Source organism: Pseudoalteromonas sp. SR44-5 (genome assembly GCF_014163675.1).
Classification (GTDB): Bacteria; Pseudomonadota; Gammaproteobacteria; order Enterobacterales; family Alteromonadaceae; genus Pseudoalteromonas; species Pseudoalteromonas rhizosphaerae.
This window is the reverse complement of sequence record NZ_JACJDT010000003.1, coordinates 114,610-172,280: the sequence shown is the minus strand read 5'-3', so window position 1 is coordinate 172,280 and position 57,671 is coordinate 114,610. Positions and strand designations below refer to the sequence as shown.

Genomic DNA, 57,671 nt, shown 5'->3' with positions numbered 1-57,671 from the left:
ATTTAACTATCACCCGCGAAGATGGCAAAAGCATTCTAATTGACGGTGTAACCACAACTTTGCCTGACTTTGTTATTCCTCGCATGGGCGCCAGCACCACCTATTTTGCACTAGCAATTATTCGCCATCTCGAGCGACTAGGGGTGTACTGCGTTAATAGCTCACAATCAATTGAGACGGTAAAAGATAAACTGTTTGCACAGCAAATTTTAGCTGAGCGTAACTTACCTACACCAAATACTATGCTGGTAAAATTTCCAGTAAATATCGACTTAGTAGATAGGCAAATAGGCTTTCCAGTGGTGATTAAAACACTTTCAGGCTCGCAGGGCAGTGGCGTATTTTTATCAAAGTCAAAAAGCGAATTTGACGATTTAATGCAATTAATTGAAGCCGCCAACCCGCAAGCTAATATCATCTTGCAACAGTTTGTTAAATCTAGCCATGGTCGTGATTTGCGAGTACTCACTATTGGTGGCCGTGCTGTCGCATGTATGGAGCGAAACTCTGGCGGTAAAAACTTTAAAGCGAACGTGAGTGCAGGTGGCACTGGTAAACCGCACCCAATTACTCCAGAGATTGAATGGTTAGCTACACAAACAGCTAATGTACTCAATTTAGACGTTGCTGGTATTGATTTATTATTTGATGATAATCACTTTAAAATTTGCGAAGCAAATTCAAGCCCTGGATTTGAAGGCTTAGAAGCTGCACTGGGGATCAATGTGGCTCGTGAAATCTTGCATTTTATTCGCATTCGCTTGGGTATTTTTGACCGCCCAGAGAATTTAAGCTTAGCCTTGGATGAAGACAGTAAAGCAGCGATGGAACAGCCAACTCCAAGCCCCAAATTAAGCGCTGTAGTACAGTAAAATTTTAGTCGTAAATAACGACTATTGCTTTGTATACTAAGCTGTCATTGGTGACGTGTGAAAACTGTTACACCGTCGCCATTACAAATCTAACACTTTATCACTACCTCAGAACATCAATACTTTCTCCAACCAGTAAGACCTTAGTCATAAGTAACCTTGAAAGATAAACACGCCCTAGCATCAAAGTAATATTTGTGTATAAATAGAACGATTGAATTCAACGATTTAGGAACCACATGCAACTATCAAATCAACTATTAAACCGTTTAACTGCGGGCTTAGTTGCGGTGATCATCGGTTTTACCAGCTCTATCGCACTTATTTACCAAGTCGTTATTGTGCTAGGTGGCACAGCGGAGCTCGTTGCAAGTTGGGTACTTATGTTAGGTCTTGCGATGGGTGTCACTTCAATTGGCTTATCGTACTACTATAAAATCCCAATTTTAATTGCCTGGTCAACAACCGGTGCCGCTTTACTCATTACCAGTGCCCAAGGTTATAGTTTAAATCAAGCTGTAGGCGCATTTATGTTCAGTGCTTTACTGGTATTTATTTCAGGGATCACTGGCTGGTTTGAAAAAATAATGCAACGTATCCCGAGTCAAATTGCCTGTGCAATGCTTGGCGGTGTTTTAGTGACTTTTGGCATAGATGTATTTAACTTTATGGGTGAAAAACCATTGCTAATTGGTGCGATGGTGCTGGTTTATTTAGTCTGTAAGCGTTTAATGCCACGTTTTTCAATGCTTATAGTACTTATTGCCGGGTTTGTAATGGCAGGCGTTACAGGACAAATAGATACCAGCAGTTGGCAATGGAAAATGAGCGAGTTTGCGTTTATCGCTCCTGAATTTAATTTACAAGCGATGATCAGCGTAGGTATTCCGCTTTATATCGTCACTATGACTTCACAAAACTTGCCAGGCATTGCAGTGTTAAAAGCACATAATTACCCAGCCCCCATCTCTGCAGCGCTCAATGTCACTGGTTTTAGTAATATCCTTATTGCCCCCTTTGGTGGTTATGCCATTAATTTAGCAGCTATTACTGCGGCAATTTGCATGAGTGAAGATGCCGACAGCGACCCTAAAAAGCGTTACTGGGCAAGTATCGCGGGCGGTGGCTTTTATATCCTGATGGCGATTGGAGCAGCGACTCTAGTGGGTTTAGTGGCAAGTTTGCCACAAGCACTTATTTTAGCCTTGGCGGGGATTGCTTTATTCACCACCATTGCCTCGAGCTTACAGCAAGCTTTGTCTGATAGTTACTACACTGAAGCGGCAATGATCACTTTTTTGGTCACCGCCTCTGATCTTACTTTATTTTCTATTGGCTCGGCATTTTGGGGGATATTGTTAGGCGCGCTGACTTTATGGTTGATCCCGCGAAAATAACACTCGCAATAAATCAGCTTAACGCATCGTTGAGTAGCGATTGTGTTAATTAGTGGTTTATAAACTCACGCCTAAAGTGATCATTATTTAAACACAGTTAGTATAACAAAGTAATAACCGCCCTAGTGCATAAGGAACTGACTAAGGCGGTTATTATATTAGTCGAAAGTATGATGACGGGTGACACTAAACCGGTTAAGAATATGATGCATAATATACACCGCACATAAACTCACGATTATCGCAACCGATACAGACGAAAACCGATAAAGCGCACTGTAAACCAAGTCTTGCCCAGGTCCGAGAGACTGACCAAATAAAATTCCAAATGTGGTAATAACCCCAAATCCAACACCAGGGATACCGCCACCTAAAATATGATAACGGCTAAATATAAAGGTTAAAACCCACAAGATCAGCGCCGGAAAAATCAGAATATCGGTGTGATTATACAAAAACAGCTGCGATACTAACGCTAAATTACAACCAATTAATGTGCCAATTGCTCGTTGCCAACCAGCCATGCCAGCGGCTTTCCAGCACAATGGAAACAAAATTAAGATCGATGCCGCTTGTGCTGAAATTGAATCTTGTAAATCAAATACCTGAAAAATCACAAACGACAGTGTAGCAACCGTAGCGCACAACAGTACTTCGTGGCGAATACTCTCTTTTGCTTTTGTTGGCATCACCCGACCTTGGCGTGGTGCAACATCAGGAAATACAAAGTGCATTAATACCGCCGCTAACACGGTCACTACGACTGCTAAACCATTGCTGATGATCAACGGATAAATACTTGTGCCATTACCAACATAACTAGAAAAGTGCAGTTGAATAGATAAACTAACGACACTTAAAGCACCAAACAAAAAGTTAGCACCGCAGCTCATTTGATAAAACAAAAATGCAAACGCTAAAAAGCACAGCAAGGTCATCGCCACTGGTAAATGAGAAAATAACCCCTGTACTATTAATACAAATAACCCACTAAATGCCGCGCTGGCAAAAAACTGACGAATGATATGTGCATTTAAAATCGGCACTAATCCTAATAACAACATAGGATAAACGGTGAAGAAAATACCATTTGGCCAATTCATCAATTTACATAAACTAAATCCTAACGCGCTGCCGCCAGCGATACGTAATGCTTGCCGAAGGCCATTCTGGTCTAGTTTTACAGGGACTGATGCAGACATAATAAAGCCTTATTAGTAAATGTAATGCAGTAAACTGATAAAGCGAATTTGCATGACACCAAACCATTGCCCAATTACTGACTCAGGCAGTAGCTGCACTGTTGCACGTGCACCACTAGGTAGTTTACTTAATAGCTGTGCTTGCTCTAAATCAATGTGAATACGTTGGCGCTGCGCATCACGAACCCAGCGATTACTGCTTTCAGTACTGCTTAATAAGCCATTAGCATTGAGCTGCCCATTACTTACGCCAGCTTCAAAAGAGTTCACTGTAGCAGCAAATACTTGGCCTGGCAGAGCATCAAACGTTACTTTTGCTTTGCTGCCCACTTTAATATTAACTAACGACTTTTCACGAAAATCAGCCACTAAATCAGCTTTATTGGCCACAACAGCTAACATCGGTTGACCTTTATTAGCAAATGTTCCGGTGCTTACTTGCAAGTTTGCGACTTTACCATCAGCATCAGCAGTCACTATGCTGTATGATAAATTGAGTTTCGCTTGTGCCAGTTGGTTTTGCGCATGGCGTAATGCTAGGTTGTCTTCGCCTAATTGCCCACGTGCCAGTTTTGCCTCGGTTAACTGTGCTTCAATAGCTGCGACATTCGCTTTACTTGATTGATAATTAGCGCTAATTGTTTCGTACTCTTGCTCCGATATAGACCGTTTTTTCAATAACGATTCACTGCGATCAAATAACAACTGTTGCTCATGCAGCTTGGCATTTCCAGCGGCTAGCTGAGCCTGTATCGCTTTAACACTGCTGTCTAAGCGCTGGTTTTGCAACTGCGCATCAGCATAAGCCAGTTGTGCTTGCTCTAGTGCTAATTTAAAAGGAGCTGCTTCTATTAAAAATAGCGCTTCACCCGTTTTAATCGCTTGATTATTATTCACCAATACTTGGTTCACGCGGCCACTCACTTGTGGCGTTACTTGCACTACAGGGTGATATACGCGCGCTTGCGGAGTAACCGGTAAAAACATATCGGCAACGACAAAGTAAGCGAACAATAAAATAAACCCAACTAATGATATTTTTACATAGCGGGCAAATTTTTGATCCGGTGTCATGAATTATTTCTCTCCAGAAAAGTGGCTAATACAACGTCGAGCATTGGCTTCCATTTGCACTAAACCATAGGCCATAGTATCAAGCTGCTGCGTTGTAAGTTCTGCATAAAGTTGTGTTTTAACCTCAGCCATAATATCTCTGAGCGCATCTAATAATAGTAATCCTTGCTCAGTAAAATAGATTTTACGACTACGTTTATCATCGCTATCAATGCGACGAACAATAATCGCTTGTTGCTCTAACTGTTTAATTGTTCGCGTTAGCGAAGGCATTTCAATCCCCAAACTGCTAGCCAGTTCTTGTTGTGTAACACCTTGTTTTAAATGATGGATATGGATCATCGCAGTCCAACGAGATTGTGTTAACCCTAAAGGCTCAACAGCGAGAGTAACGGCATCGCGACAGAGTCGGAAAACGCGCCCCATGCTACCGCATAAACTTAAATCTAAAGTTTCATGAAAAGGAGGTGATGAAATCATAATAGTACCTAGTTACTTAGCATGCTAACTAGTTTAACATTACTTAGCATGCTAAGTAAATATTGAAACGCTCTAAAAAAATAACGGCAAAGAGGGCTTTAAAAACGATTTAATATCACTGTGTTGAGCAAATTAGCGAATAATCCAATGGGGGAGGAATTGTGAACCAAGTAACATTATAAGGAGGCTATTTTATTAATTTTTTCATCGTTACCTCTTCTTAAGGCTGAACGGCTAATAACTGAGTTATTTCTTGCTCATATTGCGCTTTTTTACTGTTCTTAAAGCCAATATGGCGATATTTTATTTTGCCATCACGGCCGTACACATAACTACTTGGCATACCGAGTAAATCGAATTGTTTGCCTATTAGTGCATCAGGATCATAAATAATAGGAAAATCAGCGGGAGTGTGTGCTAAAAAATCAACCGCATCTTGATGCTCAACATCTAAGTTAACTGCCAACACCGTAAAGCCTTGCGATTGGTATTTTGTTTGCATTTCATTAAGCCAAGGAAAAGACTTACGACAAGGTGTACACCACGAAGCCCAAAAATCTAAGAATATCACTTGGCCTTTAAGCTCTGCTAACTTATCGGTTAGTTGTTGCTGACTGGAGATAACTGGCACAACGGTTTCTTTACTTAACACTGGCGCACTCGCCATAGCAGTAAAAAGTGCCGTCACAAGCATAAACCGTGATACAGACCGAGAAATAATCACCACTTTTTAAGCCCCTAAAAATACCTAGAAAAATAATTAGTTTAACAATAGCAGGCAATTCTTAAGAAATACTTAAGACAAGCCTAACTATAACTTTCGCTCAAAGCACACTATCTATCAGTGCAGCAGCAGAAACCTTAAACTAATCTATGAGGGAAGACTCGATTAGAAATTTAATCGGGTATTAACTTAAAAAGGGGGAATTAGCAGTTAGCTTTGATGGCCAGCAAGCTGGCCTAAGTGTAGTAACAAATGGGCGTAAACTTTAGAAATTGAGTAAGTTTGCGGGTGAGTACTGATCAGTGAGTACTTTTGTATCGCTAGGCCAGTCTTTATTATCTTTGGTCGAAATCATCCCTTCGCTCACCGCTTTGATATCAACGTGATAGGGGGCTAATAACGGGGTTAGCTTTTCTATTCGCTGTGCTAGCTGCACAGGACTTGGAAATTTATTAAAGCCAGCTAAAATAATTCGATTACTATTTTTCTCAGTGCTCACATTAATAAAGTCACCAAATACCGCTTCATAAGTGGCAGATTCATGCTCATAAAGTTTGCTTGATGAAAAGGTATTTGCCGCTACTACGCCACCATCAGCCAGTACACTTTTCACTTCCGCAAAAAACTCTTTAGTAAGTAAATGCTCAGGGATGTAATCACCATTAAATGCATCAAGAATAATCCAGTCATACTTGGCTTGTTGGATTGCTGCGCGTTTAATAAAAATACGCCCATCTTGTACTTTCGAAGTAACTTTATCGTTCTCTTTAAAAGCAAAATAATCACGCGCCACTTTTATAACTGCGGGATCAATTTCAACATTTTCAATCATTGCGTCAGGATATAGCTCGCTGATCACATTTGATAAGGTGCCGCCGCCAAGCCCGATAATGAGTACATTTTTTGGATTGTCTATCAGTAGTAAACTGGCAAAAGTGAGTTTGGTATAATTAAACACTAGCTTTTGTGGGTTGCTTTTATATATGCAACTTTGACTGCTTTTACGGGCTTTTTCGTCAAACTTTAAACAGCGTAAATCGCCGGTCTCTTCAACTAAAATATTACGATAAAGCGACCGCTCTTGATGGATCACCTTAGCTTGGCTGCTAAACCCAATTAACAGTAAGGTCACGAGTAAATACTTAAACATTGTGTTTCTCCTTGTTAGCTAATTGATTTACGCCAATTGCCAATAAACCTAATAGCCCTAATGTCGTCGCGAAACCCAAAATAATGGTATTCACATCAAACGCTAGCACCATGTAAAACGAGGTAATAATAGTCCCTAAGGCACTGCCTAAGGTGCTGACAAAATACAAGCCGCCAGCGACTTGGCCGCTGTGCTCGCTATCGATCACTAATAAACGCACAGAGTAAGGCGAAATCATGCCTAAAATAATAGTAGGGACAAAAAACAACGCTGTAGAGGCCAATAACGAGCCATAACGGCTGTCTTCTATGTGAGAGAAAATATACGCCATAATTGGCTGGGCAAATAATGCAATGGGCAGCACCATAATACTGGCAACTAAAAATATTAAACCGTATTTGGTTAACGAAGGCTGGCGAATTGAAAGCTTTCCTCCCAATAAATAGCCAAACGATAAGCTGAGCATAAACACAGTAATAATACTGCCCCAAATATGCACACTACTACCAAAAAAAGGCGCTAAAATTCGCCCGCCAAGTAGTTCTATTCCCATAATACTAAAGCCGCTACTAAAGGCTAAAAAATAAATTAAAGCATTGGTTTTTAAAGTCATGTAATTATCATTTTGTAACTTATTTGAAGCACTATACTAACGTGATGTAAACATAGCCGCCAGTGTAATAATTAATCGAGCTAACATAACTCAAAGCTACTTTTATAAACCAAGACAGTCTCACTTTAGTTATGGGGCAACATAAAGTCAGCCATCATAGAATAGGGATTAATTTCGCTAGCCTGCAAAGTATTAATGCGCCAAATATGATGCATGTTGTTTAGCAACTGTTAACCCCCTTTACAGTCTTTATTAACTTTAAAACCACGACTCTTTTTACATCATCTAGGCAAAGACTCAATGAATAAGTAAAAAAGTAGTAAGTTTAAAACGCTGCACTTACGCGCAGCGTTGATTACGTTTTAAAACTGATAACTTACGCGGGCAGAAAAGTTACGCCCGGGCTGAGTATATTGGCTAAAATCAGCCCCCTGAGATTGCCCTGCAATCAGTTCAAAGGGTACATATTTTTTATCTAGCAGGTTAATTACGCCCACATTTAGCTGCCATGTTTGCCATTCATAACTTGCGTATAAATCCACAATACCGTAACCATATCCTTGCGTTGTTTTATCACCACTTGCATCTCGCACTACATCAGACTGTGATTTAGCAAAGCGCCATGCTGCGGTCCAATCAATATCGCCAAGTGCTGTTGTTAACTGTATTGAACCGTTAAATGGACTGATACTGGTTAACGGCTCGTCTGTTTCTTTGTTTTCGCCTTCAACATATGCAATATTTGCCTCAACTAAAACATTATCGCTTACATGCATCAACACGCTCGCTTCAACACCGCTGATCTGTGTTTCACTAATATTTTGGTATTGGTAAAAAGTTTTATTTACATTCGGTATGAACGTTGGCTCAACACCTGCAATTGCAACATCAATAAAGTCATCATAAGCGGCGTAAAATGCGCTTAAAGTAACGTTGATATCATTACCAGAAAAGCGCATGCCAAGCTCATATGAGTCGCTGCTTTCGGGTGCTAAATCTGCGTTTGGTAATATTTGATAAAATGGTTCAACACCATGGCTTTGATACGCTTGATCATGCGGGGGAATTTTAAAACCACGTACATATTGCCCATACCAAGATAAATTATCATTAACTTGATAAATCATCCCAAGTTTTGGTGAAAACGCAGATTCGGTAATGTCATCAAGCTCAGCATCGCTATAAAGCTCATCATCTTTAGCTGCTAATGAATAATAATCAAAGCGTACACCTGCAATCAAAGACCACGCGCTATTTGCAAATTTAATATTGTCTTGCATAAAAACGCCCACTAAAGAGGTATCAGCGCCAGGAAAAGCTTTTTGTTTTTGATCTGTAAAGTCGACTGTTCCATCAGCCAATAAGCGTGTTTTATAACGTGGACGTGTTGTATCGTATATATCTACGTCAGCACCATAAACAAAGTTGTGGGTCGCATCTTGTAAGGCTATTTTTTTATTAAATACAGCCCTTAACCCTAAAATATCTTGTTCAAAGCCATAGTCGTTGTAATCGGTATGCGCTGCTGTAGCACTAATTTGATCACTTTGCTGCTCATAACGACTAAACGATACTTGCCAATGCCATTGATCAAACGCTACTGTGGCCGCTTTTGAGTCGTAATCTAGCGCTAGCGACCAATTAGTGTTTTCGTCTTTAGTTTCTTGGCTCGCTTTGGTGATTACTTGTTCAGTAGTTTGGTTAAAATAATCTAAGGTGTATTTTAACGTGCGCTTTTCATCAAGTTGCTGCTCTAGTTTAACCAATAACGAATCTGATTTAGCATCATAACCAGGTAGGTTTTCAGTAAAGTTTTGTACTTCTTCGTTATCTCGGTGGCTATAAACGGCACTAACACCTAAATCTCCCAAATTTTTAGCCGCAGTAATATCTACCGACATTTGATTACTCTGACCTTGATATCCAAGCGCCACTTGAGCAAAACTATTTTCGTTTAATAAATAATCGCTCGGATCTTTAGTGGTGATAACCACAATACCACCCAGTGCATCTGAACCATACAATGAAGACGCGGCTCCCTTGGCGACTTCAACTTGCTTTATCCCAGCGACATCAAAATAGCTACGACCAACCAAATAGCCATCTCCGCCAGCATAACCATCGTTAGTTCGACGGCCATCTTTAATAAACACCACGCGGTTACCACCGACTCCTCTAATTGAAAGCGTTTGAGCCGCAGAACCACTGCCCGTGCTTGATATACTGGGGTCATAACGAAACATTGTTTGTAAATCAACAGCCAATTTACGTTCTATGTCTTGCCCTGTAATCACAGTTACAGAGCCTGTTACGTCTTCAAGTTTTTGTTCAAACCGAGAACCGCTGACAACAATATGCTCACCAATTATCTCCTCGGCAATGGCAGAGCCCGAACCAAGTAGTAACGTTGCTAAAGCAGTAAGTTGAAAAGAAGGAAAATTCACATTAACTCCAAATGATAATTGTTGTTATTTAGTAGGAAAGGGATGTTACAACTAACTAAAAACAAGATCAATTATTTATGATAATCATTTTCATTTGCATTTAGTTAAGTATAATAATCGAAAATAATAATTGGAGTTTTTTATGAGATACCTTTTTATATTGATTTTATTGACTGTTCACCCCCTAAGCGCGCAGGAGCGTATAGTGAGTGCTGGCGGTACATTAACTGAAATTATTTTTGCCTTAGATAAGCAAAATACCCTTGTCGCGGTGGATCAATCGAGCCTATATCCAAAACAAGCGACACAGCTCGATCAAATTGGTTATTACCGTGATTTAGCCGCAGAAGGTGTACTTTCGGTGCGCCCAACTAAACTCTTAGCACTTGAAGGAGCAGGACGAGCACAAGCGCTTGCACAAATAGAAGCCACTGGTGTAGAGCTTATCCACTATAAAAAACCCAACTCAATTAATGACTTACTAAATCTTGTTAAACGCCTTGGTAAAGACTTAAATGCGAACGACAAAGCCCAAGTGCTCGTAGCCCAAATAAAAAATTCATTGCCTCCAAAAGCGAGCAACGAAACACACAGCGCTTTATTTTTACTCTCAGCTAATGAGCGCGGGCTTGTTGCTGCGGGCACTGACACGGTTGCTGACTTATTACTTGATTATGCTGGAGTCACTAATTTAGGCGCTACGCACAAAGGTTTTAAAGTAATAAATAACGAAGTACTTGCCGTAAAACAGCCCGATTTTTTAATCGCACCAGCTCATGTTGTTTATAGCCTTGGCGGTAAAGAGGCTTTTTGTAATCAACCAACACTGCGCTTATTAACAGCTGCAAAGCAGTGCCGATTATTGGTGATGGATAGCCTGCTATCACTGGGAATGTCGCCGCGCATAGCCACGGGTATTAAAGAATTAAGCGACTATAAAGCGACCTTATGAACACATTAACTTTGAGCCGTTTTAAGCCTGTTTCTATAACTGCAAACCAAAAGTGGATGCTGCTAATTACTGTGTGTATTTTTGCTCTAGCACTACTGAGCATCGGATATGGCCCCGCAGGCTGGGATTGGCGTTTAGCCATCGCATGGATTGCCCCAGAGTATTTTAATCAATTTGATGCGCTGCAAATCAATGTGGTCACGCAAATACGTCTACCTCGATTTGTACTAGCTGTATTGGTTGGCTTAGTGCTTGCCCAAACTGGCGCTGCAACGCAAGCTTTGTGTCGTAATCCTTTGGCTGATCCATCAATTATTGGTATTAGCGCAGGCGCAGCCATGGTCGCGGTCGCCTTTATAGCATTTAGCGCCCAGTTTAATTTTAATGCTCAATACTATTTACCTTATGCCGCATTTTTAGGGGCATTGTTAGTGACCTCTTTAGTGTATTTAATTGCTAAGCAGCATAGGCAGGTCAATATAACCACACTAATTTTAGTGGGGGTTGCGATCAATTCTTTATCCTTTGCTGTTATTGGCTTATTAAGCTATTTCGCTGACGATAGTGCGCTTAGATTAATTAACTACTGGACGATGGGCTCATTAGGTGGTGCCAATTGGGATGCCATAACTCAAGCAACACCATTATTGCTACTGAGTATTCTTGGTCTGTGGCGACTCAAAGAACCGATGAACTTACTATTGATTGGCGAGTCTCAAGCACAGTATTTAGGTGTCAACACAGACAAGCTTAAACTGTATGTAATTATACTCGTGGCATTAGGTGTTGGTGCCGTTGTAGCACTTACTGGCTTGATAGGTTTTGTTGGCTTAGTTGTGCCACACATTGCCCGTTTAATGGTTGGCCCGCATTTACGTAAAATGTTACCGCTGTGCATGTTATTAGGCGTTGTTGTGCTGCTGCTTTCTGACTGGTTAGCACGTTTAGTTGTTATGCCTGCAGAGTTACCCATTGGTATTATTACCGCGCTACTTGGCGCACCTTTGTTTATTTATCTGATCATTAAAACTAAGCGAGGGTAATGATGATTACTTTTAATAACCTAACTGTTGGTTTTGGCAATCACAGTGTTTTAAAAAACATAAGTGGGCACATTGCAAAAGCTCAACTAGTAGCACTGATAGGCGAAAATGGCGCAGGAAAATCAACACTGCTGCATGCTTTAGCCGGGCATTATGACTTTAAAGGCGAAGTACGGTTTAATAATTATCCTCTGAGTACATTGTCTCAAGCACACTTAGCCACTCAACGAGCAGTAATGATGCAAAGCAATCTTGTTGGCTTTGATTTTAGTGTATTTGAGCTCATTGCAATGGGACGCTACCCCTATGCCGAGTCTGTTAAAATGCAAGCTGAAAAAGTCCACAAGTATGCCGCACTCATGGACTTAACCCAGTACTTATCCCGCCGTGTCAGTAAGCTTTCAGGCGGTGAGCAACAGCGCGTTCATATGGCGCGTACTTTGGCTCAATTAGATGCTTTTTCTACTCATACCAAGCCTAAATTGATGCTGCTTGATGAACCTACATCAGCACTAGATATGCGCCATCAACATGCTTTATTGAGTTGTGTTAAAGCATTTGTAGAGCAGGGCAACAGTGCCATTATAGCCATTCACGATTTAAATTTGGCCAGCCTTTACGCAACCGACGCTATTTTATTACACGATCAAAAAGTACTCGATAGCGGGCCAATAAACACAGTACTTACAGAATCTAATTTACAACAAATGTACGCCATGAAACTGCATGTTAATTCTCATCCATATAACAATGCACCCATGGTTTTTTCTCAACGTCAGGAGTTTTCATGAGAGAGCAAGCATTAAGCGATGCACAAAAGCTGGTTTTTAAAACCCATGCTGGTGTTATGTCGACTATTTCTTACAACTTAAGAGGTTATCCGTTTGGTTCGGTAACCCCTTATATGTGTGATGAGCAAGGCCGCATCTACTTTTTTATTAGCGATATAGCCCAACACACTAAAAACTTAAAGCACGATTCTCGAATGAGCTTAACTATTTTTGATGCCGCTGACCGTGGCGACCAAAACGAGCATGGCCGAGTCACATTGGTGGGCGATGGTTGTGAAGTTGCAGGCCCTCAGGCCGAAATACTGCTTAACAAATACATAGCGTTATACCCAGAAGCTGACAGTTATCGGAACGCCCACGACTTTAAATTATGGCAATTAGATGTTGTGCGAGTTCGCTTTATTGGCGGCTTTGGGAAAATATTTTGGCTTGAAAAAGATGAGTGGCAAAGCGCTGCTAAAAGCTGGGACGAAGATCAAGAACAAAGCATGATCACCCACATGAATGAAGATCATCAAAATGCAATGGCGCTAATATTAGCTCAGCATTATTGCGTATCAGATAATGCACCGGTTATGAGTGGCATACTGCCACAGGGGTTTTATATTCAAAGCCAACAACGTAATTATTTTATTAGCTTTGAAAACGTGTGCGAGACACCACAAGCAGTGCGAAAAGCGCTTGTTGCCTTAACCACAAATGCTCGCAATAGCATAGAAGAGCCAGCATAAGAAAACAAATGAATCACATGTGTGGTTATAACGCTTAGCACTACTAACCCAGTAGTGCATTTTCGGTATCAGAGGCCGCAGTAACTAAGCTGCGGCTGTTACAATTTAACACTGATGCCAATTAATTTAGTATGCACCTGCGCTGTAAATAAGCTCATAACTGTGGCTGTAAATCTCGAGAATGTTACCAAACGGGTCTTCCATGTAGATCATGCGATACGGTTTTTCACCTGGGTAGTAGTAACGGGGTGCTTCCATACGCTTTTTACCGCCAGCTTCAACAATACGCTCAGCAAGGCCTTCTACATCTGGATCTTGAACACAAAAATGGAATATACCGGTTTTCCAGTATTCAAAGTTGTCAGCTGGGTTTTCTTGATTTTTAAACTCAAAAATTTCTACACCAATACGATCACCCGTTGAAAGGTGCGCTATTTTAAATTTTTCCCATTGTTCACCAAATACTTCAGTACACATTTCGCCTATTGGGCTTTTGTCTTCGGTAATTAAAGTCGGCTCCATAATGGTGTACCAACCCATTACTTTGGTGTAAAACTCAACGGCTTTTTCAACATCGGGGACCGAAATTCCAATGTGCGAAAAACTACGTGGATAGGTATGACTCATAATAATGCTCCTGTTTAACTATGCTTAGTTGATGGAGTTAGTTTACGAACCGACCTGTATTAAGTAAAATTATCATTAATCATAATTTTGAGTACGTTTTATAATGATAAATCCTACATGGCTACATACCTTTTGCACCTTGGTGGAAGTAAATCACTTTACCCAAACTGCAGAACGCCTTTATATGACCCAGTCAGGCGTAAGCCAACACATTAAAAAGTTAGAGCAGCAGGTTAATTGCGCATTGCTTGAACGCCATGGCAAGCAGTTTACCCTTACCGCACAAGGGCAAGGCTTATATCAAAAAGGAAGTCAGTTACTAAAAGAGTGGCAGTTTTTAGAGCAACAACTGCATGACGACTCACCCTACAGTGGCAATATAAAGATTCAATCACCAGGCAGTTGCGGGCTTAAGTTTTATAATCAATTACTTGATTTACAAGGGCAACATAAAGCACTCACTATTGATTATCGCTTTGCCCCAAACGAAAGCGTGGAACAGGCCGTTGCTAATCACAATGCTGATATTGGTTTTTTAACTCAAGCCCCAACACTCAGCGAGGTTACCAGCCATAAAATCGGCCAAGATGCACTATTATTAATTACACCAATCGATTACCAAACTCCAAGCTGGCAAAACTTATGCGAACTTGGCTTCATTGCTCACCCTGATGCAAAGCATCATGCGCAATTATTATTAAGCGAAAACTACGCGGAATTTGAACACCTTGAGCAAATAAAGCGCTCTGGTTTTTCAAACCAAATTAATTTAATTCTTGAACCTGTCAGCCTTGGTCTAGGTTTTACTGTGCTACCAGCACATGCTGTGAGTGCATTTAGTAAACCACAGTTGATTAACGTCCATCCATTACAGCACCCGATCAGCGAATCTATTTATGTGTGTTATCACCGTAATCGGCCTTTGGCAAAACGAATGAGTAAAGTGATCGAGGTGATCAAAGCTGGGCTGTAACTGTTTGCAAAAAAGTGAAGTCGTTGCAACAAAAGGTTTAATCACCAACAAAAAATAAACCTTTTTTATAGCGTATTTATTAAATACTTCATGCTTTTTCTGTTAAGTTAATACTGAGTATTAATGCTAAAGGATAGTCTCAATGGAAGTAAAACAGCTAGCAAGTAAGACCTTAACCGGCTTAAAAGTAAGAACATGCAATGCCAATGAAATGAATACTGGCACAGCAAAGATAGCTGAGCTTTGGCAAAAATTTGGCGAAAAATATACCTCAAAACTCACAAAAGACAGTAAAGTCTTTGGTGTTTACACTAACTACGAGAGCGATGTGACCGGTGATTTTGATGTCATTGCCTGTAGCGATGAGCAATCAATTAACCTTCGTGATTCAGTAACAGTTACAACGCACGCAGGGAGTTATTTAGTCTTTTGTGGCGAAGGCGAAATGCCCGACGCTATAATTGATTTATGGGGTGAAATTTGGCAATACTTTAGCTCAGATGATTGTCGTTACACTCGTACTTATACCAGCGACTATGAATATTATAAAACCGCAACTGAAGTAGAAATAGCGATCGCAATTGCTGAATAAATAAGGAGTCTGTCGCTGTTCAAATGAGCGCTGAGTTCCTTTTTTTCGTGGGGGGGAGTGTGGGATTTCGCACTTCCCCAATTAAAAATAAGTCTACACTCCATACCTAGATCACTTTAACAAAGCGAATGCAGAGACGGTAAGCATGGCTACGACTGTTCTTATTTAATCAATATATGTTCACAAAATTAACTTGGCTTTAAAAAGAAAAGTAAATAAAGCTTGTTATATGGTTTAAGTTACTGTTATCCTGCTCTGCATCGGGTTGATAGAAAGCCCTGTTTATTTGTAAGTACCACGTTGTTATTAGTAATAATCCTTCGCGCTATCCTCAGTTAAATGCTTGTTTTCTTCCTGTTAAATTGCCTACATTAAGGCGAACTTTTATAAATTCTTAGGATTCTATTATGTCTACTACAACAACTGGTTCAGTAAAATGGTTTAACGAAGCTAAAGGTTTTGGTTTTATTGAACAAGAGTCAGGCCCTGACGTTTTTGCTCATTTCAGCGCAATCTCAAGCGATGGCTTTAAGACTCTAGCTGAAGGCCAACGTGTACAGTTTACTGTTACTCAAGGTCAAAAAGGCCCGCAAGCTGAAAATATCGTTTGCATCTAATTTTTAATTAATGGGTTAGTGATAACCCGTTAATGCACTATAAGTTTGAAAGAAATTCTGTTTATTTGTACGTACCACGTTGTTATTAGTAATAATTCATCGCGTTATCCTCAGTTAAATACTTGTTTTTTCAGCTAAACCGCCTGATTTTAGGCACACTTTTATTAATATCTAGGATATCTATTATGTCTACTACTACAACTGGTACAGTTAAATTTTTCAACGAAGCTAAAGGTTTTGGTTTTATCGAGCAAGAGTCAGGTCCTGACGTTTTCGCTCATTTCAGCGCTATCAGCGGTGACGGCTTCAAAACTCTAGCTGAAGGCCAACGTGTACAGTTTACTGTTACTCAAGGTCAAAAAGGCCCACAAGCTGAAAACATCGTTTGTATCTAAACGATTGTTTTAGTTAATACGTTTTAACGTATTAAAAGCCCACTGATATTAATTTATCAGTGGGCTTTTTAATGTCTGCGCTATTTTGCATAAAGCCAATCTAAACCTTGGATCAGCGTGGTTGGAAATGCCGTCGCATGTTTTGCGCCATCTATTATAGAAAACTGCAATTGCACCTGCTGATCATTACTTTGCCGTATTTTGTCAGCAAGCTTGTTCGCTCCCGTTACCATATCTTGCCCTTCGCCAAATTCAGGTGTCTCTTTACTACCTACCGATAAGTAAACCCTAACGTTTTGCTTAGCTTTAGTAATCGGCTGAGATAGTATGCTCTCATTATCAAACCACACCGACGGGCTACCGATAATGTAACTTTCAAACATATTAGGCTGAGTAAAAAGCACATAAGCGGCAAATAAACCGCCAAGAGAATTTCCCACTAAAGTACGTTGCTTTGGCTTTATTCGGTAGTTAGCTTTCATATGTTCAAACACCACATCAGCTATAAAATCGATATGTTGCGCGGCTTTACCGGTCTCTAACTGCCAATCTTTGGCTTTACTTGGGGTGAAATCACGTATTCGGCTTGATGAGCCTTTAGATCCTTGCGAATAACCAATGGCAACGAGTATTGCTTCATCCATTTTACCGCTGTTCATAGGAAAACGTGTCGCTCCCGATGCCACTTGAAACGCATACGAGCCATCGAGCAAGTAAACAACAGGGTATGTTTTATCCTTATTTCGACTGTAGCTTCGCGGGAGCTTTATAAATACTGGATAGCTCACCTTGCTTTGCTGATCGATAAGTTTAACCACCGAGCTTCTGGGTATTTCAAATGCCTGTTCGGCCGCGCTACTAAAAGTGATAAGTAGCATCGCAGCTAATAATAAATATTTCACTATAATCCTTGTTTAGTTAAAAGCGTTAAAACAAAATTAAAAGTCTTCACGCCCTTGGAGCTCAGTAAAATCACTCATAATCCATTTTAGATAGCCAGCTCTGGTTTTTAGTAATTCAAACCACTGAGTCACTCGCTCCGGCAATGTTATTGCTAACCCCTGAGATGTTAGGCGATGTAAAATGGCTCCCACACAAATATCAGCCAGGGTCATTTTACCACCGGCAAGATAGGGGGCATGACTTAGCTGTTGTTCAATTATCTGTAAGCATTGCTCGCACTCTTGTATGTCCCGTGTGATTTGCTCCATACAACGGTTTTTTTGCGTTTTACGGTAATAGCCCCAAAATGTGGCCATAAAAGCAGGTTGAAAAATCACCTGTGACCAATCCATCCAGCGCTCATATAACGAACGCTGATAGGGCGATGCATAATACCAATCTGTAGTGCCATAACTTGCCGCCAAATAGCGTAGTACACTGTGCGACTCCCAAATAACATTATCGCCATCCACAAGTACCGGCACTTTTTGCAACGGGTTCAATGCTAAAAAGTCATCACTATCAAGGCCGCCAAAACGACCACCCACTTCAATATGCTGATAACTCATGCCCAGCTCATCCAGAAACCAGAGTACTTTTTGTACGTTAAACGAGGTTGTTCTTCCATAAACTTTCATTGTAATTCCTATTATTGATAATCAACCAAACTGAGATTTTCTTTTTTACACACGTTAATAATCGACTCTCGCTTAGCTAAGCGACGTAAATACTTGTTGAGGTACTCAAAAGAAAGCGGTGGTTGTTTTAGTTCATCCGCCCATATCGCAAGCATAAACAAGTAAAAATCGCAGATGCTAAGTTGCTCACCAACTAAGAATGTTTGATTTTCCAGCTGGGCATCCAGTAAAGCAAATATGTCGGCAATTCGCTTTTCTTGTGCAGCGACAATGGCACTGATATGACTGCTATCGATACTATGGCGCTGCGGATAAAAGTAGACCATGAGCTCAGCTTGCAAGGTATTCGTTAGATACATCATCCATTGCAAGCACGCAGCTCGATTGTGCTCACCTATTTGCGGAATAAGCATCTTAGCAGGATGTGCTTCAGCAAGATGAATACAGATAGCGGCACTTTCAAAAACGACTTGTTGAGCGTCCAATAATGTAGGTATTCGCCCTGCGGGGTTCAAGGATAAATAACTGGCTGCTTTATGAGCCTCGTTTTTTCTATCCACTAAAATTAATTCAAAATCAGTTTGCAGTTCTTCGAGGATAAAGTGCGGCGCCATACTGGCGTTGAGCGGGTAATAAAATAGTTTGTACACAATAAGTCCTTGTTACACTTTAATATCAACCATACATTAAACTACCACCGATTTATAATACTCTGTAAACCCTGTGAGTATATTTGTTGTAGCAATTGCCGATAAAATTAGCCCCATCACACGGCTAATAACGCTGGCGCCACTACTGCCAATCACTTTACTGATATAGCCCGATAACAGCATTAATATATAAACCACAAGCAAAACAGATAGCATAACTAACGCTGTTTGCAGTTGTTCCCAAATACTAAAAATAGCGTTTTCTGTTAACAATACAGCCGTTAAAATAGCGCCAGGACTGGCAATCGAGGGAACAGCAATCGGATAAATAGCGGTTTCTTTATCCGATTTAACAAGCAGCTTGAGTTCTTCTTCGGGTTTGCTATCACCAAATATCATACTCAATGCAAATAAAAATAAAACAATTCCCCCTGAAATTTGAAACGCAGGTAAGGGAATAGATAAGGCTTTTAAGATTATTTCGCCAATCACGACAAAAAATATCAGCACTGCGGCCGAAGCCAATGTAGCCATTAGTGCAATGCGCCGTTTCGTTTTTGCATCGTACTTTTCGGTCACGGCAACAAATACTGGCACCGTGCCTATGGGGTCAATAACAGCAAAAAAAGTAATAAAAACAGCAATAAAGTCAATCATGCATTTTCCACCCTATTTTAATAGCTGTTTAGAAAGTAACATTTTAATTTAAACAATTGGATTAATTTTAAATATTTATAAGCAAACTGCCACAGTTGATTAGCGCGCTATATTTATAGCTTAAGTACTGATGTTAATTTTCAAAAGGGCCCACCATTAAAAAAGGGTTTTGCATGGCTGTAGCTAACTTACTTTAGGAAACTGCATCTAATTTATAGATGGCTGCAATCGTTTTAAAGTATTGATCTAGATCTAGTTTTTAATCGTTAATATTCTATATTGGTATAAGGGATGAACTTCAACAAGGTTTATCAATCAAAGTATTACATTCAGTAGCAAGTTAATTGTTATGAACTAAGCTTTTCAACATAGCGATTTATAGACCGAGTTTTATATTCCGATAAAGGAGCTAAAAATGAGCAATTCAGGTGCGGGTAAATGCCCAATCATGCATGGTAGCAATACACAATCGTCTAATTCCAATACTGATTGGTGGCCAAAGGCCTTAAATTTAGACATTCTTCATCAACACGATACTAAACCTAATCCCTATGGCGATGACTTTAATTACGCTGAAGAATTTAAAAAATTAGATCTTGAAGCCGTTAAAACCGATTTAAAAAATCTGATGACACAAAGCCAAGATTGGTGGCCTGCCGATTGGGGTCATTATGGTGGCTTGATGATCCGTATGGCGTGGCACTCAGCAGGATCATACCGTTTAGCTGATGGCCGTGGTGGTGGCGGTACAGGTAACCAACGCTTTGCTCCTTTGAACTCATGGCCTGATAACGCTAACCTTGATAAAGCACGTCGCTTACTTTGGCCTATCAAGAAAAAATACGGTAATAAGTTATCGTGGGGCGATTTAATTATTTTAGCCGGCAATATGGCTTATGAATCAATGGGTTTAAAAACCTTTGGTTTTGCCGGCGGGCGTGAAGACATTTGGCATCCAGAAAAAGACGTCTATTGGGGCGCGGAGAAGCAATGGCTTGCGCCAAGTGATGAACGTTACGACAACGTAGCAAAACCAGACACCATGGAAAACCCGTTAGCTGCAGTGCAAATGGGGTTAATTTATGTTAATCCAGAAGGCGTAAACGGCCAACCAGATCCACTCAAAACTGCGGCACAAGTACGCGAAACTTTTGCTCGCATGGCGATGGATGACGAAGAAACAGCAGCGCTCACGGTGGGCGGCCATACGGTGGGTAAAACCCATGGCAATGGCAGCGAAGAGAATCTTAGCCCAGAGCCTGAAGCCGCAGATGTATTTGAGCAAGGCCTAGGTTGGAACAACCATAAAACGCGCGGGATAGGCCGCGATACTATGACATCAGGCATTGAAGGTGCGTGGACAACTCACCCAACTAAATGGGATAACGGTTATTGCTATCTACTGTTAAATTACGAATGGGAGCTTACCAAAAGTCCAGCGGGTGCAAACCAATGGGAACCGGTAAACATTAAAGAGGAAGATAAACCTGTTGATGTTGAAGATCCATCAATTCGCTTAAACCCGATTATGACCGATGCCGATATGGCAATGAAGATGGACCCAAGCTATCGCAAAATTATTGAACGTTTTTATAATGATTTTGACTATTTCACTGATGTGTTTGCACGGGCTTGGTTTAAACTCACTCACCGTGACTTAGGCCCTAAATCTCGCTATTTAGGTGCAGATATACCAAGCGAAGATTTGATCTGGCAAGATCCCATCCCAAGCGTAGATTACACATTATCTGATGCTGAAATTAGCGAACTTAAAGACAAACTGCTAAATGCAGGCATTAGCGCCAGTGACTTGATCAGCACTGCATGGGATAGCGCCCGTACTTATCGTGGCTCTGATCACCGTGGTGGTGCCAACGGTGCACGCATTCGCTTAAACCCGCAAAAAGATTGGCAAGGTAACGAGCCTGAAAAACTTGCTAAGGTGTTAACGGCCCTTGAAACAGCACAAGCAAGTTTAAGCAAACCGGTGAGTTTAGCGGACTTAATTGTACTTGGCGGTACAGCAGCCGTTGAGCAGGCAGCAAAAGCTGCGGGTGTCGATATCACCGTACCATTTGCAGCAGGTCGCGGCGATGCGAGCGACGACATGACCGATGCAGAGTCGTTTGATGTATTAGAACCAATTCATGATGGCTTTAGAAACTGGCAGAAAAAAGATTATGCTGTTTCAGCCGAGGAGCTACTTTTAGAGCGAGCACAACTGATGGGGTTAACAGCCCCTGAAATGACAGTACTACTTGGTGGGATGCGTGTACTAGGCACTAACCACAGTGGCAGCCAGCATGGTGTATTCACCGATAACGTGGGTACATTAAGCAATGACTTTTTTGTTAACCTAACCGATATGAACTATCGCTGGGAACCGGCAAGTAAAAGCACGTACAACATTGTTGAGCGCAGCTCTGGTAATACTAAATGGACCGCAACCCGCGTAGATTTAGTATTTGGCTCTAACTCTATTTTACGAGCCCTTGCCGAGTTTTACGCTCAAGACGATAACAAACAGCGTTTTGTGCAAGACTTTGTAAATGCATGGGTTAAAGTAATGAACGCCGACCGCTTTGATATTTAAGTAAAGCACTAGAAGACGCGAGCATATTTTATGCTCGCGCTTTTATCTAACTAATACAACTACTGAGCTGTCTAGCCGCTGTAAACCCCCATTACATAATACAAATTATTAACGCCTAAGTTATTGTGATGCAGTATCCGCGGCACAGTTTTGCAACGACTTATTTTCTGACATATCAATAATCAAGCATTTATCTGGCAGCGCATGATTAAGGTTATCGTAAATACTAAATGCTTGAGTTAGGGCTGATTTTAGCTGACAAATGTTTTTACCTTTATTGTCACTACTTACAACACACCTTGTGTTGTTATTTAATAAGTTTGCCATTGTTTGATAAGTTTGCTGAGTTGTTTGGCTAATATCAGCAAACGCAAGCGTTCCAGCGTTACGCACTAAGTAAAAGTCGGCGATAAAATCGAGCACTGTTTTAGCCTGTAAGCCTTGGCGCTGTACTTTAGATAGCTGGCTATTATTGTTAAACAGAGCCGTGATCTCTAATAACGACATATTCAATACTTGCTCACGAAAGTCTTGTGGCCACTCACGAGGAATAAACCGCCACTTTGCCAAAGCTTGTAAGTGCATTTTGCTGTAACTGTGGTAGCTTTTGGCTGTCAAAATACGGTTATTCCACAGCTGCTCTGGGGCATTTTTGTTTAGATAGTCATACTCTTTTTGATAGGCGCTAAACAGTTGGTCAAACTGGGCAACGTTATCAATCGTAATCGTATCCACCTTTGCTGACAGTTTATTAAGTGTGACTAACTTATAAGCAGGGCGGTATGCCGCGATAGAAGGTGCTTGAATATTAAATAGGGTGTTATGCTCGCTCTCAATGACCGTTGTGTCGTTCATGTGCATGTGCCCGCCAATGTGCAGTTTCAAACCAGTTTCGGCGAGTAATTTCCGAGTATCACGACTAGGCTCTCTGGCTAACTGAAAAGCCGTATCACCAAACAGTGATTTAATCGACTGCGTTTGGCCATCGTAAAACTCCCCCATCGGAAAATGGCTAAACGCGACTAAGGTTTTATGTTGCTCTTTCGCGCGTTTAACAACATTGGTGATCCATTTCATCAAATAAGGTTTTTCAGTCAATACTTTGTTATAACCCGCATTGCCAGATCCTTGAAACACTAACGTGCCATTTTTAAACTCAGGAACATACACATTCGCATCAATTGCCAATAGCCAAAGCCCAGTGACAGGCTCTACTAAGTAGCTGGTATCGGGGACTTGTTTACAACGTGCTTTATTATTCTTCGCGCATTGCGAATAACTACGTTCAACCAGCGATACCTGCTCACCAAATGGCGTTTCCCAGAGTAAGTCGCGGCTATCTGGCTGCAAACCAAACGGTGCCATTATCTCTACAAGCTCTTGATAACCAGCATGCGCGATTTTATCGCTGCATACTAATGAGTGATTATCTTTAGCTACATGTTCACAACGAGGATGATCGGTTGAATAAATACCAATTTGCTGACCTTTAGAACCCAAAAAGTCTGATTTTCCGCCGGCGGTTTTAAATGGCCGAACCGGATCATGATTACCTGGAATAGCAAAAAAACGCATACCGTACTTTTTTGCATAATCGTCTAGTATCGTTTTTAAACCATTAAGATGCACAGGTTGGCCATCATCAGTAAAATCCCCAGGCAGGGCAACTAGTTTTACGCCTTTAGCGGCAATATCATCAAGGGTGGCGATTAACGCAAAGTAGTTTTCATTAAATAAGCGAGTTGAATGAATTTGCGCCTGCATGCTGCGAATGCTCACCGCATCCTTTGCTTTATCGACTGGTATGCCCGCAAACCCCGCATCAGAAAAGTCCCCATAAATATCGTGAAAGTGAATGTCGGGCACAAAGGCTATTTGGGTGTTTGTAGCCGGCGCAGCAAAAAGCGGTGTACTGCTCAAACAAATGAGCAATGAAATGAGAAACTTCATTTTAAATATCCTGTGACTGGAACACTTTAAACAAAAAAACGGAAGCAAAATGCTTCCGGTTATTAGCTTTATAATATATTAAAATATAGCGCGAACACCTAATGCAAAGCGTCTTCCAGAGAACTCATACATTGATGGGAAAGCTGGATCTAATGTATATCCTTTAGTCGCTTCATCGGTAATATTAATGCCCTCTAATGTGAATTTTACTGAATCATTAATGCTGTAACCAAATGAGACATCTGTTTGACCATACGCATCACGATAAACTGGATACATATCACGCTCAATGTACTCTACGTATTTGTCTTTATAGTTATATGAAATACGCGCATCAAAGCTTTCATTTTCATAATAAAAAGTCAGGTTGTAGGTTTCATCTGCAAGCCCCTCTGGCGGGGTAGGGATACCTAAGTCAGATGCACCCGTTAAGGAGTTATTTAATGTCGTGTAGTTAGCATTGACACCAAAACCTTCTAACATGCTACTAAAACGAGCAAATGGAATTTGTGCAATAAACTCAACACCACTAACATCATACGAGCCTTCGGCATTCACTTTTTGATAAACATCAAAATCATAAACACCGTCAACAGTACCATTATCATTGTACTTAGTTACGCCATTAACAACACCAGTGAGTGATTCACGTACGACGCCTTCAATTTCTTTTTCAAAGTAAGAAACCGCTAATAAGCCGCCATCTTCTAAATACCACTCCAAGCCCAGTTCCCATTGATCAGCATAGGTTGGTTTTAAATCAGGGTTACCATCGCGATATTTAAACTCACTTAAGCTCACTGTACGTTTATAAGCGATATCCGTTAATGATGGACGCATAAGCGTTTGTGATGCCGCAGCACGTAAAACTAAGTCATTATTAAGCTCAAGGGTAAAGTTAATACTTGGCAGTACTTCAGTGTAACCACCACTTTTAGAGACTGGTGTTGACGTATAAGATGTTGAGCCATCATCATTTTGTACTTGGTGATAACCTGATGAATCAACTTTAGTATCAATATAACGCACACCGGTATTCAAGGTTGCGGGCATATCGCCAATATCAAAAGCAAAATCAGCCATTGCATAAATAGCCGTGGTTTTTTCTTCTACTTGATAATATTGGTCTGGTTCGAAATCAACACCAAAGCCTTCATATCTAAGTTGGTTACGAGCATAACGATTAGAAATTTGACTCCAACCTTGTTTAGACGGTACGTCAGATAGATACTCGCCACCATTAACCAAATCTGAAATATTAGTTAGTTCACTGTCAGCTAACGTACGCGTGCCTACCCAAGAGGTATCACCTACTGATGGACCTGTTGCTCGGTTAGTACCATAATTACGCTCTTTTGATTTGTCGGTATACCGCGCCCCAAACTGCAACTTGGTTAACGCAGGGAAGGAATCTAAGCTAAATTGGCGAGAGAAATCCAATTGAGCAGCATATTTATCATCTGAGATTGCTTCAAGATTAACTTCGTTATAGTCAAATAAATAAGCCTCAGGTGAGTTATACATATCAAATGTATCAGGATTATTACTTGGTATAGTTTCTGCGCCTGTGCTGGTATAACGTGAACGTGTTGCACGATAGGCTGTATGTTTTAAATTAGTGGATTCGGTTGTTTTATCTGCGCCACTATAACCCACTAAACCGTATATATCCCAGTCACCTACAACCCAGTCCATTGCAATGCTAAATTGTTGGTAGTCAGTATCACTACTGTGTTCTTTACTTAAAAATTCGTGTTGAGTAGCCGCATAGTCAACGTCGGTTAGAACAGTGATACCGTAATCACCTAGCGTAGAGCTATCATATTGATTAATGCGTTCTAAAGAGCTAACACTTGATGCGGCATAAGCGGATGCATCATATTCGTCTTCATGATCATCAAAATTACCCAGTAAGCCATCAAAGGTTAAGCTAAATTCGCTGCTAGGTTTATATTGTAATGATAGTGTTGCACCCCATTTTTCTTGCTCTGTTAAGTATGAACGATCGCCTACTTTATTTAAAAACACCACGCGGCTTGTTTCATCACTATCAAAGCGATCATTAATTGTTATACCGGTATCACGCTCTAATACGTCCGCAGCTTGGTCAGATTGCCATTGCGATGAGCCTTTCTTTTCTAAAAATCGAGAAAGGGGGCGAAAATCGATCCCTGAGTTACTATCAGTACGATTAGTCCGTTGAGAGAATGCAAACGAGGCAAGTGCCCCCCAATCACCAAATATATCACTGGCTAAAAAGGTTAGTTTAGGATCTGATTTTTCTGATATTTCGTTATAAGCCCCTTCGACCGATGCCACTAACTTACGGCCGTCATAATCAAATGGTCTTGCTGTTGTGATTGCGACTGAACCTGCAATACCGCCTTCTTCATCCGCAGCCGTTGATGATTTTTTTACAGTAACACTTTGAATAATTTCAGAGGCAAACATATCAAATTCAACATCACGTCCGCCACTGCCCGATGCCGTAGCAAGATTATTGATTGATACGAACGTAAATTCACTCGGTAAACTACGTACATTCACCTTTTGACCTAAGCCCTTATTACGCTCAATAGTCACCCCTGGCATACGCTGTAGCGCTTCGGCTAAGTTTTGCTCAGGAAAATCCGCAATATCTGAAGCGACTATCGAATCAGAAAAGCCAATATTACTACGTTTTAAATCAATCGCTTGCTCTAAGCTTTTAATATAACTACCGGTTACGACGATTTGCTCCATCGCTTGATCTTCTTTTTCAGTTTCTTGTGCATAGCTTGGTGCTACAAATAACGAGCTAAGTGCTAATGCTAACGGTGATAGAGTAAAAATTCGCTTAGTCATCATGTTGGTCCTGTTGTATGTATTACGACTTTAAATTGATTTCACTTCTAATGACGGTGCAAAAATTTAATAGGGGACGTATTTATTTGATGAAGTTTTTATGTCGGTTTTGCGACAGCGCGCTCATAAAAATGTCATCAAATGATCACATCAATATCCACTTTTTTGCTCTAGTATGGCGCCTAATTAAAGGAAAATGCTGTAAATACAATAAAATGATATCGCAAACACAACCGCCTCTATCGCTTGCAAGCAAGCAAAGTCAATCTCATCGACCATTGGTTAAATGTTTTATTGCGAATCAAGATGCATTAAAAAGTTTCTTTCGTCGGGCGGTTGGTGAACAAGCCGATGCGGACGATTTATTTCAAAAATTGTTGCTCAAAGCATTAAAAATAGAATGTACCGATCATATTGATAACCCACTAGCGTATGGTTATCGGATGGCACATCATTTAGTGATTGACCATCACAAAGAGCAAAGTAAATATCCCGAGTGCCTAGAGCATGAGCCATTAAGTACAGAGCTTTCCCTTGAAAACTTACTCGACCATGAGCAACGACTGCGTTTATATCAACAGGTACTCACACAAATGCCTGCGCTACGTCGTGATGTGTTTACTCGAAGGCGGTTACATGGCGAAAGCCGCCAACAAATAGCGCAAAGCTTAGGGTTCTCAGAAGAAGCGGTAAAAAAGCATATTTCCCGCGCGATGGATATGCTCAAAGACGCAATCAGCGAATTTATTGCCGACTAAGTGTCCCCTTAATGAACGTTAAGTCGTTATATCAATAATAGAGATAGATAGAGAAATAACATGGTCACCTCATCCAAACATGACGATGAAAATAAAGATCCACTTAAGCAAGCGATTTGGCAAGATGCCGCACTCATTGCAGCATTACAAAAATTAGACTCACAAACACAAGTGAATCAGCCAACACAGGCAGAACCTAGCCAAGAAAAGCCTTTTTGGTTGTGGGGAAGTGCGCTTGCAGCCAGTATTATTGTGGCCGTGGTTGGCGTTATGCAATTAAGCTCAGAGGTAACCCCTGAAGCTTCTTCGCTCGTTGCTGCACAACAGTATTTTGCCACTGAAGCCACTGATATTACTTTGTCAGATGGCTCTGAAGTTGCATTAAATACACACACTAATTTGCAATTTAATGAAAACGATAAAGCCAGACAAGCAACCCTGAGTAAAGGCGAAGCTTATTTTTCAGTAAAACGTGATGAACATCGCCCGTTCACCATCAATACCGGTAACGCAACAATAAGCGTATTAGGCACCGCTTTTAATATCGATAAAACCCTACGCGAAACCACAATTGATGTGTTTCATGGCAAGGTGGCGGTAACCACACCAGATAACGCACAGCGAGTAGAATTAGTAAAAGGGCAGCGAGCTCGCGTTCATAATAATCATATTATTGTAAGTACATTTAAAGCACAGCAGCCTGATTGGCAACTTGGCTGGCTTGATTTAGAAAATGTCACCATTAATGATGCTATTTTTCAACTTAATCGCTATACCGACAAACCATTAGTTCTGAGTAATGTGGATGCTAACTTACGAGTCAGCGGTCGTTTTAAAACAACCGATGTCGTTGGCGCGGCATCTTTAATCGCGCAATTAAACCAGCTTGAGGTTAATCGCTTTGACGACAGTATTGTATTGTCGCCAACAAACTAGTTTGAGCATATTTTTGCAGTTGGTGGCATTGTCATAAATTGTTCATTTATATTCTGCACACTGTCGTTTTATTAATGAAGTAGCAAGGCCGTTCATAGATGTTACGTATAAGCAGTTTTTTATGTGTAGCACTCTCGATTTTTTCTATTGCAGCTGATGCCGCAACGGCCAGTTTAATAGAGCAATTAACTGACCTATCTAAACGGTTTTCCACTGCGATAATATACAACACCTCATTACTAGCAGGCTTAACCGTTGAGCCCAGTACTCAAACCACACTTGAGCAAACTCTTGATTTATGGCTGACTCCTAGGCAATTAAGCTGGCAAAAAACCGCTTCTGGCATCGTTATTTTTCAAACCGCAACATCAGTACCAGCACCGGCAATATCAATACCCGAAACTAACAATACGCAGGTGCTTGAAGAAGTAACAGTAACCGAGTCGTTACCCACACCATCCAATGGTGATGCCTATAACCACAATTACCAACAAGCAATTAACTACGCCCAACAAATAAAGAGTAACTATGTAGGGCAAAGCGAAATAGCTGTAGGCGCAATGCTCAATCAACTGCCAGCTGAAAATCTTGCCGAGGCACTACAAGCAGTACCCGGTATAAGCATTACCCGCGATCGCGGTGAAGCCCTTAATATTAATGCCATGGGATTGGGTGCGGAATATCAATTAACGCTGTTCAATGGTCATCGCCTTGCAAATACCGAAAACGTTCGTAACTCAAACCAATATGGGCAACAACATCGCTTTGATATATTTAGCGCTGGGTTATTTTCAAATATCGCGGTTTATAAAACTTCAAATTCAAGCCTTCCTAGTGGTGCAGTAGGCGCTACCGTTAACTTGCTCAGCGATGACCCCCTTGCTTATCAAGACAATAACCTACAAGTTATGCTCACCACCGCTGCGCTTGAAGGTGAACAAAACCTTCAACCAAGCTTTGGATTAACAGGCAATGCCAAAACAGCAGATGGTGACTTAGCTGTGATGGTAAAAATGAACTATGAAAACCGTCTGCAACGTCAGTTTCAGTTTGAAACCTGGCACTGGGGAGAAAATGGCGGCGCACCGCAGCCTTACCAATGGCCTGATATTAATAAAAACATCTTGGTGCCTACAGATGGCTTAGCACTGACCATAGAAAACGAAGATCGCACTCGCGCAACATATTATGGCGCTTTAGCCTGGCAAGCTACTGAGCGTTTAAAGCTTAATACTCTGTGGTTTAGATCAGATACTGACTTTTCGTTTGATGAGCACCGTATTTCAATTAACCCACAAAGTCAGTCAGCTCAAGCACAGGTTAACGATGAAAATAATAGCTTAAACCAATTTGTGTTTAACGATGTAAATGCCAAAACAAGCCGTGAAGAATCCAACTTATATTATGCCAACCAAACCATACAAGTTGATGCTAACTGGCAACCAAGTGCGCATTTACCCTTAACGCTTTTGCCATTTTACAGTAGCAGTAAAGCAAACAGTAAAACCAAAGAACCTATCTCTCGCGTTCATGGGGCTATTTCGCCTATGCAGGCAGACGTTGTTTTACAAAATACATCGGTTGATAGCTTTAATTTTGCAGGCAACCTAGGGTTGGTAAGTAGCTACTCACATATTAATCAAATGAGCAAACGCACTATTAATGTGCTTAATGAAGTGGACGAGTGGGGCATTGATAGTCATTGGAGTCGTGAAAATTATTGGGGCTTACAAGCGCTGGATATCGGCTTTTTACATTCAACCCAACATTATGACTACACCCGCAAAGATATAAGTTTATCCCCCTTAGCTTTAGAGCAACTACCGAATCTAGATGGTCGTTGGCTTGAACCAATCACTAATAAATTTTCAGCTGAGTTTATGAACGCAGATGTACAGCCTTGGCTAATCCCAAAAAGTGACCTTTTTCAACTTTATGATATTGATTTATCGTTCGCTGAAATGAGTGATAGTGACCGATTAAATAGTTACAAAGTAAGCTTTGTATCAAAGGAAGGATACATCTCTTCAAAGTGGCAATTTGAGCAAGTAACGTTAAGCACAGGCTTGCGATACAGCAATACATTAAGTGAAACAAAAGGCTCGCAGCTTGCAACAACAGGGGAATTAGCGCCCATCAATAGCAGCAATAAAGATAACACTTGGTTACCGTCCGTTAATTTAAAATGGCAGCCTTCGCAATTTTGGCAATGGCGAGGGGGCTTTAGCCGCTCTTTAAATCGGCCAAATTACTCTGATTTAAACCCAAAACTGCATATAAACTCAGGTGGTTTACCTTATGCAGAGCTGGGTAACCCCAATTTACACCCAGTTATAGCCAATACCAGTACGCTCTCTGTTAACTGGCAACAAGCAGATTTAAACGCGCAATTGCTGGGCTTTAACCACCACATGAATAACTTTATTGTTGAGCAAGCAGCAAGCTTAAATTATCAAGGCCTGCAATATAACTCATTGCAACGTACTAACGATGGCAAAGCCAAGATAAATGGCTTACAAGCAAGTAGCCAGTGGCAGTTACCGATATATAGTCCATGGTTTCTACAAAGCCAATTATCAGCAAGCATAACCCATATAAACAAAGCTGATGTAAGCACCTTCGCTGGCAATCACTTTAAAGTTGAAGGAGTCTCTGACTGGACAGGTAACCTGCGCTTTTTGGTCAGTGATAATAAATGGCAAGCTGCATTTAATATTAATTACCGCAGTGAGTTTCTTGAACAACGCGATATTAGTAATAATGCCGACACTTATGTTGCGGCTTACACCAGCACTGACTTAAGCTTCAGCTGGTTTTACTCAGCCAATGCCAGCCTGCGCTTAGACATGTTTAACGCCACCAATGAAACACTCACCCGCACAGCTAAAACCGACTATGCGAGTTCATTAATGAAAGCAGAAGAATTTGGCCGCCGTGTGGTAGTTAGCTTGTCATTAAGAATATAAGTTTTTGAATTTACCACACGTAAACAAAGATCGCTTTTGTAAACCCCCATTACGTTTTGAGTAAAAATAATACAAGCAACTAATGTTTAAAGCTAGCTTATGCAAACCCAGTAGCCGCTGAGTTAATGGCTTGCTAGTATCGAAATGATACATAACGATAATTACCTCATGCAATCCTCAAAAAAAGACGAAGATGGCCCAAATACACATGTTTTATATAGCCAAAGTGAAGGTGGCATAAATTGGGGTGAGTTTAAATCGGTATTAAATAAAGCAGGCACGTCACTAAATGGCGTTATTGAACAGGATTTAAAAGCCTAACAACCGGCCTTTTAGTAAATATGTTAGCGATGAGCTAGAGCCTAGCTGGTTTATCAATAAAGCAAACAACGTGGTTATGACTTTTCGTGACCAACAAACTCTACCGACCATGCAGTATCAAGGTAAATACAAACGCATTGGTTACAGCTACCCAAAAAGTTATATTTGGCAAAAGAGCTTATTTATAAGCTGCGCAGTTAACAAAGAAGACATAGCCGTAACAAAGCTAGACTTAGCGCAGTTTCAGGAAGCCGTTAAATAAGAGCTTTCAAGCAGCAACATAACTGAGATGCAGCGCAAGCTCTTTAGCTCGACTGTAAGCATTTTCTAGTGATTGTTGATGACGAGTATCGGCAAACTCTTGATACTCACAGGCAATTTCATGAATTGTGCTCACGCCTAAATATTTGCTCAACGTACGTAAGTGCGGCACTAAATGGCTCATATGCTCACGAATACCACCTTGCTCAAAACCAAACTCACCGCTTGAGGTGATCACAACCAAAGTCTTACCGCCAAGTAAAGGCAGCAGCGGAAAGTTTCCACGGGCCAGATCAAAATCAAAAGTTTTGTTGATCCTAACAACTAGATCAAACCAGGCTTTCAGCTGCGCTGGCATACCGTAGTTATACATAGGCGAGGAAATCACAATAATGTCAGCACCAGCAATTTCTGCAATGAGTAAGTCTGACAACGCCAGTAACTGCTTTTGCTCATTAGTCTTTTTATCATCAGGAGTAAATACCGCACCTATCCAGTCTTGGGTAATAAAAGGCGGCGGATTCACACCTACATCACGATAAATATACTCATCTATGCTTTGCTGCTGAGTAACGCTCTCTATAAAACGCTTAGCAATATTTTTAGAGATTGAATCGTGATCTGGATTGTCATTTTTAACGGCTCTGATGCTTGCATCAATGTGTAGTAGGGTGGTCATGCTGTTTATCCTGTTAGTAATTGTGCGGTCATCATCCAACTAACAGAGGCTTTTCACAAACGAGTTAACCTCACCTATAAATAAGTTATACTCATCTATAGTCAATTTTATTATTTGCCAATATCACTTATGCTAGTATCACTACAAGCGCTTAAAGCCTTTGAAGCTGCGGCGCGTTTAGGCAGCTTTAAAGCCGCCGCTGATGAACTATCACTCACGCCAACCGCGATTTCACACCATATAAATAATCTTGAAAGCCGTTTAAATGTGGATTTATTTTACCGCCAAGTAAGAAAGATCACTCTCACTCCCACTGGTGAATATTTAAGTGCGGCCACAAGTGACGGCTTTAACCGCATCGACCAAGCACTGGCAACTGTGCAAGCCACAGGGGCAACAGTTAAAATAACCACCACCTCGTCACTGGCCGCCCTGCGCTTAATACCCGCATTGCAGGAATTATCTATAAACCAGCCTAATCTTGAGGTAGATATATCAACCAGTGAAGCCGTTGATAAACAATTACACACATTACCCATTCGCTTTGGCCAGCAGCGCAATATAAACGCAGATGACATTATAAAAACCGAACATTTTAACCTGTTTGGCTCATACAAAGCCGCCGATATCCCATGGCAAAATGGCCCTGTTACGCTGTATACCACAAAATGGAAAAACAACGCCCTGAGTGAGCCACCACTTAAACAATGGCTTACTCAAAACAACTTAGATCCTGCGTTATTTATTATCAAAACCTTTGACCAAGAGCTATTTGGCATTCAAGAAGCTATGGCAGGCTCAGGACTGGTGTTTTGCTCAACCACTCTTGTGCAACGACTTTTAAACACCGAGTTACTTAAAAACTTTAATACTCACGCGGTTGAATCTGAGTTTTGCTACTACATACCGAATAAACAGCGCTTTCAAACCCGAGATACACGCCTAGTTTTAGAATGGGTGGAAGGGCTGTTGAATTAGTGATACTAGTTAGGTTAGTAGTGACATAAATTCACAGTTTATTGTGAATTTAGGTGATTCTGAGCCTGTTTTGACATTAATTCACAGAATACTGTGAATTTTTGATTGGCACTCAAAAGCCACAATAAAATGAATATGGTAGCTAAAAGTAGGGGTTGTTGCTTTATCATTTCGGTTTAGAATTTAACCGATATTTTTAAGCGAGTTAATTTCAGTAGTTAGTCACCAAAAACACTAAATCACCGAACATCATTCTACAGTTTTAAGAGATTAACTAGCACCTTAATAATAAGTTTAGATTGATACTTACAATAATAAAATCATGAAGTTATTTTAAAGTCATCTATATTTTTATAGTCATTATAATTCTTATAAGGAAATCGGAATGTTTCTTAAGGAACTTCAATTAACTAATTTCAGAAAATTTGAAAGCTTAAAAGTCAACTTTCAAAAAGGCTTAAATGTACTTGTTGGTGAAAATGATTCCGGCAAAACCACTATAGTTGATGCGATTCGTTATATATTAAATACAAAAAGTTTTGAAAACATTCGATTTGAGCCAAGAGATTTTTATAAACCAACTAAAGTTACAGATGGTGACCCGCAACCTAAAAGAGCTGAAATATTTACCATTACCGCGATTTTTTCTGATTTTAAAGATCAAGAAGCTGCTAAATTTATTGAGTGGGGTTATTTCTGTGAAGAAAAGGAATTTGAGTTAAGGTTATTTCTAAAAGCAAAATTACTAGATAACGATAGAATTACTTGGGATATAAAAGCTGGTCCTTTAGGTGCAGAATCTCAGATGGATGGTGATGCAAAAGCTTTGTTGCAAGTTACGTATTTAAAGCCTTTACGAGACGCAGAAGCCGAAATGACGCCAGGTTATCGTTCGCGTCTTGCACAGATATTGCAGAGCCACGATAGTTTTAAAAAAGTAACAGGGGTTGATGGCCAGTACGAAAAACATGAATTGGAAAATATTATTGAAAATGCCAACACTGAAATTTCTACGTTTCTGAGCAGCGTTAAAACTACAACAACCAATTCCTCAAGCATAATTGAAAGTATTAACTCCTACATTAAGAATTTTCGCCAAATAGATGATAAACGAGAAGCATCCGTAAAAATTGCAGATCCTGAATTACACAAGATACTAAAAACTCTAGGCTTAGAACTTGAAGAAAATAGCTCTGGATTGGGTACACTCAATAAACTTTTTATGGCGGCTGAGTTACTGCACCTTGAAACAGACCCTTTTGATACTTTACAGCTTTGTTTGATAGAAGAATTAGAAGCTCATTTACATCCACAAGCTCAGCTGCGAGTAATTAGCGCTCTAAAAGACATTAGCGGAAAAAATAGCAATCAATTTATTTTAACCACACATAGCACAACAATTGGTGCATCTATTAGTCTAGAGAATCTAATTTTATGCCGAGGGCAAAATGTATATCCAATGTGGCAAGGGCAAACCGAGTTAGATATAGGTGATTATAAATTTCTGCAACGGTTTTTAGATTCAACCAAAGCAAATATGTTTTTTGCACGTGGCGTCATTATGGTAGAAGGCGATGCCGAAAATATCTTAATACCCACTATTGCTGAATTAATTGGCAAACCGTTACATAAATATGGGGTTTCAATTGTCAATGTTGGTAGTACCGCATTTTTACGCTACTCAAAAATATTTCAAAGAAAAAATTTACACGAACAGAATTTACCTGAATTAGATTTACCCGTATCAGTGATCACCGATTTAGATATTCCCGCAATTGAATATTTCGATAGTGAACAGAAAGATAAACCTGAGTATTATCAAATTAAAGAAAATGTCTTAACAGATACTAATGAAAGTTCTCATTGTTTAGAAAGTATTCATAACAATATTTATACAACTTTAGATGACTTAAAAGCAGCGGTAAAATCCGCAATCGGTCAAACCACTATGCCTAAAGGGTTAAATACTCAAATCGCAAATTGGAAAATAAAACTCGATGCAAACAATATCCAAGACATTAGAGCCGCTAAATCGCAAACCCTAAAACGTAAATTCGACAGCCAAAATATTAAAGTATTCACCAATAAAAACTGGACGCTAGAATATGATTTAGCCTGTAGTGAAGAATTGCGAGATAATTTTGCTTTAGCGGTTCAAATAGCTAAAAAAATCAAATCATCAGAAAGCTATTTTAATGAGTTATTTTATGAAAATGGCAAGTTTCAAATACCCAACGAGATATATATAGAAGATGTTCAAGCTAAAACCTCTGAAGATATTGCTTATCACATATTCAAACCGTTTGTTGATTCAGCAAGCCCATCAAAAGCCGTTACCGCGCAAATATTTTCTGAAATATTAGAGTTAAAAAAAGACAACCTAGTTGATATCTTAAAACATGATAGTTATTTAAAATACATTATTGACGCCATTGACTATGCGTGTGGAAAATTTAACGAGGAAGAACAAGCAAATGATTAAATTCTCTTTTACTGATGAAGAAATACAGTCAGCGTGCAAAGAACTTGGCTTACCTGAAAACACTTTTGAAGATAAAACCAGTGAGCGGCGAAAAATAATAGATTGTTGGAATGATGCTAATATTATCGCTTGTCCGGGTAGTGGTAAAACCACAGTCCTACTAGTAAAACTTTTATTGCTATCACAGCGCATGCCATTTGAAGATGGTAGTGGTATTTGTGTATTAACCCATACAAATGTGGCCATTGATGAGATAAAAAACAGACTGGGCAACAAAGTAGATCTTTTATTTAAGTACCCTAATTTTTTCGGCACAATTCAGAGTTTTGTTGATAAGTTTTTAGCATTGCCTGCTTTTAGATTACACCCTGAGACAGCTAATTCCACTTTCATAAAATTTGATAACGGTACTATTAAAAAACTAAAAATAAATGCATTCTATAATATTGGTTTTGGAAAGGGTGATAAGAAAACGTTATGCAATTATTTGTATGGTCAAGCTAATCAGGATCCTGCTTCAAAAAAATTAAATGGTAAACAAAAGACAGAGAAAGCTATTGAACTGCTAAATTCCCTAGAGTTTACCTTGTTAGATAATATAATCCGACGCCCTAATGGAAAAACCTTTTTAAAAGATGTTAATAACGAAAAATATCAAGCTATAAGAGTTATTTGTTTTGATATTTGGAGACGTGGGATTCTTAGCTTTGACGATGCTTTTAATTTTGCAAATTGGTATTTGACAGAACACTCAATTTTAATTAAAAACATTATATCAAAACGATTTAGTTTGTTGTTCGCAGACGAGATGCAAGACACTCAACTACATCAAATGGACATTATTAGTTCAGTATTTAACGAAGCTGTTACCAAGCAATATTTTGGTGATCCAGACCAAGCCATTTTTAATGGGTTTTCAGATGAAAAGTCAGCATGGAGGGACAATATAGTGGGATTTGAAAGATTAGCTATTTCTGACAGTAAAAGGTTTGGTAATGAGATAGCTGCATGTATTAATCCTTTCAAACAAGTGTTACCAAGCATTTCAGGTAATACACAAAAACAGTCACTTCAACCAACAATTTTATTGTTTGATCAATCCGAACAGGCGGTTGGTTTATTTGTTAAACAAATACACAACCACAAGCTTTTAGATAATGATTGGAGAAGCACTTCTGCGCGCTTTAATTTAGTAGGTTCTGTTGGAAAAGCGCCTGCAGAAGATACCAAATTAACCATTAATTCCTACGTTCCAAATTATTCTAAAGAAGCAACTAAGCGAAAAACCAATTTCGACAATCTCATTTCATATTTTCAGAAAAGACCTGCGGAAGAAACAAAGCAATTTGGCACAAAAGTGTATTATGAGCTTTTTGTTAACGCGCTTGTGGCAATGCTGAATTTAATGCCGAATAATCAATATACAAAAAGCAAATTGTTGGCAGAACTAAAAGAAAACAACCCTGAGTTTTTAACCGCCTTTAATCTTTTTATTTTTAACTGTATTCAACAGATTGAAACAGATACCATTTTACCAATTGATGTAAAAACAAAGTTCATCAATTTATTAACCCAATATAACTATCAAATTCCGCAAAATACTTCTTTCATAAATGAAAACCAGATCAATTCAATTGACGCCTTTACACAAAAAAATAATGTAATAGTTGAAGACGGAATAGAGATAAAGGTCGGCACAATTCATTCCATAAAAGGTGAAACACATATGGCGACATTGTTGGTTGAAAATGAAAACTATGGTGCCAGTGAATCGTCTTACTTTTGGGATCATAAATCAGGTAATGATTTATTTTGCCCTAACAATACTTATAAAAGACCAAAAACATCTTATGCTCAATTAGAGCAGCGCCTAAAAACAACTTACGTAGCCATGAGCCGACCGACACATTTATTATGTGTAGCCGTACAGAAATCAAAGGCAAGTTGTCCGACATGCCAGCCAGATAAAAAAGCCAGTTGTAAATGGAAAGTAGTATGAAATTTCACAGGAGAACTTGAAGCCAACTAGGTACAAAATATTGGGTTTAGCTGCACTTTACCCAACCTATCGTAGCTAAAACCTTTCCCCTTTAACCTTTTATCTTGCAACTCAGCTGTAAACCCCCGTTACATTTTGATTAAAAAAGCCACATACTATTTATTAGTATGCGGCTTTTTAGCAATTTTAATACTCAACTTTGAGAATGTTTTAGAGTATATTTAGTGAAAAATCTCAGTAATTAGTTATATCAACATAAATTGAACTATAAAATCTGAAATGCTATAAATCTATCAACTCATATGATTTACAACGCACTTAGTGAATTAAGCATAAAACCGATTAAAATAGAGTTATTGCTATTTCTAATATCAATATAAGTTGAATCCCATAAAAAATAAAAATAGTTCACTTGTATCTTTATGGTTATGGTTATGGTTATGGTTATGCAATGAGCGTTAACCCAAATGCTATTAGCCCTAAGGCACAAACTTGATTGATTTTTCGGCCAAATCGTTCAAAAAAACCAATGGCTTTACTCGAAGTAACAAAAAATGATACTAAGTAAAACCAAGCTATGTGTAACAACACTATATACAACCCACAAAGCAGTAAAAAGAATAAATTGTTATCACTTCCCTGTGTTATTAATTGACTAAATACACTAAGAAAAAACAATACTGTTTTAGGATTGAGTGTATTACAAAGAAAACCCTGCAAAAAACATTTCACAAAGTTGTTATCCAAAGGCTTTTTATCTTCACCTTTAGCCATAATTAATTTAGAGCTAAATAATCCAGTGAAACCAAGATAAATTAAATATGCTGAACCAGCGTATTTTAGTATATTGAAAGCAGTTTCATTCTGTGAAAATAAGTAACTTATTCCAACTATTGAATAAGTCACGTGAATACAAACACCAACCCCAATACCTATGCCAGTAACAACCCCAGCTTTACGCCCTCCAATAACACTATTTTTAAAAACCAAAACAAAGTCTGCTCCCGGACTTATAACGATTAATAAAGCTAACACTACAAAACTTACGATTTCCATACCTGTTCCTATTTACATATAATCGATATCCATTGTAATGAATAATAAGCAGGTTATAATCGAAAAAAACACATAGCTAGTGTGAGTAAATTTCACAGATGAGACACCTTAAAGCCTTTCACGTTTTCCATATTACAGCAGAGTCTTCTAGCTACAGTGAAGCTGCTGATAAGTTACACATAACTCACGGAGCGGTGAGTAAACAAGTAAAATTATTAGAAACTCACCTGTCTCAATGTCTATTTTACAAGGAAGGCAGAAATATGCGGCTTACATCCAAAGGAAAATTACTTAAGCAATACACAAATAAAGCTTTTGAAGCATTAGATACAGGAGTTAAGAAATTAACGATAGCAGCGGATAATTACCTCGAAGTTTCTTGTGAACCAACACTCACCATGCGCTGGCTAATGCCTCGGATCTCTAATTTCTATAAAATCTCAGATATTGATATACGATTGTCGACAGCTGGGGGGCCTATTTTTTTAGGCGAGTCAGGGCTATCAATGGCAATCCGACGAGACGACTTTGATGTTCCTACTCACCATGTTAAAAATAAATTAGTTGAAGAGTGGGTTGGGCCAGTGATGTCTTTCCAATATTGGGAAAGGTTTAAAAATAACCTAGCAAATATAACCCTACTCCATAGCAAGACGCGTATCCATGCATGGAAAAGCTGGCTAAGTGCATCAAACTTTAATATTCAGCTAAATAACAATAACCAATCTTTTGATCATTTTTACTTTTGTTTGCAGGCTGCTGCTGATGGTTTGGGGGTTGCAATCGGGTCATTTCCTTTAGTTGCTGATGATCTCAATCATGGAAGACTCATAGCACCTTTTGGTTTTATCAAATCAGGCCATAATTACGTTCTACTTCAACAATCACAAAAGCAAGGAGTCAAAGAAGAGCAATTCCAAAAATGGCTAGAAGTAGAACTGTCAAAGTGTATTCCAGATGAAGACGGGATGAAGCCTTGCTTTTTACCTGCTTCTATTTAATCTACTTATCATAGTAAAGTTTAACTTATTGATAATATTAACAATCTTATTTTTAGTTATGAACTATCTATTAGTTGCCTTAACACTACCACTCAACATTTGTTAAGGTAAAATAAAGTGACTGTCTTTAGACTTTGTGAGAACGCTCTGCTAAGGTTGGGCTGTTTTTAGCTGAGACTTACGGGCAAGAAGTTTCAAGGTTTAACACCTTCTTCACAGATTACTTATCTTTTCTTGTAATTGGCACTCCAGCCCCTGAATCTGTCAGTGTAGATTACGATAAAATAATGAACATTATTGAAGATTAATGATGTCCATTATAATGATAAAATTCAAAAATCCAGTAAATAGAACAATGCAAGATATCGAGTCGGACTATTATTTTTTTGGGTAAGCTCGTTATGACATTACAACAATACGGCAAGCACCTGATGAAAATGGAGTTATATCCTTGATGAATATCAAAGCCTGTTGCAGTCGCTGTAACCGAAAATAAAAGAGTGTGAATATGGTCACAAATTAAAAATAGAACACTGCGTAGTTCACCGAATGTTAATCATCAGTCGTCCTGTAAACAAACACTTATAAATATGTTACTTTGCTCCCTGATATAATTAATAGCTATGGGATAGATAAATGAAAATACTCATATGGATTGGAATTATATTTTTAGTCATCCCACTTGTTGGTGCCTTAATCGCTTTTATTTTTGGCTTATATGTTAATAATCCAAGCACGCATAACGCGACTGCTTATGATAGTAAAATTAGCAATCAATATTACTTGCGAGACGGTAAAGTCGTTTATGTTTTAGATGGCAATTTTTTCCAAATTGGAGGCTCCCCAATAGAAGGAGCTGACCCTGATACGTTCAATGTAATTAGTCAGTCTTACGCTAAAGATAGTAATAGTGTTTATTACAACGGAAGACGAGTTGAGGGTGCTGATCCTAGTTCAATTCAGCTGGTAACATCGGGTATTAATGCGAGTAAAGAAGAATCTGGTTATCTTATTAGTGGTGGCAAAGTTTTTTGTTATGGGCAAATGATAGAAGGTGCAGACGCCGCTTCGTTCTCTTATTTGCTGGGCTCATATGCCATGGATAAAGAATATTTATATTATTACACTGATGTGAAATTTTCACGTAAAGCAATGCCAGAAGCGATAAAAAATGCAAATGAACGTTATATTCGCCATGGTGAACAGGTAATTTATCAAGGAAAAATAATTAGTAACGAAGCCAGTCGTTTTAAAATTATTAATGATGAATATGCAGTAGATGAACAGCATGTTTATTCACATGGTGATGTTGTTGAGGATATGGTGGCCGATGGTTTTACGGTGATTACGCCTTACTACAGAAAAGATAAAAGCCAAGCGTACTACTTTAATACACCCATACCTGAAAGTGATCCATCTACATTTAAAGTATTAAATGATTCTGTTGCCAAAGATAATAAGCATGTTTATTACAACGGTTATATTGTTGACAATAGAACGGTGGCAGAAGTGAGCCGGTCTGATGCTAGCGAGCTTGAGAAATTATGGAAATGGAAGTCTCTTCACTTAAGCCCAACGCGGGTGATTCTGGTTCCTACTGATGATGTTAAAAACATCACAAATAATTTTTATGCTTACAATAACGAAGTGTATGGCAGAAATAATAAGCTGGTCGGTGTTAAACCTGAAGATGTGGTTATTCTTGATGAATATGAAAAAATATTTGTTCGTATAGGGGGTGAGATTTTTTATTATCATATAGCCATTGAAGGTGCGGATCCAAACACTTTCACCGTAATATCCGATCGTTTCTCAAAAGATGCAAACTATGTTTATTGGGAAGAGTATAAGGTAGTCGATGCCGATCCGTTAACCTTTGAATATGAAGAAAATTTATATGCCGACGAAAACGATGCGGGCGAGTACTATTTGAAAATTTCGGAATAAACGCGCAAAGATACAGGGTATTATGATTTACCCTGTATCTCTATTATGTATTCGACTATGGCTTCCTAACAGCATGATAATGCTCTCGTGACAATATCGACTCTTAATTGAGCTTGCCAAGTTTTTGGGGAGCATTGTGCAGCAAAAAAGCATAATTAAGCACATGCTCAGTACAAACCGAAAACGGCAAGTAGTTTTGCATCAAGCCACGTCTAAATAAGTATTCGAGTTGTTTTTCACGCCAGGTATTCGAAAATGCTTGCGCGTTATCGCCAATCATACTTTAAAGTAACGACACAACAACACCATGAGTATTTATAAGCGTACCGTATACATCAAACGCCAGAATGGTTGCCATTTATTACTCCTGTTTAGATCGTTACTAAAACGCGATTTTATCGCTCAGCTTAATCACCATATCAGGTAATAAAGTACAGTAACACTACCGGCGCTTTAAGCACCCACTGTAAACCCCGTTACGATTTGGTTAAAAATACGCGCGGTAAGATAGTGTTTGTTGTGGTCAACTAATTCCAAACCGTGAATTAAGTTTTTCTTCTGCTACACCATGTGATTATGACTATGTGGCCTGCGCCAATTATAATAATTCATCAAGAAGCTAAGATCTTTTTCAGCGTCTTGATAATTACTATAACCCAATGAGGGAACCGATTCTGTTTTTAAACTTCTAAATAGGCGCTCCATCGGCGCATTGTCCCAACAATTCCCTCGGCGGCTCATGCTTTTTTATCCGGTAACGCCATAACCTTTGCTGAAACCTCTTTGCGCCGTATTGGCTTCCTTGATCTGAGTGAAACATCAATTCAGATGGTTTGCCTCGTTGCTCGTAGGTTTTATCTAATGCTATTCTTTCCGTCTAGTTTTTAGATAATAATTAAGACAGATGTAAACTCTAACTCTTTATACTAAGTATTTAAAAGGATCGTTTAGTGATACACAATATTTCAAAATATAGTTTTTTTTGTTTAATTTTATTGCTCATTTCATTGAGTGCTCATGGGCGTAGCCAGTCGACTATGTTTTGCGAAATATCCTCTATCGAGGGCCAAGCAGTCACAATTAATAAGAAAAAGTATGATAATGACCTCAAATATGACTTTCAGCTTATAGATGAACATAAAATAATAACCGTTACAGTGGGAGTTATAAGGCCTGAGCACGACTCTATTTTATTTAAAAACTCAGCGAAAGAAGCATCGAAAATTGAAATTGTGGAAGACTCACACAAAAGATATGAAAAAATGTGGGAAGAGGAGCTTTTTCATACGGTGACTTTATTACATTCTAAAAACCATATTTGGGAGCAACGTGCTGCAAAGCTATCAATTTGGAAAGCTACGTTTAATGAGCATGATAAATTAATAGGCTTTTGGTCAGCAGCAAGTGACGAGGAGATGTTCATTCTTTCATTAAATGCACTAAACGTTTCTAATCAACAGTATTTGCCAACTAATGAAATAGCAAATACTGTTGATGAAATACTTAGCCAGTGCAAAATAAAATCATTAAAAAATGAAATCTAAAAAGTTAAAGGGCTCACAAACACTGCTTCAAATTAACTCTCTACGGGTCAAAAGATTTTAACTTAGCTGTAAACCCCCGTTACGTTTTGATTAAAAAGCCACACACTATTTGTTAGTGTGTGGCTTTTTAGTATTTAAGCTAACTTATTGGTTATTGATTCAATAAGTTTTTTTCAAAAAAATCGGCCATCATGGTGTGATAGTGCAAGGTGGTGCCTTTGCCTTCTCGTAAGCTATGTGAGCGATTTGGATATGAGAAAAACTCAAACTGTTTGTTGTACTTAACAAGCTCGTTAATTAAACGCTCTGAGCCTTGGTAATGAACGTTATCATCCCCTGTACCATGAATAAGCAATAGCTTACCGGTTAGGTTTTTGGCAAAGGTAATTGGCGAGGTGTTGTCGTAACTCTCAGGATCGGTCTTTGGATTACCTGCATAACGCTCTTGGTAGATAGTGTCGTACAAGCGAATGTCTGGCACCGGCGCTGAGGCAATACCGACTTTAAATTTATCACCATGGCGGAACAATAAGTTAAGGGTTGAGCTGCCGCCGCCTGAGTGACCCCATACACCAACACGGTCGGTATCTATTACATCCCAGCGTTTTGCCATGGCATCTAGCGCATCAACTTGGTCTTGTACTGTGATTGAGCCGATTTTTTTATAAATCGATTTACGCCAATCACGGCCTTTTGGTGCTCGCGTGCCACGGTTATCAACCGATGCCACAATAAAGCCTTTTTGCGTTAATAGTGATTTATACAAGTAGCTGTCGCCTTCAAAGCGGTCTTGCACTGTTGAGCCCCACGGTTCGCCATACACGTAAAAAACGATTGGGTATTTTTTACTGTTATCCATGTTTTTAGGGAACATAATGTAGCCATCAAGCTCAGTGCCATCGCTCGCATTCACTTTAAAGAACTCGTGATTTGGTAAGCTTTGCTCTGCGAGTTTTTCTTTCAGCTCTTTATTTTCAACTAAGGTTTTAACATTACTGTGATCGCTTACTTTAATGATCTCTTTAGTTGGCGGCGTGCCAAATTGTGAGTAAGTGTGCATTGCCCATGAGGTATCTTTAGACATGTAATAGCTGTTTGAACCTTGAAATTCAGCAGGCGTTACGCGTACAGGTTTACTACTACCATCCAAAGACGTACTAAATAAATAACGTTGACCTGCATTGTCTGGCGAAGCGGTAAAATACATCACGTTTTTATCTTCGTTTAGCGCCAGCATATCAACAATATCGTAATCACCTGGGGTTAAATCGATAATGGTTTTACCATCGCGAGATACACGATAAAGGTGACGCCAGCCGTCGCGCTCGCTGTGCCAAATAAAGAACTTACCATCTTTTGACCAGTTGGCTTTGTAAAACCACTCGATAAAAGCATCGTCTTTATCTTCTAAAATTTTGGTCAATTGCTGTTTTTGCCAATCGAACAGCCAAACCTTGTTGTGGTTTTGCGGGCGGTTTAAGTCTTGGATCATTAATTCCTTACCGGTGCCTGCCCAGCTAATACGAGGAATATAGCGGTCGCGATTATCGCCTTCAAGTTTGGCCCAGCGGGTTTTCTTATCAGCAAGGCTAACAACCCCCACGCGTACTGCCGAGTTAGTTTCACCGGCTTTTGGGTAAGGAAACTCTTTTAAGGTAGGATAGAGCTCGTCGGTGTTATTGATCATGGTGAAAAACTTAACGCCGCTGGTATCTAGCTGCCAATAGGCGATTGATTTGTTATCTGGGCTCCAACGAAAGCCATCAGCAATGCTGAATTCTTCTTCGTAAACCCAATCAAAGTTACCATTAACGATTTTAGCGCTACCATCGGTTGTAAGCGCTGTTACTTTGTTGCTGCCAACCGCTTGCATATAAATGTTGTTATCGCGCACGTAAGCCACTTTTGAGCTATCTGGTGAGAACTTAGCAAACATTAATTTAGTTGGTTCAACATCTGCGCCACCTAATTGCTGTAATTGATTGGTCTCAAGATTGAGTAACCAAAAATCCCCGCGACTACGAGAGCGCCAAACTTGCTCACTATTGGTAAATACCATCAGCCATTTACCGTCTTTTGACCATTGATAGCTTTCGATTGCAAATGGCTCGTCTGCGCCCTCTGGCAGTAGCTTTTCAAACTCAACTAATACTTTACGGCCCGTGCCATCGGCATTGTAAAATACAATGTCGTTACCTTTTACGCCGTGTTCTTTTTCGTCATCAGCTTTGGCATTCTCAGCGTCGTCTTTTTTATCTTTTTCGCTTTCACGCTCTTCAAGTACTGTATAACCGGTGCCATCATCAAGCCATTTAAAGTAAGTGCTACGCTGTGCCTTGAAATATTTATCTTTATAGATTTGTTCAAGCGACAGTGGATTGCTAATTTGTGTCATTGTTGTAGTAGCCGTGACGTTGTGTGTTACCGAACAGCCTGATAGCGACAGCCCAGCCAGTATCGACAAAACCAGCCCAGAGGTTTTAAGTAATTTCATGTAGTGATCCTAAAAGGGGTTAGCGCGCGTGTATTTATTTACAAGTCGCATTAGCAACACTTTAGCAAAAATTACTTATAAGATCTGAACGTTTGTCGCAATAAGCATAAGGTTAAACCCAAAAGCCTGCAAGCAAAGTTACAGCCACAGGTACATACTGGCTTTTTTGCCTGAAATTTCTAACTCGTATACGTTTTCACACGGGCGTTGTGCCGCGCCATAACATACATGCAGAGGCAGTAAATGCTCTTCTCGAGGGTGACAAAATTGTGCCCCTGGCGCTAGTTTCCAGTTCGTTAAACGTTGCGTGCGCTCAGGCTCTGCAAGCTTAGGACTTGCTAAAGTATCAATTAACCATTGCTCAAAGCTTTGGTTGAGCTTTTGCATAGCCGTTGTTTGTTTAGCAAAAAAAGCCTGCATGTTATGAAAGGTAAAGCCGGAGCCAATGATCAATAAATTTTCATACTCTATTTGCTGCAACACTTGGCCAATTTTGAGGTGCATTGCGGGATCAAGGGTTGGATTTAGCGAAATTTGTACACATGGAATATCTGCCTCAGGAAACATAATTTTTAATGGTACAAACATGCCGTGATCAAAGCCTCGTTGGGTATCAAGGTTGGTAGCAATACCATTGCTTTTTAAAGCCTGCTGCAGTTGTTCAGCAAGCTTTGGCTCACCAGCACAAGGGTAAGCTAACTGATACGCCTGCTCGGGAAAGCCGTAGTAATCATAAATTAATTTAGGTGTTGCTGAGGCTGTGATTGCAATAGGGTTTGCTTCATAGTGAGCGCTGATCATTAAAATAGCACTAGGCTTAGTAATTTTAGCGGCAACTGATTGCAAACAAGTCACCATCTCTTTATGGCTTGGCTCACCAAGCAGCGGTAATGGGCCGCCGCCATGAGATAAAAAGAAAACATTTGTTTGTTGCATACTAACCCCTTAATTAATCAATGTGGTTATTATAATGCACGCACAAATCCAAATTAACTAGCCACAAAAATGCACAGCTAAAGTGCATTTATTAAGGTTTAGATACCATCAACCAAACCGCGATACTGGCAGGGGTCACGCCCTTAATACCTTGGCTTAACTTCTCGCAGCTGAGTATTTTTAGGCTGTACTTCTTTGCATAACTACTCTGTATCTCAGCCGCTGAAACACTATAAGGTGTGCCACAGCGCTTAGATTGATCATACACACAAGTGATCAATAACTGTGGTGCAGCATTACTCAAGGTAATTATGTGCTGAGCATATTGATTACGAATAGCGTATGGCAGCGCCACCAATGCGCCGCGATCATAAATAGCATCAACATGACCTAAATGATCTGCAGTTAAAGCGAATACATCCCCCACCCAAATGCAGATCCCCTGGGCCTGATACGCGCTAAGTAAACCGTGCTTAGTTACTTTTGGCGTGAGCGCTAACTCAATAAATAACTGCCGAACAGCAAGCTCACTGAGTTCAACACCCACAACGTACATGCCTTTATTAAGCAAATAATGAATGTCGACTGTTTTGCCACACAAAGGGATAAACACACGGCTACTAGCAGGTAAATTTAAGTTAGTAAAATAACGATCTAAACTAGGGATTACTTTACCGTCATGAAAACCAATGTCATTGCTTTGCCAGCGCTTTAACCAATATTCAGCCTGCATTACCCCCCCTTCAACTGTAACAGCGCAACCGCAGTTAAATACATGCCAATACCAAATATTGCATGCGATAGTGCACTTTTGAGCCTTGCAGCCATTGGCTTTGCCGTTTTAGCTGCAGCAATGCCAAGCCCAAGCGCAGGCTGCATAATAAAAAACGGGATAACAACGCTAAGCAGCCCAAACAACAGCGCAGGCATTAAGCTTGGCGCTGCAAGCCAGTTATCTGGCATCAGTAATAAAAATAGCAGCGCAAAAATAACCCCGATAAAGTAATGACTAAACCAACCAATTGCGCATTCGTTCGGTTGCACAGCGGCTTTATTAATAGCTAGGTGTTGCCACTTGCCATAGCGCATAAAGCATAGCCAGCGCCCCACCATACAAAAGTTTAAAGAGCTAATACCAAATTTACTAAGTAGCAACGCCCACAGATCAAGTATCGCGGTTGCACCGCTCCCTATAACGATCACTGCTAACCAATCAATCGCTGAAAACATAATGTCACCCTTTGCTGAAAACTAAGTCACTATGATATAGACTTACAAAAACGTTAAATACAAAGCTTTAATCAAACTTAAATTGCAAAAGTGGAATCATGCTAGATGATATAGTGCTGTTTGTGCACATAGTACAACAAGGAGGATTGTCTCAAGCGGGGGAGTATTTATCGCTGCCTGCGGCAACAGTTACGCGGCGTTTACAGCGCCTTGAATCTCGCCTTGGGCAAAAACTGCTGCATCGCTCTGCACGCCAATGCACACTCACACAACAAGGACAGGTGTACTATCAAAGTTATGCCAACTTAGTTGAGCAATTTGAACAAACTCGTTATCAACTTAATCAACAAAAAGAACAACTTAGTGGTAAGCTAAAAGTGCTCGCGCCACTGAATATCTGTCATGGTTTTTTAAAGCCGATGTGGTTGTCGTTTTGCAAGAAATACCCTGATATTCAGTTGGAGCTGATTTTAAGTAATCAACTTGACGATATTATTAAAAACCAAGCTGATTTAGCGCTCAGGATCGGCCCTCAAGCTGATTCGTTATTACAGCAAAAAAAGCTCGCAGAAGCCGACTCTATCTTAGTCGCATCACCTGAGTACCTAACAAATGCAGCAAAACTTGTTGAACCGAACGATTTAAAACATCACCGTTTAATTGGTACAACACTTAGAAATAAATGGCTATTAACGAACACGCAATCATGTGCTACTTACACACACATGTGCCGCTTTAAAAGCATTTATAACGATACTGGCTTTGTAAAATATCAAGTTGCGGATCATCAAGGTATCGGTTTGTTACCGCGCTTTGAAATTATAAATGAGCTACAAACAAAAGAGTTAGTTAGAGTATTGCCACTATGGCAAAGCCTGCCGCGAGAAATTTATGCCATTTGGCCAAGTGGTCGTTTACTTAGTAAAAAAGCGGTTTGTCTTAAAGATTATATGCATAACTTTATCAGTGAACAGTTACCGAACAGTTAAATGTTTTTGTGCCACTGGTACTGCATTTGTTTTGCCGTAAGCTCTGCAAGCTCAGAGCTCCCCAGCTCAGTAACTAATTGCAAGCTCATATCAATACCCGCAGAAATACCGCCAGAAGTAGTTAATTTACCTTGTGACACCCAACGCTTATTTGCGATCACATTTAGAGCTGGGAACATGGCAGCAAGATCGCTCTGATCTTCCCAATGAGTTGTCACCGTTAAACCATCAAGTAAACCCGCTTTGGCCAGTAAAAAAGCGCCTGTGCACACCGAGGCAACTTTGCTAGCAGCACCAGCGGTTTCTCGTATCCAGTTTATTACGGCTGGTTTTTCAAGCTCATGGGTATGCACACCACCTACAACAATCAGCAAATCAATAGCAGGGTGATCAGCAAAACTGTAATGGGGGTTTACACTAAAACCTGCACGGGCAATTACCGGCCCGGCATGCTCTGCCACAAAAAATACCTGCCAGTTATTATTTGCCAAACGTTTTGCAGTACTAAACACTTCAAATGGGCCAGAAAAATCAAGCACTTCTGCATCATCGTAAATGTAGATACCAATGTTCATAAACTATTTACCTTAACGTCATTTGCATCAAACATTAACTTTAACCACCTTAAGTCTTTTGCATCTAAGTTTGCTTGTTTATGTAATGAGGGATCATCATAGACATCTTTATAAACATGGCAGATCGCAACTTCTGTTAACTCACGCCATTTATCGTCATTAAACTCTGATAGCGAGCCATCAGCTAAATTAAAAGAACTGATAGGATCGTGCTCAGCTTCAGTCGTTCTAAGAGTTAACTCTAACTCTTGTAAAATAGGGTTGATCAACTGTAGCGTATTTGCGGCCTCAAACTCTGCAATTATATTGTTTTGAGCTACTTTGATTTCTTTTTCAAGTTGATATTGAGACAGTTTATTAGCAGAGGCACGCACACCGTATTTATTCAGTAGGCCAGTGATGCTTGGCAGCATAGCTTTGGCCGCAATACTTGCTCCTAACAATGGATTTGCAATAGCCGCTAAGCCGCCCACCAAAAGCATTCCGTAGGTGAGTTTTTTATCTAAGGCATCAATATCATTAGCAAGCGACTGTAATGAATTAGTTTGCCCCAAAGCTTGATCACGCATAATTGCATCAGCGCTATTTAGCATGTAATGGCGAAGTCCGGCCTCAGCATGCTCATTAGGAAAATGAAAAATACGCCGCTTAGGTAAGTTATTAATCTCAGGTACGCCGTTTGGTAAATAACGCATGGTGTGTAAAGCGAATTGATGTTCAGATAGTGCAAAAGGAATTACAAAATAATGCTTTTCATCAAATGACGTGGGGGTTTGCGTACCAAATCGTTCAAATGACATAAAAATAGGCAGACCATCAATCATTTCTTTTGCAAATACATAGCCTTTATTGAATTCATCAAACATTTTATTAGATGTCGATTTTAGCTTAACAATTCCTTTATTTATAAAATCTTTCATAATTATTTGTTGATCCAATTCGATTCTAGCTGGCTAGCTGCCGTAAAGGTTATACAAGCTGGTCTAAAAAGCCCAGCAATTAAATATCAAACTTTAGCAGCTTAAACACTACCTTGCGTTTCAATCACTAAAATACGCGCTTCACCCATAGGGTGGGCTACGTGCTCAGTGCCTATTGAGGCATAAAAAATGTCACCACTTTGCAGTACAGTTGAGTGCGTCTCGCTATCTTGTTTGTAAAACATTTCAACGACTCCATCAAGCACCACAAAGACTTCTTCGCCATCATTAATATGCCATTTATAGGGTTTATCAGTCCAATGTAAACGGGTAGTGATGCCATTCATATTGGCAATATTTTTAGCTCCCCATGCCTTTGCTGCGGTGAATTCTTTACCACGTATGATCTGCATACAATTTCCTTATTCGTCTAGCTCTAATTGCGCCCGCTCTAACGTTTCGGCGGGTAGTTCTTTTTGTACTGATACACCAAGCTCTTTAAATTCTGAGGCTTGTTTTATTAGGTTGCCTTTACCGCGATATAACTGCGAAAACGCTTTATCGTAGCTTTCTTTGGCTTTATCTAACTGTTTACCAACACCTTCCATGCTGGTTAAAAAGCCGTTGAGCTTGCTATAAAAACGCTCCGCGCGATTAGACAACTCTTTTGAATATTTAGTCTGCTCTTCAAAACGCCATAACTGTTTCACAATATTTAAGCTGGTTAAGAGGGTAGTGGGGGTGGCAACCAGAATGTTCTTTTCTATCGCTTGTTGATAAATATCACTTTGATACTTAAGAGCTTCAACAAAAGCTGATTCTATCGGCACAAACATCACCACCACTTCAGGAGAGTTAAGCCCTGGTAAGCGATCATATGATTTACTCGCCAGCTCATTAATACGCGCTTTTACAGCCTCAACATGCTCTCTAATTGCTTGTTGAGACTCCAGTTCATTATCTGCATTTACGTAGCGAGTGTAAGCGTTTAGCGAAGTTTTAGCGTCAATCACTAAATGCCGACCTTGAGGCAAATACACCACCACGTCAGGGCGCAGGCGGCCTTCTTCGGTATTAAACGATACCTCGCGTTTATAATCAGTACCAGCGCGCAGTCCTGCGCTGTCTAACACGTTTTCAAGCATGAGTTCGCCCCAATTACCTTGGGTTTTCTTTTGCCCTTGTAATGCGTTACTGAGCCTGTCTGCTTGCTCAGTGATTGCTTGGCTTTTCGCTTGTAGATGTAATAACTCTATTTTCAGAGCTTCACGTTGTTTTAGATCTTCAACATGAATTGATTCCAATTTATCCCTGAAGCCTTTTAACTCACCTTGGACAGGTTTTAACAGCTGCTCAATACTTTCTTGATTAAGGACTTTAAATTTTTGCGATTTTTCTTCGAGTATTTGATTAGCAAGGTTTTCAAATTCTTTTTTAAGTTGCTCTTTGCTTTCTTTAATATGTTGTAACTGTTGCTCAAAATGGCTTTGCTTTTGCTCAAGCATAGTGCGCATATTATTGAGCTCAACATCACGGGCATTGTATTCGCTTCGAAGTGTTGTTAAATCAGCTTCAGCCTTGCGCCAATAATGGTTGTATTGCTGGCTTTGCTTTTCTTGCTCAGTGAAGCGGGTTTTATAGTGCTGAGTTTCGTCGCGTTGTTCTTGGTGGCTTTGTTTAAGTAAATCGTGTTCATCTATCAAGGCAGTATATTGCTGCTGTTTTTCATTGGACTGTGTTTGCAATAAAGCTAGTTGTTGCTGCTGCTCACTTAGCTCTGCTGTTAGTCGCTTACCACGACTTGCATAAATAACACTAAAAAGCACCGCGCCAACACTAAAACCAATCCCAACACTTACCCAATCAATGTTTGTAAGTAACTGTATATACATAAATAAACTTTAATTAACCAAAAGACACTTCATGATAGCCAATCTAAAAATACCACGATAGGTTTTTTTACTTTTTTATGACTCTAAAAATCATTACAGAGCATTACAAAAGACCCATCTTAATTAGTTATATAAACAATTTTATTCTACACTCAGAACAATAATAAAAACCAACAAGTGGTTTTACTTATACAACAATACAAGGACTGAAAAAATGAACGATATCAAAACCCCAAATATTGAAGTGCAATGTAAAGCAGATAACTACTTTTCCGTTAAAACGTTGACTGTTTTACCTCATACACAAGAAAATTGGTTAACATTTTTTAATAACGAAACAAATCCGACTGAGTCGCTGAGTGTTTTGTTTAATAATGCAGGAAAAAACGATCTCATAAGCACTGAAAAAAGACAATACGTAGAACTTATTATCAGCCTAGATCCGTCAGTGGCTGCCGATTGGGAATTTTATGGGAATGGTGTTGAATATTGTGGTGCAGATAGCAATTGCCAATATAATATATCTACCGAGATCACTGATGACGACACTTTAGTTTTAAGAATTGCTCAAGTAGAGCCGACCTATGAATTTAACGGTGTAGATAAAGACAATCTTGAAAAAGTTGTTGAAGTAACCGAAGGCAAAGAAACTGAGTATTTACCTATTTCGTTTAGGTATACAGCTAAACATGTGCCTTCTGGCAAAATTTATATGTCACAAGATCCTAAAATTGTTGTTCGTAGGCCTGGTGCTACATACTAATATAAAGCACTAGCACAACGAAAAGAAGAGTCATATTGTTGCATTAACGCAATAAACTCTTCTTTTTGGCACCAAGGTTTAAACCAGGGTAAATTAAACCACATCGGGTGATAGCCTATCATTAATGACTTTTCTATATACATTAACGCTGACTGATATTCACCAATCACACTATATACAAGCGCTGCAGTGAACACATATTCATTATGATCTGACGCAATACTTATTGCTTTATTGAGTGCTTGCAAGGCAAGTTTAGCTTCGCCGAGTTGGCTGTATGCTTGTGCGACTTCTAAATAACTATCAAGGGTGTGTTGATCTTGCGCCAGCTCAACTACCTTTAAATAATTAGCTGGATATGACTCACTAAGTCCTAAAACCTTTTCAATATCAGCTAGGTTAAGGCGAAAGCTGATATGCTCTGGGTTTATATCAACCGCCTGTTGGGCAACTATTAATGCTTGCGAAAACTCTCCTTGTAACGAATAAGCAATACTTAAGTTACTTAAATCTATGCTATCAGGTTTAATCTCAATTGCCTGTTTATATTGCTTTATAGCAATGGCTAAATCACCTTCTGTTAGGGCTATATCTGCCAGTAATTGATTTGCCATATAGTTTTGAGAACTTAAGCTTATAACTTCATTAAGCAGCTGCTTTGCCTCTTCAATTTGACCTTGCCACCATAATACTTGCGCTAAATTTTGCTTTATTATTGGATTTGCTCGTATTTTTAATGCAAGTTCAAACGCCTGCTGTGCTTCAGGCAACTGATCTTGTTGTAAATATAATAAACCTTTAAGTTCATAAAGAGCGGTAGAACTTGCTCCAACTTGTTCAGCTTTAGCTAAATACTGCTTCGCAGTTAACCAATCTTGCCTAGCAACCGCGATTAGCATTGCATTTGTAGCAAATGCAGGGGTGTTTTGATACGCAGTTGGTGAGTTAAAAAGTAATTTACTGGCAATATTTAAATACTCTGCTTGCTGTGATTGCTGATATAAACTCAGGGCGACTTCACGTAATAACTCATAGTTGGCATATAACTGCGGGGTTTGTTCTATAGCCTCTTTAATACGCATAAATAATTGATCAGTGTAATCACCAACTTGCTGCACTTTTTGATAAAGCTCAATATGTTCTATTTGTTCTTTGTCACTAAGCTGCGCCATTGCAATATATTTACTATCAAAATCAGGGAAAAGCGCTGTTAATTGCTGACTGCTTAAATGGTACATCTGATTATAACTATCAATTACAATGGGCCATTGCTTACGCGCTTTTACCGTCCAATTTGGCGCCTCGAGCCGAACTAACGTTAAATAGCATTGCGGTTGCATGCAATTAAGCTCAGCGGTCACCACTTCTTGTGCACCCGTTGCTTGCTTTAATTTATGTAACTTATCTGTAAAAGTAAGTTTAGCATTGCCGCTTTGTAAAATGAGCGCAACCTCATCCTGCGAAATAAGATTTAACTGCTTACTATTAATAATACTTTGCCTAATAGCATCATCAATTGTGGCTTTGAGCATATTTGTATCTGCGGATAACAGTGCGGCTGATTTTACCACCGGAGGTAAAAATGCAACATAGTGCTCTGCTGGTTTATGCACTTGCAGCTTATACATTAAGCCTGTTGCAACCACGGCAATACAAAGCAAAGTCCCTAAAAAAACAGCCTTTTTAGGCGATTTTTTTTGTAATGCGAGTTGCTCTAGTGGAACTGTGTCTTGCGCCAAAATTTCTTGCTGTTTAATAGCTATAATAACGGCTTGTAACTTACGCTCTACACTTTGAGCATCAACAGGGCGGCGGTCTTTTTTTCGTTGTAATAATTGATTTAGTAAATCACATAATTCATTAGGTAACTTGGGAATGATCTCATGTGCATTACACGCTTTACCGTTGGCAATATTATTAGCAATCGTTTGCGCAGATCCTTCACCAAATGGATGACGGCCACTAATAAACATATAGGCCAGCATACCAAAAGAAAATAAATCACTGCGAAAATCTAACGGCTGTTTATTAAGCTGCTCAGGCGACATCGCACTAGCACTGCCACAACTGGATTCATCACGTTGCTCACTAAGCGGCTTATTTTGTAATGTTGCAATACCAAAATCAGTGATTTTTAATTCATTTTTATCAATTAAAATATTGCTAGGCTTTAAATCACAATGCATAACATCTTGACTATGGGCATGGGTTAGACCAGCACACAGTTGTGCTAATAAATTAAGCTTTTCGGAGAGTGTGGTGACGTGCTGATGTTGAAACTGCTGTAATGTTTTGCCTTTTAAGTACTCCATTACAATACAAATTTGCTGCTCATATAAAATTACATCATGTATTTGTACAATATTAGGGTGATTTAAACGAGCAAGCAGCTGCGCTTCAACCAAGGGGTCGCTATGTTCTATTGAGTGCTCAGTAGGCTTTAATAATTTAATCGCAACATAGCGCTTTAAACGTGTATCCTCTGCAAGATACACACTTCCCATACCTCCTTGGTTAAGTAGTTTAATTAATTTATAGTTAGTGATGACTTTATTAAATTTTAATACTGTTTCATGCTCTAACGACATCCGAGGTACTCTCTAATTCACACCCTTTATAAATCATAAAGGATGCGCCAGCAAACCGTACTTTTCGCAATTGTCTTTCGATGATATTTTCAGCATCATGAACATTTACTAAAACTTCTGAAAACTGCTTGCGAGCACGATGTATCTGTATATTTAAATAGCGCATGTCGACACCTAAATCTTTCACTAATTGCTCCGTATTTACCCAACCTTGGTTAGCTGGTAATACTCCTTTTTTAGCATCTAAAGCTCTATAGCGCGCTAAATTTAAGGTTAAGTAGTGATGGCAGCGAACATGCAAATCAAAATCTTTATTATTATTGTGATGTTGAACTTTTAATTCTGATGTTTCTTCATCCAAACTTAGGTTAAAAATAAAGTCTAAATCACTAATATACAATTGTGGTACGGAGCTCATCTGGGTTGCAACTTCCAGATGACTAGAAAGAAACATCCATTGTTCACCACCTAAGGTAATAATACTATGATCTTCTAAGACTTCTCGTATCGTAAACTCATCATCGTGTAATGATTCTAACAACCATTGGCCGCTACTTTGCTCAAAAACAACCACGCTATCAGGTTGCTGCTCAGGCAATAGGTGGTAATGATTAAGCTTAATTGTCTCGGCTGTTTGACTTTGCTCGTCATCTAATTTGATTAATTGGTCTGTAGGAGCACTGAGATCTTTAACCACATAAGTAACCTCTGAATTACCGGCAAAATAAATTTTATCGCCAATACTTAGTTCTTCAGAGTCATCCTTCACCAAACGCTTATGATTTAACCAAGTACCATTCAGGCTTAAGTCACGGATATACCACTTACCATTCAACCACTCAATAATAGTGTGTATTTTCGACACACTCAGATCGTTGACAAGTGTATCTACAGAATATTGAAAGCGCCCAAAACTATGATGCGCATATAAAAAACAATATTCGCTTGTATGTTTATTAATTAAATAAGCCATTATCACTACCTTTTATCGAATGATGAGGTATGTGTCTAACTATTGATATTACAATCAATTCTCCATAATAGACACAACCAAACCAAAATAAAACAAAAAATTAACATTCAATGTATTCATGGATTAATCCGTAAACAATTGCGGCCAGATAACAGTATTTTAGAAACAAAAAGGCAAAATAAACATTACGTACTATTACAGCAATTGTTTATTAAAGGGATAAGTAAAAAGAATGAAATATAAAAAAAGCCAGCTCAAGGTGAGCTGGCCTAATATTACTAAAATAAGTAACTAAAACTAGGGAATCAACATGATGCCTGCGTTGACTGCAATTCAACAACAAGCATAATAGTAGACGCCCCCAAGGTACTTTAGTTCAAAATAAATTTAAAATTGATAAAATAATACTGCATGCGCCAAATAGCAGACATA

General features: G+C 39.5%; 50 protein-coding genes and 2 pseudogenes (1 of these 52 running past the window's edge). 24 read left to right on the top strand and 28 right to left on the bottom strand.

Annotated elements, in window-relative coordinates; genetic code table 11:
* Both H5154_RS02795 and H5154_RS02790 read left to right on the top strand, forming a co-directional pair.
* On the top strand, positions 1–872 hold the 3' portion of the coding sequence (locus tag H5154_RS02795) for a RimK family alpha-L-glutamate ligase (RefSeq protein ID WP_149980338.1). Its footprint begins 130 nt before the window's first position; only the last 872 of its 1,002 coding nucleotides appear in the window; its start codon lies beyond the left edge, outside the window; the stop codon is at positions 870–872.
* Between the two features lie 239 nt (positions 873–1,111).
* Positions 1,112–2,269: a benzoate/H(+) symporter BenE family transporter gene (locus H5154_RS02790; RefSeq protein WP_182717321.1), complete on the top strand. Its 1,158-nt coding sequence runs from the start codon at positions 1,112–1,114 to the stop codon at positions 2,267–2,269.
* Positions 2,270–2,427: 158 nt separating this feature from the next.
* Here H5154_RS02790 and H5154_RS02785 read toward each other — a convergent pair whose 3' ends face one another.
* The 7 genes from H5154_RS02785 to H5154_RS02755 form a co-directional block, all read right to left on the bottom strand.
* Positions 2,428–3,471: a DUF2955 domain-containing protein gene (locus H5154_RS02785; protein ID WP_149980336.1), complete on the bottom strand. Its 1,044-nt coding sequence runs from the start codon at positions 3,469–3,471 to the stop codon at positions 2,428–2,430.
* Positions 3,472–3,483: 12 nt separating this feature from the next.
* Complete coding sequence (locus tag H5154_RS02780; RefSeq protein WP_149980335.1) at positions 3,484–4,545, bottom strand: HlyD family secretion protein; 1,062 nt, start codon at positions 4,543–4,545, stop codon at positions 3,484–3,486.
* Positions 4,546–4,548: 3 nt separating this feature from the next.
* Complete coding sequence (locus H5154_RS02775; RefSeq protein WP_182717320.1) at positions 4,549–5,025, bottom strand: MarR family winged helix-turn-helix transcriptional regulator; 477 nt, start codon at positions 5,023–5,025, stop codon at positions 4,549–4,551.
* A gap of 220 nt (positions 5,026–5,245) precedes the next feature.
* The gene (locus H5154_RS02770; protein ID WP_179959137.1) at positions 5,246–5,719 is read right to left on the bottom strand and encodes a TlpA disulfide reductase family protein; all 474 of its coding nucleotides are present in this window, start codon (positions 5,717–5,719) and stop codon (positions 5,246–5,248) included.
* A gap of 295 nt (positions 5,720–6,014) precedes the next feature.
* Entirely contained in the window at positions 6,015–6,899 is an 885-nt protein-coding gene (locus H5154_RS02765) for a spermidine synthase (protein WP_182717319.1), read from the bottom strand.
* A complete protein-coding gene (locus H5154_RS02760) occupies positions 6,892–7,512 on the bottom strand; it encodes a fused MFS/spermidine synthase (protein WP_182717318.1) in 621 nt (206 codons plus the stop codon). Before H5154_RS02760 ends, H5154_RS02765 begins: the two co-directional genes overlap by 8 nt.
* Before the next feature lie 362 nt (positions 7,513–7,874).
* The gene (locus H5154_RS02755; RefSeq protein ID WP_182717317.1) at positions 7,875–9,956 is read right to left on the bottom strand and encodes a TonB-dependent hemoglobin/transferrin/lactoferrin family receptor; all 2,082 of its coding nucleotides are present in this window, start codon (positions 9,954–9,956) and stop codon (positions 7,875–7,877) included.
* A 142-nt stretch (positions 9,957–10,098) separates the two neighbouring features.
* Here H5154_RS02755 and H5154_RS02750 point away from each other — a divergent pair, with 142 nt between their 5' ends.
* The 4 genes from H5154_RS02750 to H5154_RS02735 are packed head-to-tail and all read left to right on the top strand — an operon-like array spanning position 10,099 to position 13,473.
* Positions 10,099–10,908 carry a hemin ABC transporter substrate-binding protein gene (locus H5154_RS02750; RefSeq protein WP_182717316.1) on the top strand — a complete coding sequence of 270 codons (810 nt, stop codon included), beginning with the start codon at positions 10,099–10,101 and terminating at the stop codon, positions 10,906–10,908.
* Entirely contained in the window at positions 10,905–11,951 is a 1,047-nt protein-coding gene (locus H5154_RS02745) for an iron ABC transporter permease (protein ID WP_145238934.1), read from the top strand. Before H5154_RS02750 ends, H5154_RS02745 begins: the two co-directional genes overlap by 4 nt.
* The gene (locus H5154_RS02740; RefSeq protein ID WP_259398440.1) at positions 11,951–12,742 is read left to right on the top strand and encodes a heme ABC transporter ATP-binding protein; all 792 of its coding nucleotides are present in this window, start codon (positions 11,951–11,953) and stop codon (positions 12,740–12,742) included. The genes H5154_RS02745 and H5154_RS02740 overlap by 1 nt, the downstream gene beginning before the upstream one ends.
* Positions 12,739–13,473: a HugZ family protein gene (locus tag H5154_RS02735; RefSeq protein ID WP_182717315.1), complete on the top strand. Its 735-nt coding sequence runs from the start codon at positions 12,739–12,741 to the stop codon at positions 13,471–13,473. Before H5154_RS02740 ends, H5154_RS02735 begins: the two co-directional genes overlap by 4 nt.
* 126 nt (positions 13,474–13,599) lie before the next feature.
* Here the strand turns inward: H5154_RS02735 and H5154_RS02730 are convergent, their stop codons facing one another.
* Complete coding sequence (locus H5154_RS02730) at positions 13,600–14,100, bottom strand: lactoylglutathione lyase family protein (RefSeq protein ID WP_149980329.1); 501 nt, start codon at positions 14,098–14,100, stop codon at positions 13,600–13,602.
* 103 nt (positions 14,101–14,203) lie between these two features.
* Between H5154_RS02730 and H5154_RS02725 the strand changes: the two genes are divergently transcribed.
* The 4 genes from H5154_RS02725 (at position 14,204) to H5154_RS02710 (ending at position 16,677) form a co-directional block, all read left to right on the top strand.
* Complete coding sequence (locus H5154_RS02725; protein ID WP_182717314.1) at positions 14,204–15,073, top strand: LysR family transcriptional regulator; 870 nt, start codon at positions 14,204–14,206, stop codon at positions 15,071–15,073.
* A gap of 142 nt (positions 15,074–15,215) precedes the next feature.
* Positions 15,216–15,665 carry a GyrI-like domain-containing protein gene (locus tag H5154_RS02720; protein WP_182717313.1) on the top strand — a complete coding sequence of 150 codons (450 nt, stop codon included), beginning with the start codon at positions 15,216–15,218 and terminating at the stop codon, positions 15,663–15,665.
* A 407-nt stretch (positions 15,666–16,072) separates the two neighbouring features.
* On the top strand, positions 16,073–16,282 hold the full coding sequence (locus tag H5154_RS02715; protein ID WP_149980327.1) for a cold-shock protein: 210 nt from the start codon (positions 16,073–16,075) through the stop codon (positions 16,280–16,282).
* Positions 16,283–16,467: 185 nt separating this feature from the next.
* The gene (locus tag H5154_RS02710; RefSeq protein WP_016706518.1) at positions 16,468–16,677 is read left to right on the top strand and encodes a cold-shock protein; all 210 of its coding nucleotides are present in this window, start codon (positions 16,468–16,470) and stop codon (positions 16,675–16,677) included.
* Positions 16,678–16,757: 80 nt separating this feature from the next.
* Here H5154_RS02710 and H5154_RS02705 read toward each other — a convergent pair whose 3' ends face one another.
* From H5154_RS02705 to H5154_RS02690, 4 genes are read right to left on the bottom strand one after another with little or no spacing between them, the layout of a single operon-like run.
* Positions 16,758–17,579 (bottom strand): alpha/beta hydrolase-fold protein, encoded by an 822-nt coding sequence (locus H5154_RS02705; protein ID WP_310736215.1) that lies wholly within the window; start codon positions 17,577–17,579, stop codon positions 16,758–16,760.
* A gap of 36 nt (positions 17,580–17,615) precedes the next feature.
* On the bottom strand, positions 17,616–18,257 hold the full coding sequence (locus H5154_RS02700) for a glutathione S-transferase family protein (protein WP_182717312.1): 642 nt from the start codon (positions 18,255–18,257) through the stop codon (positions 17,616–17,618).
* Between the two features lie 11 nt (positions 18,258–18,268).
* Positions 18,269–18,907 (bottom strand): glutathione S-transferase family protein, encoded by a 639-nt coding sequence (locus H5154_RS02695; protein ID WP_182717311.1) that lies wholly within the window; start codon positions 18,905–18,907, stop codon positions 18,269–18,271.
* A gap of 36 nt (positions 18,908–18,943) precedes the next feature.
* Positions 18,944–19,564 carry a MarC family protein gene (locus H5154_RS02690; protein ID WP_149980324.1) on the bottom strand — a complete coding sequence of 207 codons (621 nt, stop codon included), beginning with the start codon at positions 19,562–19,564 and terminating at the stop codon, positions 18,944–18,946.
* A 415-nt stretch (positions 19,565–19,979) separates the two neighbouring features.
* Here H5154_RS02690 and katG point away from each other — a divergent pair, with 415 nt between their 5' ends.
* Positions 19,980–22,157: a catalase/peroxidase HPI gene (katG, locus tag H5154_RS02685; protein ID WP_182717310.1), complete on the top strand. Its 2,178-nt coding sequence runs from the start codon at positions 19,980–19,982 to the stop codon at positions 22,155–22,157.
* Positions 22,158–22,277: 120 nt separating this feature from the next.
* Here the strand turns inward: katG and H5154_RS02680 are convergent, their stop codons facing one another.
* Both H5154_RS02680 and H5154_RS02675 read right to left on the bottom strand, forming a co-directional pair.
* A complete protein-coding gene (locus H5154_RS02680; RefSeq protein WP_182717309.1) occupies positions 22,278–24,107 on the bottom strand; it encodes a metallophosphoesterase in 1,830 nt (609 codons plus the stop codon).
* Positions 24,108–24,185: 78 nt separating this feature from the next.
* Positions 24,186–26,954 (bottom strand): TonB-dependent receptor, encoded by a 2,769-nt coding sequence (locus H5154_RS02675; protein WP_259398439.1) that lies wholly within the window; start codon positions 26,952–26,954, stop codon positions 24,186–24,188.
* A gap of 212 nt (positions 26,955–27,166) precedes the next feature.
* On the opposite strand from H5154_RS02675, the gene H5154_RS02670 reads away from it, so the two are divergent.
* The 5 genes from H5154_RS02670 (at position 27,167) to H5154_RS02650 (ending at position 32,194) form a co-directional block, all read left to right on the top strand.
* Positions 27,167–27,709 (top strand): RNA polymerase sigma factor, encoded by a 543-nt coding sequence (locus H5154_RS02670; protein ID WP_182717308.1) that lies wholly within the window; start codon positions 27,167–27,169, stop codon positions 27,707–27,709.
* Between the two features lie 60 nt (positions 27,710–27,769).
* The gene (locus tag H5154_RS02665; protein ID WP_182717307.1) at positions 27,770–28,645 is read left to right on the top strand and encodes a FecR family protein; all 876 of its coding nucleotides are present in this window, start codon (positions 27,770–27,772) and stop codon (positions 28,643–28,645) included.
* Positions 28,646–28,743: 98 nt separating this feature from the next.
* A complete protein-coding gene (locus tag H5154_RS02660; protein WP_182717306.1) occupies positions 28,744–31,611 on the top strand; it encodes a TonB-dependent receptor in 2,868 nt (955 codons plus the stop codon).
* Between the two features lie 168 nt (positions 31,612–31,779).
* Positions 31,780–31,932 (top strand): hypothetical protein, encoded by a 153-nt coding sequence (locus H5154_RS02655; protein ID WP_182717305.1) that lies wholly within the window; start codon positions 31,780–31,782, stop codon positions 31,930–31,932.
* A gap of 76 nt (positions 31,933–32,008) precedes the next feature.
* Positions 32,009–32,194 (top strand): hypothetical protein, encoded by a 186-nt coding sequence (locus H5154_RS02650; protein WP_182717304.1) that lies wholly within the window; start codon positions 32,009–32,011, stop codon positions 32,192–32,194.
* A 6-nt stretch (positions 32,195–32,200) separates the two neighbouring features.
* On the opposite strand, the gene H5154_RS02645 is transcribed toward H5154_RS02650, so the two are convergent.
* Positions 32,201–32,872, bottom strand: coding sequence for an FMN-dependent NADH-azoreductase (locus tag H5154_RS02645; RefSeq protein WP_182717303.1), 672 nt, complete (start codon positions 32,870–32,872; stop codon positions 32,201–32,203).
* Between the two features lie 129 nt (positions 32,873–33,001).
* Between H5154_RS02645 and H5154_RS02640 the strand changes: the two genes are divergently transcribed.
* From H5154_RS02640 to H5154_RS02630, 3 genes are all read left to right on the top strand, one after another.
* Complete coding sequence (locus H5154_RS02640; protein WP_182717302.1) at positions 33,002–33,850, top strand: LysR family transcriptional regulator; 849 nt, start codon at positions 33,002–33,004, stop codon at positions 33,848–33,850.
* A gap of 385 nt (positions 33,851–34,235) precedes the next feature.
* Positions 34,236–36,332, top strand: coding sequence for an ATP-dependent endonuclease (locus tag H5154_RS02635; RefSeq protein WP_182717301.1), 2,097 nt, complete (start codon positions 34,236–34,238; stop codon positions 36,330–36,332).
* On the top strand, positions 36,325–38,331 hold the full coding sequence (locus tag H5154_RS02630) for a UvrD-helicase domain-containing protein (protein ID WP_182717300.1): 2,007 nt from the start codon (positions 36,325–36,327) through the stop codon (positions 38,329–38,331). Before H5154_RS02635 ends, H5154_RS02630 begins: the two co-directional genes overlap by 8 nt.
* Positions 38,332–38,775: 444 nt before the next feature.
* Here the strand turns inward: H5154_RS02630 and H5154_RS02625 are convergent, their stop codons facing one another.
* Positions 38,776–39,387, bottom strand: a complete 612-nt coding sequence (locus H5154_RS02625; RefSeq protein ID WP_182717299.1) for a LysE family translocator — start codon at positions 39,385–39,387, stop codon at positions 38,776–38,778.
* 98 nt (positions 39,388–39,485) lie between these two features.
* Here H5154_RS02625 and H5154_RS02620 point away from each other — a divergent pair, with 98 nt between their 5' ends.
* Entirely contained in the window at positions 39,486–40,388 is a 903-nt protein-coding gene (locus H5154_RS02620) for a LysR family transcriptional regulator (RefSeq protein ID WP_182717298.1), read from the top strand.
* Between the two features lie 636 nt (positions 40,389–41,024).
* Positions 41,025–42,335: a DKNYY domain-containing protein gene (locus tag H5154_RS02615; RefSeq protein WP_182717297.1), complete on the top strand. Its 1,311-nt coding sequence runs from the start codon at positions 41,025–41,027 to the stop codon at positions 42,333–42,335.
* A gap of 136 nt (positions 42,336–42,471) precedes the next feature.
* On the opposite strand, the pseudogene H5154_RS23555 reads toward H5154_RS02615, so the two are convergent.
* Both H5154_RS23555 and H5154_RS23550 read right to left on the bottom strand, forming a co-directional pair.
* Positions 42,472–42,693 (bottom strand): annotated as a pseudogene (locus H5154_RS23555) (haloacid dehalogenase type II); the annotation flags it as partial.
* A 203-nt stretch (positions 42,694–42,896) separates the two neighbouring features.
* Positions 42,897–43,200 (bottom strand): annotated as a pseudogene (locus tag H5154_RS23550) (DDE-type integrase/transposase/recombinase); the annotation flags it as partial.
* 85 nt (positions 43,201–43,285) lie between these two features.
* On the opposite strand from H5154_RS23550, the gene H5154_RS02600 reads away from it, so the two are divergent.
* On the top strand, positions 43,286–43,879 hold the full coding sequence (locus H5154_RS02600) for a hypothetical protein (protein ID WP_182717295.1): 594 nt from the start codon (positions 43,286–43,288) through the stop codon (positions 43,877–43,879).
* A 151-nt stretch (positions 43,880–44,030) separates the two neighbouring features.
* Here the strand turns inward: H5154_RS02600 and H5154_RS02595 are convergent, their stop codons facing one another.
* The 4 genes from H5154_RS02595 to H5154_RS02580 all read right to left on the bottom strand — a co-directional run bounded on the left by H5154_RS02595 (position 44,031) and on the right by H5154_RS02580 (position 48,539).
* A complete protein-coding gene (locus tag H5154_RS02595; RefSeq protein ID WP_182717294.1) occupies positions 44,031–46,373 on the bottom strand; it encodes a S9 family peptidase in 2,343 nt (780 codons plus the stop codon).
* 138 nt (positions 46,374–46,511) lie between these two features.
* On the bottom strand, positions 46,512–47,309 hold the full coding sequence (locus tag H5154_RS02590; protein WP_182717293.1) for a class III extradiol ring-cleavage dioxygenase: 798 nt from the start codon (positions 47,307–47,309) through the stop codon (positions 46,512–46,514).
* Positions 47,310–47,400: 91 nt separating this feature from the next.
* Complete coding sequence (gene tmpT, locus H5154_RS02585) at positions 47,401–48,042, bottom strand: thiopurine S-methyltransferase (protein ID WP_182717292.1); 642 nt, start codon at positions 48,040–48,042, stop codon at positions 47,401–47,403.
* Complete coding sequence (locus H5154_RS02580) at positions 48,042–48,539, bottom strand: DUF2938 domain-containing protein (RefSeq protein ID WP_182717291.1); 498 nt, start codon at positions 48,537–48,539, stop codon at positions 48,042–48,044. The genes tmpT and H5154_RS02580 overlap by 1 nt, the downstream gene beginning before the upstream one ends.
* Before the next feature lie 98 nt (positions 48,540–48,637).
* On the opposite strand from H5154_RS02580, the gene H5154_RS02575 reads away from it, so the two are divergent.
* Positions 48,638–49,528 (top strand): LysR family transcriptional regulator, encoded by an 891-nt coding sequence (locus H5154_RS02575; protein WP_182717290.1) that lies wholly within the window; start codon positions 48,638–48,640, stop codon positions 49,526–49,528.
* On the opposite strand, the gene H5154_RS02570 is transcribed toward H5154_RS02575, so the two are convergent.
* The 4 genes from H5154_RS02570 to rmuC form a co-directional block, all read right to left on the bottom strand.
* A complete protein-coding gene (locus tag H5154_RS02570) occupies positions 49,525–50,103 on the bottom strand; it encodes a DJ-1/PfpI family protein (protein ID WP_182717289.1) in 579 nt (192 codons plus the stop codon). The genes H5154_RS02575 and H5154_RS02570 overlap by 4 nt on opposite strands.
* On the bottom strand, positions 50,100–51,023 hold the full coding sequence (locus H5154_RS02565) for a hypothetical protein (protein WP_182717288.1): 924 nt from the start codon (positions 51,021–51,023) through the stop codon (positions 50,100–50,102). Before H5154_RS02565 ends, H5154_RS02570 begins: the two co-directional genes overlap by 4 nt.
* 101 nt (positions 51,024–51,124) lie before the next feature.
* The gene (locus H5154_RS02560; RefSeq protein ID WP_182717287.1) at positions 51,125–51,436 is read right to left on the bottom strand and encodes a cupin; all 312 of its coding nucleotides are present in this window, start codon (positions 51,434–51,436) and stop codon (positions 51,125–51,127) included.
* Between the two features lie 9 nt (positions 51,437–51,445).
* Positions 51,446–52,915: a DNA recombination protein RmuC gene (gene rmuC, locus H5154_RS02555; RefSeq protein ID WP_182717286.1), complete on the bottom strand. Its 1,470-nt coding sequence runs from the start codon at positions 52,913–52,915 to the stop codon at positions 51,446–51,448.
* Positions 52,916–53,129: 214 nt separating this feature from the next.
* Here rmuC and H5154_RS02550 point away from each other — a divergent pair, with 214 nt between their 5' ends.
* The gene (locus H5154_RS02550; RefSeq protein WP_182717285.1) at positions 53,130–53,678 is read left to right on the top strand and encodes a hypothetical protein; all 549 of its coding nucleotides are present in this window, start codon (positions 53,130–53,132) and stop codon (positions 53,676–53,678) included.
* On the opposite strand, the gene H5154_RS02545 is transcribed toward H5154_RS02550, so the two are convergent.
* A complete protein-coding gene (locus H5154_RS02545) occupies positions 53,675–56,266 on the bottom strand; it encodes a serine/threonine-protein kinase (protein WP_182717284.1) in 2,592 nt (863 codons plus the stop codon). The genes H5154_RS02550 and H5154_RS02545 overlap by 4 nt on opposite strands.
* The gene (locus H5154_RS02540; RefSeq protein ID WP_182717283.1) at positions 56,250–57,239 is read right to left on the bottom strand and encodes an FHA domain-containing protein; all 990 of its coding nucleotides are present in this window, start codon (positions 57,237–57,239) and stop codon (positions 56,250–56,252) included. The genes H5154_RS02545 and H5154_RS02540 overlap by 17 nt, the downstream gene beginning before the upstream one ends.
* Positions 57,240–57,671 lie beyond the last annotated feature (432 nt).

Excerpts from the sequence above, each read along its gene's own strand:
- H5154_RS02790 (WP_182717321.1), top strand. The coding sequence starts at position 1,112 with ATGCAACTATCAAATCAACTATTAAACCGTTTAACTGCGGGCTTAGTT.
- H5154_RS02640 (WP_182717302.1), top strand. The coding sequence starts at position 33,002 with ATGCTAGTATCACTACAAGCGCTTAAAGCCTTTGAAGCTGCGGCGCGT.
- H5154_RS02670 (WP_182717308.1), top strand. The coding sequence starts at position 27,167 with ATGATATCGCAAACACAACCGCCTCTATCGCTTGCAAGCAAGCAAAGT.
- H5154_RS02590 (WP_182717293.1), bottom strand. The coding sequence starts at position 47,309 with ATGCAACAAACAAATGTTTTCTTTTTATCTCATGGCGGCGGCCCATTA.
- H5154_RS02645 (WP_182717303.1), bottom strand. The coding sequence starts at position 32,872 with ATGACCACCCTACTACACATTGATGCAAGCATCAGAGCCGTTAAAAAT.
- H5154_RS02540 (WP_182717283.1), bottom strand. The coding sequence starts at position 57,239 with ATGGCTTATTTAATTAATAAACATACAAGCGAATATTGTTTTTTATAT.
- H5154_RS02715 (WP_149980327.1), top strand. The coding sequence starts at position 16,073 with ATGTCTACTACAACAACTGGTTCAGTAAAATGGTTTAACGAAGCTAAA.
- rmuC (WP_182717286.1), bottom strand. The coding sequence starts at position 52,915 with ATGTATATACAGTTACTTACAAACATTGATTGGGTAAGTGTTGGGATT.
- katG (WP_182717310.1), top strand. The coding sequence starts at position 19,980 with ATGAGCAATTCAGGTGCGGGTAAATGCCCAATCATGCATGGTAGCAAT.
- H5154_RS02580 (WP_182717291.1), bottom strand. The coding sequence starts at position 48,539 with ATGTTTTCAGCGATTGATTGGTTAGCAGTGATCGTTATAGGGAGCGGT.
- H5154_RS02745 (WP_145238934.1), top strand. The coding sequence starts at position 10,905 with ATGAACACATTAACTTTGAGCCGTTTTAAGCCTGTTTCTATAACTGCA.
- H5154_RS02635 (WP_182717301.1), top strand. The coding sequence starts at position 34,236 with ATGTTTCTTAAGGAACTTCAATTAACTAATTTCAGAAAATTTGAAAGC.
- H5154_RS02760 (WP_182717318.1), bottom strand. The coding sequence starts at position 7,512 with ATGACTTTAAAAACCAATGCTTTAATTTATTTTTTAGCCTTTAGTAGC.
- H5154_RS02665 (WP_182717307.1), top strand. The coding sequence starts at position 27,770 with ATGGTCACCTCATCCAAACATGACGATGAAAATAAAGATCCACTTAAG.
- H5154_RS02725 (WP_182717314.1), top strand. The coding sequence starts at position 14,204 with ATGATAAATCCTACATGGCTACATACCTTTTGCACCTTGGTGGAAGTA.
- H5154_RS02650 (WP_182717304.1), top strand. The coding sequence starts at position 32,009 with ATGACTTTTCGTGACCAACAAACTCTACCGACCATGCAGTATCAAGGT.
- H5154_RS02765 (WP_182717319.1), bottom strand. The coding sequence starts at position 6,899 with ATGTTTAAGTATTTACTCGTGACCTTACTGTTAATTGGGTTTAGCAGC.
- tmpT (WP_182717292.1), bottom strand. The coding sequence starts at position 48,042 with ATGCAGGCTGAATATTGGTTAAAGCGCTGGCAAAGCAATGACATTGGT.
- H5154_RS02770 (WP_179959137.1), bottom strand. The coding sequence starts at position 5,719 with ATGCTTGTGACGGCACTTTTTACTGCTATGGCGAGTGCGCCAGTGTTA.
- H5154_RS02675 (WP_259398439.1), bottom strand. The coding sequence starts at position 26,954 with ATGATGACTAAGCGAATTTTTACTCTATCACCGTTAGCATTAGCACTT.
- H5154_RS02680 (WP_182717309.1), bottom strand. The coding sequence starts at position 24,107 with ATGAAGTTTCTCATTTCATTGCTCATTTGTTTGAGCAGTACACCGCTT.
- H5154_RS02735 (WP_182717315.1), top strand. The coding sequence starts at position 12,739 with ATGAGAGAGCAAGCATTAAGCGATGCACAAAAGCTGGTTTTTAAAACC.
- H5154_RS02630 (WP_182717300.1), top strand. The coding sequence starts at position 36,325 with ATGATTAAATTCTCTTTTACTGATGAAGAAATACAGTCAGCGTGCAAA.
- H5154_RS02730 (WP_149980329.1), bottom strand. The coding sequence starts at position 14,100 with ATGAGTCATACCTATCCACGTAGTTTTTCGCACATTGGAATTTCGGTC.
- H5154_RS02700 (WP_182717312.1), bottom strand. The coding sequence starts at position 18,257 with ATGAAAGTTTATGGAAGAACAACCTCGTTTAACGTACAAAAAGTACTC.
- H5154_RS02560 (WP_182717287.1), bottom strand. The coding sequence starts at position 51,436 with ATGCAGATCATACGTGGTAAAGAATTCACCGCAGCAAAGGCATGGGGA.
- H5154_RS02720 (WP_182717313.1), top strand. The coding sequence starts at position 15,216 with ATGGAAGTAAAACAGCTAGCAAGTAAGACCTTAACCGGCTTAAAAGTA.
- H5154_RS02690 (WP_149980324.1), bottom strand. The coding sequence starts at position 19,564 with ATGATTGACTTTATTGCTGTTTTTATTACTTTTTTTGCTGTTATTGAC.
- H5154_RS02565 (WP_182717288.1), bottom strand. The coding sequence starts at position 51,023 with ATGAAAGATTTTATAAATAAAGGAATTGTTAAGCTAAAATCGACATCT.
- H5154_RS02615 (WP_182717297.1), top strand. The coding sequence starts at position 41,025 with ATGAAAATACTCATATGGATTGGAATTATATTTTTAGTCATCCCACTT.
- H5154_RS02625 (WP_182717299.1), bottom strand. The coding sequence starts at position 39,387 with ATGGAAATCGTAAGTTTTGTAGTGTTAGCTTTATTAATCGTTATAAGT.
- H5154_RS02785 (WP_149980336.1), bottom strand. The coding sequence starts at position 3,471 with ATGTCTGCATCAGTCCCTGTAAAACTAGACCAGAATGGCCTTCGGCAA.
- H5154_RS02655 (WP_182717305.1), top strand. The coding sequence starts at position 31,780 with ATGCAATCCTCAAAAAAAGACGAAGATGGCCCAAATACACATGTTTTA.
- H5154_RS02570 (WP_182717289.1), bottom strand. The coding sequence starts at position 50,103 with ATGAACATTGGTATCTACATTTACGATGATGCAGAAGTGCTTGATTTT.
- H5154_RS02775 (WP_182717320.1), bottom strand. The coding sequence starts at position 5,025 with ATGATTTCATCACCTCCTTTTCATGAAACTTTAGATTTAAGTTTATGC.
- H5154_RS02740 (WP_259398440.1), top strand. The coding sequence starts at position 11,951 with ATGATGATTACTTTTAATAACCTAACTGTTGGTTTTGGCAATCACAGT.
- H5154_RS02660 (WP_182717306.1), top strand. The coding sequence starts at position 28,744 with ATGTTACGTATAAGCAGTTTTTTATGTGTAGCACTCTCGATTTTTTCT.
- H5154_RS02550 (WP_182717285.1), top strand. The coding sequence starts at position 53,130 with ATGAACGATATCAAAACCCCAAATATTGAAGTGCAATGTAAAGCAGAT.
- H5154_RS02545 (WP_182717284.1), bottom strand. The coding sequence starts at position 56,266 with ATGTCGTTAGAGCATGAAACAGTATTAAAATTTAATAAAGTCATCACT.
- H5154_RS02595 (WP_182717294.1), bottom strand. The coding sequence starts at position 46,373 with ATGAAATTACTTAAAACCTCTGGGCTGGTTTTGTCGATACTGGCTGGG.
- H5154_RS02750 (WP_182717316.1), top strand. The coding sequence starts at position 10,099 with ATGAGATACCTTTTTATATTGATTTTATTGACTGTTCACCCCCTAAGC.
- H5154_RS02710 (WP_016706518.1), top strand. The coding sequence starts at position 16,468 with ATGTCTACTACTACAACTGGTACAGTTAAATTTTTCAACGAAGCTAAA.
- H5154_RS02780 (WP_149980335.1), bottom strand. The coding sequence starts at position 4,545 with ATGACACCGGATCAAAAATTTGCCCGCTATGTAAAAATATCATTAGTT.
- H5154_RS02575 (WP_182717290.1), top strand. The coding sequence starts at position 48,638 with ATGCTAGATGATATAGTGCTGTTTGTGCACATAGTACAACAAGGAGGA.
- H5154_RS02620 (WP_182717298.1), top strand. The coding sequence starts at position 39,486 with ATGAGACACCTTAAAGCCTTTCACGTTTTCCATATTACAGCAGAGTCT.